The 57,671-nt window shown below is 53.4% G+C and carries 38 protein-coding genes (1 of these 38 cut by a window edge); 14 read left to right on the top strand and 24 right to left on the bottom strand.

Annotation, left to right across the window (positions count from 1 at the left end; genetic code table 11):
• The first annotated feature begins 1,236 nt into the window (after nucleotides 1-1,236).
• The 6 genes from LOC67_RS01330 (at nucleotide 1,237) to LOC67_RS01305 (ending at nucleotide 9,306) form a co-directional block, all read left to right on the top strand.
• On the top strand, nucleotides 1,237-3,267 hold the full coding sequence (locus LOC67_RS01330; protein ID WP_315861019.1) for a peptide ABC transporter substrate-binding protein: 2,031 nt from the start codon (nucleotides 1,237-1,239) through the stop codon (nucleotides 3,265-3,267).
• Nucleotides 3,264-4,193: an ABC transporter permease gene (locus LOC67_RS01325; RefSeq protein ID WP_230260622.1), complete on the top strand. Its 930-nt coding sequence runs from the start codon at nucleotides 3,264-3,266 to the stop codon at nucleotides 4,191-4,193. The genes LOC67_RS01330 and LOC67_RS01325 overlap by 4 nt, the downstream gene beginning before the upstream one ends.
• Entirely contained in the window at nucleotides 4,190-5,437 is a 1,248-nt protein-coding gene (locus tag LOC67_RS01320) for an ABC transporter permease (RefSeq protein ID WP_230260621.1), read from the top strand. Before LOC67_RS01325 ends, LOC67_RS01320 begins: the two co-directional genes overlap by 4 nt.
• Nucleotides 5,438-5,442: 5 nt before the next feature.
• Nucleotides 5,443-6,435, top strand: coding sequence for an ABC transporter ATP-binding protein (locus LOC67_RS01315; protein ID WP_230260620.1), 993 nt, complete (start codon nucleotides 5,443-5,445; stop codon nucleotides 6,433-6,435).
• Nucleotides 6,428-7,456, top strand: a complete 1,029-nt coding sequence (locus LOC67_RS01310; RefSeq protein WP_230260619.1) for an ABC transporter ATP-binding protein — start codon at nucleotides 6,428-6,430, stop codon at nucleotides 7,454-7,456. The genes LOC67_RS01315 and LOC67_RS01310 overlap by 8 nt, the downstream gene beginning before the upstream one ends.
• A gap of 80 nt (nucleotides 7,457-7,536) precedes the next feature.
• The gene (locus LOC67_RS01305; protein WP_230260618.1) at nucleotides 7,537-9,306 is read left to right on the top strand and encodes an adenylate/guanylate cyclase domain-containing protein; all 1,770 of its coding nucleotides are present in this window, start codon (nucleotides 7,537-7,539) and stop codon (nucleotides 9,304-9,306) included.
• Between the two features lie 29 nt (nucleotides 9,307-9,335).
• On the opposite strand, the gene LOC67_RS01300 is transcribed toward LOC67_RS01305, so the two are convergent.
• The gene (locus LOC67_RS01300; protein ID WP_230260617.1) at nucleotides 9,336-11,243 is read right to left on the bottom strand and encodes an alkaline phosphatase D family protein; all 1,908 of its coding nucleotides are present in this window, start codon (nucleotides 11,241-11,243) and stop codon (nucleotides 9,336-9,338) included.
• 98 nt (nucleotides 11,244-11,341) lie between these two features.
• A complete protein-coding gene (locus LOC67_RS01295) occupies nucleotides 11,342-12,061 on the bottom strand; it encodes a hypothetical protein (protein WP_230260616.1) in 720 nt (239 codons plus the stop codon).
• A 509-nt stretch (nucleotides 12,062-12,570) separates the two neighbouring features.
• Here LOC67_RS01295 and LOC67_RS01290 point away from each other — a divergent pair.
• On the top strand, nucleotides 12,571-13,848 hold the full coding sequence (locus tag LOC67_RS01290; protein ID WP_230260614.1) for a 6-phosphofructokinase: 1,278 nt from the start codon (nucleotides 12,571-12,573) through the stop codon (nucleotides 13,846-13,848).
• A 178-nt stretch (nucleotides 13,849-14,026) separates the two neighbouring features.
• Here the strand turns inward: LOC67_RS01290 and eboE are convergent, their stop codons facing one another.
• The 3 genes from eboE to argB are packed head-to-tail and all read right to left on the bottom strand — an operon-like array spanning nucleotide 14,027 to nucleotide 17,164.
• The gene (gene eboE / locus LOC67_RS01285; protein WP_230260613.1) at nucleotides 14,027-15,241 is read right to left on the bottom strand and encodes a metabolite traffic protein EboE; all 1,215 of its coding nucleotides are present in this window, start codon (nucleotides 15,239-15,241) and stop codon (nucleotides 14,027-14,029) included.
• Nucleotides 15,242-15,298: 57 nt separating this feature from the next.
• On the bottom strand, nucleotides 15,299-16,231 hold the full coding sequence (argF, locus tag LOC67_RS01280; protein ID WP_230260612.1) for an ornithine carbamoyltransferase: 933 nt from the start codon (nucleotides 16,229-16,231) through the stop codon (nucleotides 15,299-15,301).
• Nucleotides 16,232-16,279: 48 nt separating this feature from the next.
• A complete protein-coding gene (gene argB / locus LOC67_RS01275; protein WP_230261574.1) occupies nucleotides 16,280-17,164 on the bottom strand; it encodes an acetylglutamate kinase in 885 nt (294 codons plus the stop codon).
• A gap of 356 nt (nucleotides 17,165-17,520) precedes the next feature.
• Between argB and proC the strand changes: the two genes are divergently transcribed.
• Entirely contained in the window at nucleotides 17,521-18,327 is an 807-nt protein-coding gene (gene proC, locus LOC67_RS01270) for a pyrroline-5-carboxylate reductase (RefSeq protein WP_230260611.1), read from the top strand.
• 115 nt (nucleotides 18,328-18,442) lie between these two features.
• Here the strand turns inward: proC and odhB are convergent, their stop codons facing one another.
• On the bottom strand, nucleotides 18,443-19,714 hold the full coding sequence (odhB, locus tag LOC67_RS01265; RefSeq protein ID WP_230260610.1) for a 2-oxoglutarate dehydrogenase complex dihydrolipoyllysine-residue succinyltransferase: 1,272 nt from the start codon (nucleotides 19,712-19,714) through the stop codon (nucleotides 18,443-18,445).
• 646 nt (nucleotides 19,715-20,360) lie between these two features.
• On the opposite strand from odhB, the gene LOC67_RS01260 reads away from it, so the two are divergent.
• The 4 genes from LOC67_RS01260 to LOC67_RS01245 all read left to right on the top strand — a co-directional run bounded on the left by LOC67_RS01260 (nucleotide 20,361) and on the right by LOC67_RS01245 (nucleotide 30,376).
• Entirely contained in the window at nucleotides 20,361-22,175 is a 1,815-nt protein-coding gene (locus tag LOC67_RS01260; RefSeq protein WP_230260609.1) for a glycosyltransferase, read from the top strand.
• A 17-nt stretch (nucleotides 22,176-22,192) separates the two neighbouring features.
• Entirely contained in the window at nucleotides 22,193-24,253 is a 2,061-nt protein-coding gene (locus LOC67_RS01255; RefSeq protein ID WP_230260607.1) for an ABC transporter ATP-binding protein, read from the top strand.
• Between the two features lie 288 nt (nucleotides 24,254-24,541).
• Nucleotides 24,542-29,023 (top strand): bifunctional serine/threonine-protein kinase/formylglycine-generating enzyme family protein, encoded by a 4,482-nt coding sequence (locus LOC67_RS01250; RefSeq protein WP_230260605.1) that lies wholly within the window; start codon nucleotides 24,542-24,544, stop codon nucleotides 29,021-29,023.
• A gap of 477 nt (nucleotides 29,024-29,500) precedes the next feature.
• Nucleotides 29,501-30,376, top strand: coding sequence for a chemotaxis protein CheW (locus LOC67_RS01245; RefSeq protein WP_230260603.1), 876 nt, complete (start codon nucleotides 29,501-29,503; stop codon nucleotides 30,374-30,376).
• A gap of 181 nt (nucleotides 30,377-30,557) precedes the next feature.
• On the opposite strand, the gene LOC67_RS01240 is transcribed toward LOC67_RS01245, so the two are convergent.
• The 3 genes from LOC67_RS01240 to LOC67_RS01230 all read right to left on the bottom strand — a co-directional run bounded on the left by LOC67_RS01240 (nucleotide 30,558) and on the right by LOC67_RS01230 (nucleotide 36,116).
• The gene (locus tag LOC67_RS01240; RefSeq protein WP_230260601.1) at nucleotides 30,558-31,988 is read right to left on the bottom strand and encodes a DUF1501 domain-containing protein; all 1,431 of its coding nucleotides are present in this window, start codon (nucleotides 31,986-31,988) and stop codon (nucleotides 30,558-30,560) included.
• 136 nt (nucleotides 31,989-32,124) lie between these two features.
• On the bottom strand, nucleotides 32,125-35,133 hold the full coding sequence (locus LOC67_RS01235) for a PSD1 and planctomycete cytochrome C domain-containing protein (protein ID WP_230260599.1): 3,009 nt from the start codon (nucleotides 35,131-35,133) through the stop codon (nucleotides 32,125-32,127).
• Between the two features lie 2 nt (nucleotides 35,134-35,135).
• Nucleotides 35,136-36,116, bottom strand: a complete 981-nt coding sequence (locus tag LOC67_RS01230; protein ID WP_230260598.1) for an alkaline phosphatase family protein — start codon at nucleotides 36,114-36,116, stop codon at nucleotides 35,136-35,138.
• 179 nt (nucleotides 36,117-36,295) lie between these two features.
• On the opposite strand from LOC67_RS01230, the gene LOC67_RS01225 reads away from it, so the two are divergent.
• The gene (locus LOC67_RS01225) at nucleotides 36,296-36,679 is read left to right on the top strand and encodes a hypothetical protein (RefSeq protein WP_230260597.1); all 384 of its coding nucleotides are present in this window, start codon (nucleotides 36,296-36,298) and stop codon (nucleotides 36,677-36,679) included.
• 97 nt (nucleotides 36,680-36,776) lie between these two features.
• On the opposite strand, the gene LOC67_RS01220 is transcribed toward LOC67_RS01225, so the two are convergent.
• The 12 genes from LOC67_RS01220 to LOC67_RS01165 all read right to left on the bottom strand — a co-directional run bounded on the left by LOC67_RS01220 (nucleotide 36,777) and on the right by LOC67_RS01165 (nucleotide 54,879).
• A complete protein-coding gene (locus LOC67_RS01220; protein WP_230260596.1) occupies nucleotides 36,777-38,210 on the bottom strand; it encodes an alginate export family protein in 1,434 nt (477 codons plus the stop codon).
• Nucleotides 38,211-38,581: 371 nt separating this feature from the next.
• Nucleotides 38,582-39,496: an RnfABCDGE type electron transport complex subunit D gene (locus LOC67_RS01215; RefSeq protein WP_230260595.1), complete on the bottom strand. Its 915-nt coding sequence runs from the start codon at nucleotides 39,494-39,496 to the stop codon at nucleotides 38,582-38,584.
• Nucleotides 39,493-41,274 (bottom strand): CRTAC1 family protein, encoded by a 1,782-nt coding sequence (locus LOC67_RS01210; RefSeq protein WP_230260594.1) that lies wholly within the window; start codon nucleotides 41,272-41,274, stop codon nucleotides 39,493-39,495. Before LOC67_RS01210 ends, LOC67_RS01215 begins: the two co-directional genes overlap by 4 nt.
• Nucleotides 41,275-41,277: 3 nt before the next feature.
• Nucleotides 41,278-44,658 carry an FG-GAP-like repeat-containing protein gene (locus LOC67_RS01205; protein ID WP_230260593.1) on the bottom strand — a complete coding sequence of 1,127 codons (3,381 nt, stop codon included), beginning with the start codon at nucleotides 44,656-44,658 and terminating at the stop codon, nucleotides 41,278-41,280.
• 109 nt (nucleotides 44,659-44,767) lie between these two features.
• On the bottom strand, nucleotides 44,768-45,376 hold the full coding sequence (locus LOC67_RS01200; protein WP_230260592.1) for a hypothetical protein: 609 nt from the start codon (nucleotides 45,374-45,376) through the stop codon (nucleotides 44,768-44,770).
• A 1-nt stretch (nucleotide 45,377) separates the two neighbouring features.
• Nucleotides 45,378-46,664, bottom strand: coding sequence for a hypothetical protein (locus tag LOC67_RS01195; RefSeq protein WP_230260590.1), 1,287 nt, complete (start codon nucleotides 46,662-46,664; stop codon nucleotides 45,378-45,380).
• 323 nt (nucleotides 46,665-46,987) lie between these two features.
• Nucleotides 46,988-47,407 carry a FixH family protein gene (locus LOC67_RS01190; RefSeq protein WP_230260589.1) on the bottom strand — a complete coding sequence of 140 codons (420 nt, stop codon included), beginning with the start codon at nucleotides 47,405-47,407 and terminating at the stop codon, nucleotides 46,988-46,990.
• A gap of 311 nt (nucleotides 47,408-47,718) precedes the next feature.
• A complete protein-coding gene (locus LOC67_RS01185; RefSeq protein ID WP_230260588.1) occupies nucleotides 47,719-48,303 on the bottom strand; it encodes a hypothetical protein in 585 nt (194 codons plus the stop codon).
• Nucleotides 48,304-49,465: 1,162 nt separating this feature from the next.
• Complete coding sequence (locus LOC67_RS01180) at nucleotides 49,466-51,961, bottom strand: glycosyltransferase (RefSeq protein WP_230260587.1); 2,496 nt, start codon at nucleotides 51,959-51,961, stop codon at nucleotides 49,466-49,468.
• Between the two features lie 294 nt (nucleotides 51,962-52,255).
• Nucleotides 52,256-53,368, bottom strand: a complete 1,113-nt coding sequence (locus LOC67_RS01175; RefSeq protein ID WP_230260586.1) for a M56 family metallopeptidase — start codon at nucleotides 53,366-53,368, stop codon at nucleotides 52,256-52,258.
• A complete protein-coding gene (locus LOC67_RS01170; protein WP_230260585.1) occupies nucleotides 53,365-53,751 on the bottom strand; it encodes a BlaI/MecI/CopY family transcriptional regulator in 387 nt (128 codons plus the stop codon). The genes LOC67_RS01175 and LOC67_RS01170 overlap by 4 nt, the downstream gene beginning before the upstream one ends.
• A 54-nt stretch (nucleotides 53,752-53,805) precedes the next feature.
• A complete protein-coding gene (locus tag LOC67_RS01165; RefSeq protein WP_230260583.1) occupies nucleotides 53,806-54,879 on the bottom strand; it encodes a DUF1559 domain-containing protein in 1,074 nt (357 codons plus the stop codon).
• 340 nt (nucleotides 54,880-55,219) lie between these two features.
• Here LOC67_RS01165 and LOC67_RS01160 point away from each other — a divergent pair, with 340 nt between their 5' ends.
• On the top strand, nucleotides 55,220-56,116 hold the full coding sequence (locus LOC67_RS01160) for a phosphatase PAP2 family protein (protein ID WP_230260581.1): 897 nt from the start codon (nucleotides 55,220-55,222) through the stop codon (nucleotides 56,114-56,116).
• 10 nt (nucleotides 56,117-56,126) lie between these two features.
• On the opposite strand, the gene LOC67_RS01155 is transcribed toward LOC67_RS01160, so the two are convergent.
• The 3 genes in view from LOC67_RS01155 to LOC67_RS01145 are tightly spaced (at most 2 nt apart) and all read right to left on the bottom strand, a layout consistent with a single transcriptional unit that may run on beyond the window.
• Nucleotides 56,127-57,077, bottom strand: coding sequence for a sugar phosphate isomerase/epimerase family protein (locus LOC67_RS01155; RefSeq protein ID WP_230260579.1), 951 nt, complete (start codon nucleotides 57,075-57,077; stop codon nucleotides 56,127-56,129).
• A 2-nt stretch (nucleotides 57,078-57,079) separates the two neighbouring features.
• Nucleotides 57,080-57,568, bottom strand: coding sequence for a hypothetical protein (locus tag LOC67_RS01150; protein WP_230260577.1), 489 nt, complete (start codon nucleotides 57,566-57,568; stop codon nucleotides 57,080-57,082).
• Nucleotides 57,568-57,671: the 3' end of a helix-turn-helix domain-containing protein gene (locus LOC67_RS01145; RefSeq protein ID WP_230260575.1), read on the bottom strand. Its footprint extends 1,327 nt past the window's final position; 104 of the gene's 1,431 nt are visible here — the last part of the coding sequence; its start codon lies beyond the right edge, outside the window; it ends in the stop codon at nucleotides 57,568-57,570. Before LOC67_RS01145 ends, LOC67_RS01150 begins: the two co-directional genes overlap by 1 nt.

The raw sequence follows: 57,671 nt of genomic DNA, 5'->3' as shown, positions 1-57,671 counted from the left end.
AAGCTGCACCAGCTCCATGCGGTGGTTGCGGCGAAGTCGCTGCCCCATGTGCTGCTTGCGGCGGTGAAACCGTCGTCGAAGCTGCTACCGAAGAAGCTCCAGCTGCTGAAGAAGCTTCGGCTAGCGACGCTCCTCCAGAGCCAGCTGCTGACGCTGACACCAACATCTAAGCATTTGCGAACATTCGCAAACCGCTCAACGCAAACCCGGCTCTGCAACAGCAAAGCCGGGTTTGTTTTTGCGCGCACCAAATCGATCGTGCTATGTCCCCACCATAGCACTTGCTATATCCCCAACGCGCCGTGCTATGTCCCCGCCATAGCTCTCCTCTGCGACCTCCGCGTCTCTGCATTTATTCCCACCACCCAATCTCCATGACCTCGGTGCCTCTGTGTTGAAAACTTCCACCAGCCACCTTCGCACCCAAACCACCGCGCAAGCAAACTAAACAAGCTCTGTCCCCAACATTTGCTTTCGCAGTAGCAGCAATCGTGCTATGTCCCCACCACGCTCTTCTGCTGTCCACGAACATGCTATGTCCCCAACGCGCCCTCCTTCCCCAACGCGCCGTGCTATGTCCCCGCCATAGCTCTCCTCTGCGACCTCCGCGTCTCTGCATTTATTCCCACCACCCAATCTCCATGACCTCGGTGCCTCTGTGTTGAAAACTTCCACCAGCCACCTTCGCACCCAAACCACCGCGCAAGCAAACTAAACAAGCTCTGTCCCCAACATTTGCTTTCGCAGTAGCAGCAATCGTGCTATGTCCCCACCACGCTCTTCTGCTGTCCACGAACATGCTATGTCCCCAACGCGCACTCCTCTGCGACTTCCGCGTCTCTGCGTTTTTCCCCCCACCCAATCTCCATGACCTCGGTGCCTCTGTGTTGAAAACTTCCACCAGCCACCTTCGCACCCAAACCACCGCGCAAGCAAACTAAACAGCCTCTATCGACCTGTTGATTTTCGGGATTGATCTCTTACGAAGTCGCCATCAACTTCGCTAACCCAGCAAGGAAGAACGCTGCCTTCACGGAGTGAAGGGCGACAATAAAAGCTAAACGAGCTCTGTCCCCGAAATTTGCTCAGGGGGTTTGCCGCTTGGAGGGCCGTGTAACGCTCTGGGTGCCGCTATCGGAGAAACGCTTGCAATCGCTCTCGCGTCGCGGTTGCCGAAACGCCTAAAATTTCGCGTATCGCCCAATCCGCCAAGTCCAAACAACAAGAGACACGTCTGTGGCTCCGGAAGTTCGCCGAGGATTCGTCATTTTTGCAGCCTTGGTTGCTGTCATTGCCGTCATCTGGGCGGCTCGCTTGGACAGCGTCCCTCCGGCAGATTTCTCACTTCAAAACGGCACCGACCCGAAGACCATCGATCCGCACCGCGCGACCGGTCAACCGGAAAGCCGGATCATCTACGAGATCTTTGAAGGCCTGGCCCGGATGTTACCCGAAGGGCCTCCGGATCCAGACAACGGATTGCAGCCGCTTTCACCCCAACCCGCGATGGCGGAATCATGGGACGTCAGCGAAGACGGCAAGACGTACACTTTCCACCTTCGCGACGGCCTGCGATGGTCCGACGGCACACCGCTGACAGCCCACGATTTTGCTTGGTCATGGCAGCGAATGCTGCACCCCGCGACCGCTTGCGAATACGGGTACCTGATCAATCAAGTCCACCTTGCCGATGTCTATCACCGCGCGATCGTCGCGATCGGCGACCGAGTCGAAGTTGAGCTGTGGGATCGGCCGGGTGAAACATCCACAGGTGACGCCGCGATCAAACACTTTCCGCGTGGCACGATGAAGTACGGCACGCTTCGCGAAATCATCAAGCCACCGGAACCGAAGCTCCCTGAAGACGCCAGCGAAGAACAACGTGAAAATGCCGAACTCGATTGGCAAGAAAGCTGGGTTTACGAAGTCGACATCGTCCCGCTGGGAGAAAACGGACGACCTGATTGGGAACACGCCCCGACTCGAGAACGCTTTGCCATTTCCTTAGCCGCGATCAATGAAGACACCAGCATCACGCGCACGCACGGTGTGATGGTTGACTTCAAACACGAAGGCGGCGCCCAAGCGATCGACGACCAAACCTTCGTCGTCCAGCTCGATTACTCGGTGCCATACTTTCTGTACCTCGCGGCCTACTATCCGCTCTACCCGGTCAAACAAGAATGCGTTGAAGCGTTCGGCGCGCAGATGTGGACCAAGGCAGAGAACATCGTTTCCAACGGACCGTTCCGGCTGAAGTTCCGGCGTCTGCGTGACCGCGTCCGTGTCGAAAAAAATCCCGAGTACTGGAACGTTGATCGCGTGGGAATGAACACGATCGACTTCGTTTCACTCGAGAGCCAGAACACGGCGCTGAACATGTACGAAACCGGGCAACTGCAATGGATTAACGATCTGCCCACATCGGTGCTTGAAGAGCTGCGTAAACGTGATGACTTTCATAGTGCGCCAAAGCTTTCGATCTACTTTTACAAACTTAATCACGCCGTTGCGCCACTCGATGATATCCGTGTTCGGCAAGCGTTAAGCATGGCGATCAATCGGCGACAAATCGTCGAAGAGGTCACCAAGGCAGGGCAGATACCGGCCTTCAGTGTCGTTCCGCCCGGATTGGCCGGATACAAAGGTGTCAAAGGCCTTCAGGAAGATGTCGACAAAGCGAAGGAGCTACTTGCCGAAGCTGGCTTTCCCGGCGGCCGAGGCTTCCCCAAGCTGACGCTGATGTACAACACCAGCGAAACCCACCGGCCGATCGCCGAGGTGATCCAGCAACAACTGCAAAACAATCTGAACATCAAAATCGAGCTGCAAAACATGGAATGGGGCAGCTTCACCGAAACCGTTCAGATGGAAAACTACCAAATGGCTCGGTACGGCTGGGTCGGTGACTATCCCGATCCCAACACGTTCCTGGATTTGTGGGTAACGGACAATCCACAAAGCAATACGAACTGGTCGAACAAAGAATACGATCGCCTGATTGCCGAATCGGGCGAAGAACAGGATCAAACCAAACGGCTGGAACTGCTTCGCCAAGCCGAAGAGATCCTGGCGACAGAGTTGCCGGTGATTCCGATCTATTTCTACACCTCGGCAGAGATGTGCAAACCGAACGTGCTGAACTTTGCACCGACCGCGCAAGACCTGCACCCGCTGTCGATCCTTCGCTACGCCGACGAATCCGACACTTCTTCGAAAGACACTGCTCCGAAAGCACAGCCAGGAATGAGAACGCCGACGCAATGAGAGATTTGATCGGATACCTACTGAAGCGTCTGTCATGGATGCTGCTGACGCTTTGGGCCGTTTATACGGTGTCCTTTGTGTTGATGCGGAGCGTTCCTGGAAACCCATTTAGCGGCGAGCGGAGTGTTCCACCAGCGATCGAACGACAGCTCAAAGCCCGGTACAACCTCGATGCACCGCCGCTGCAACAGTACTGGGATTATCTGGTCGGAGTCGTGACGCGTTTTGATCTTGGCTGGAGCACTCGACTGGAGGACTACAGCGTTAACCAAGTGATCGCGGAAGGCTTTCCCGTTTCAGTCACATTGGCAATCTTCGCATTGGTATTTGCGATCATCTTTGGCATTACCGCCGGAGTGATCTCGGCGGTCTATCGTCGCTCTGCCGCCGATGTCGCATTAATGGCGGCGGCCGTGTTCGGAATCGCCGTTCCGAACTTTGTCATCGCCAGTTTGGCAATCCTATTGTTCGTGTTCATGATCCAACTGTTTCCGGCAGGTGGATGGGGAACGCTCAGCCAAGTCGCCTTGCCTGCGTTCTGCTTAGGTCTGCCAGTCGCAGCATACATCGCGCGTCTAACACGAACCGGCATGCTCGAAATGCTAACTCGCGATCATGTACGGACAGCCTTTGCCAAAGGCCTTCCCAAGCGAACGGTGATCATTCGGCACGTCTTGCCAGGGGCATTGCTGCCCGTCGTTTCATACCTCGGCCCGGCGGTCGCGCGAGTGCTAACCGGTTCGCTGGTGCTAGAAAAGATCTTTGCGTTGCCTGGCATGGGCAGTCACTTTATCAACGCCGCAACGCAGCGTGATTACACATTGGCGATGGGTATGGTGCTGACTTACACCGTGCTGTTGTTTGCGATGAATACCTTGGTCGACTTGGCATATGCGATCATCGATCCGAGGGTGAAACTTCAATGAACAGTTCCATCAAACCTGGTGGCAATTCCACCGAAGAAGCCCTCGAACGGTTGCTTGCCGAGTCTCGTGAAATACGCGGCGTCTCGCTTTGGCAGGATGCATTCAATCGGTTGCGCCGCAATCGCACCGCGATGATTTCGCTTTGGTGTTTGCTGCTATTGGCCACAGCCGCTTTCCTGACGCCCCTGCTGCCTTTGCAAAGCCCAATCGACAAGGACTTGAACAATCGAAGGTTCCTACCACCGAACCTGCACACCGTTGTTCTGGGCGGACGACCAGGTCTGAAATTCAAAGACAATAAACTGACCAGCGAACTGGCGGCATTCGAAGCGTCACTTGCAGAAACGCAAAAGCAGCTTGCCGAAGCAACGGATTTAAAAACCCAACAAAAGCTTGCCAAAGAAATCGAATCACGGATCTCGGTCGAACATCCCTTCAACCAGATGTGGAACAACCTCGGTGGCGTCGCTTGGTGGATGTGCCAAGTGCGTGTTTCCGTTTTTGGCGACTACGCGATCCCAAGCCTATTCGGAACCGACAAACTGGGACGTGATTTGCTCGCCCGAGTGTTCTGGGGTGCGCGTGTATCGTTGATCGTTGGCATCGTCGCCACGTTGGTAAGCTTGATCATCGGCGTCAGCTACGGCGCGATCGCTGGTTACTTCGGTGGCCGCGTCGATGCGGCAATGATGCGGTTTGTCGACATGCTTTATTCGATCCCGTTCATCTTCGTCGTGATCTTTTTAGTGACGTTTCTTGGTGAAGAAAGCGTCAAGCAGAAGCTCGCGTCCTATGGCGTCGATCAAATCACCATTTTCTATATCGTGATCGGTGCGATTTATTGGCTGACGATGTCGCGAGTCGTTCGCGGCCAAATCCTTTCACTGCGTCACGAACAGTTTGTCGAGGCGGCAAAGACCGTTGGGGCTTCGTCATGGCGAATCGTATTCCGCCACTTGGTGCCCAATGTACTAGGCGTCGTGATTGTCTATCTGACGCTCACGATCCCAAGCGTGATGTTGTTTGAAGCGTTCTTATCCTTCCTTGGGCTCGGCGTTTCACCACCCGATGTTTCCTGGGGTTTGCTGCTGAACGATGGCGTCGAAGCCCTCTCGATCGTGAAAGTGTTTTGGTGGGTTGTCGTTTTTCCTGGTGGTGCCTTAGCGGCAACTCTGTTCGCACTGAACTTCTTGGGTGACGGCATTCGTGACGCGCTCGATCCACGAATGAAGAACCGAGATTAACAACGATGAGCAAAGCTTCCCAACCGTTGCTTGACGTGCGAAATCTGCAGGTCAGTTTCAAAACCGATGAATCGCAAGTTCGCGCCGTCCGTGGCGTATCGTTCGAAGTCTTTCCCGGTGAAACGGTCGGACTGGTCGGCGAAAGCGGCAGCGGCAAAAGCGTTACCAACCTCTCGCTGATGGGACTGGTCCCCAAACCACCGGGACGGATCGATGGTGGCGAAGTCTGGTATGACGGAAAGGACTTGTTAAAAGCAAGCGTCAGACAGATGCAAGCGATCCGCGGTCGCCGCATCGCGATGATTTTCCAAGACCCAATGACGGCACTTAACCCGTTGATGACCGTCGGCCAACAATTAACAGAGATGACGCGACTGCATCTCGGTTACACACAAAAGGAAGCGAATCGCCAAGCCGCCGAAATGCTGGAATTGGTTGGCATCAGTGGAGCATCGCGTCGGCTGCGCGATTATCCGCATCAATTCAGCGGAGGCATGCGTCAACGCGTGATGATCGCGATGGCTTTATCATGCGAGCCTGACTTGTTGATCGCCGACGAACCGACAACCGCACTGGACGTCACCATCCAAGCTCAGATCTTAGACCTGCTGCGGGATCTACAACAGCGGCGCGGCACCAGCATCATCATGATCACTCACGATCTAGGTGTCGTCGCCGAAATCTGTCACCGTGTCTTGGTGATGTATGGCGGCCGAGTTGTAGAAAAAGCCGACGTGGAATCGTTGTTCGCTTCGCCAAAACATCCCTACACCCAAGGCCTGCTACGATCGCTGCCGAGACTGGATCACGATTCGAAACACCTTGAAGCCATTCCGGGACAGCCGCCGGATCTTGGAAACCTGCCACCGGGTTGCTCCTTCCGCCCACGTTGCCCCGACGCGATCGATCGCTGTGGTGAATCAGAACCGGCGTTAACCATGATCGGGCAAGAGCGACAAGCGGCTTGTTTCGTCGCGCAGGAGGCTGCGAATGTCTGATTCAAAAAACAACCCGTCAACGGCCACGCTGCTTTCGGTTGAAAACCTGAAAGTCCACTTTCCGTTCAGCCGCGGTTCGTTTTTGAATCCCGAACACGGCTTCATCCGCGCTGTCGATGGCATTTCGTTTGATATCGCTGAGGGTGAGACTCTCGCTTTGGTCGGCGAATCGGGCTGTGGAAAATCCACAACCGCTCGGGCGATCACCGGGCTGGTGCCGGTCACCGACGGCAAAGTCCAACTGAATGGCAAAAACGTCGTCGGCCTATCCGGTCAACCGTTGCTGCGTTATCGACGCGAAGTCCAAATGGTTTTCCAAGACCCGTTCGCGTCCTTGAATCCTCGAATGACCGTTGGCAGCATCATTGGCGAACCGCTGGCGGTGCATGGCTTGGCATCCGGCAAAGACCGTAAACTGGAAGTACTGCGGTTGATGGAATTGGTCGGCTTGAACCCAAGATTTCTGAATCGCTACCCACACGAATTCAGCGGCGGACAACGTCAACGGATCGGCATCGCACGTGCCCTAGCGGTCAATCCGAAAGTCATCCTTTGCGACGAACCGGTCAGCGCGCTCGACGTCTCCATCCAGGCTCAAATCATCAACCTGCTGATGGATTTGCAGCAACAGCTAGGACTGTCCTATCTATTCATCGCCCACGACCTAAGCGTGGTCCGACATATTTCGACCCGAGTCGGTGTGATGTACTTGGGACGCATCGTCGAACTCGGTACAGCGGAGTCGGTGTATACGCATCCGACGCATCCCTACACCGAAGCGTTGTTGTCTGCCGTTCCGGTCCCGGATCCCAAGGCCGCAGTCAGTCGAAATCGCATACGGCTTGAAGGCGAAGTTCCAACGCCGGATCAAGAATACGTGGGCTGCTCATTTGCCAATCGCTGTCCGATTGCGGTTGAGCACTGCGGAAAAGAACGACCGAAGCATGTGCAATCGCCGTTGGCCTCGGAGTCTCATACGGTGGCCTGCTGGGAACGCACCTCAACACCCGATACGCTGTAACCTACCAAGTGGTAGTGCTACGCGTCTCATTGAAGCGTGTCACGAAACGTTTCATCGAACAGGTTGATTGATACATCGCCATGGCTGAACTGATCGCCCAAGGCCCGCAAGCGTATCACCGTTGGCGTCGCGAAATTCCCGAACCGGCAATGGTGTCTGAAGTCGTCATCGGTCGCGCGGGTGCGGATTGGAATGTACCTTGGGATTCGATGATCTCCCGCGCTCACGTTCGCTTGGTTCCACAGCCGGAACAAAGGGTCGAAGTCTTTGTCGTCCCGTCGGCACGCAATCCGGTTTTCCATCAGGGGCGGCATGCGTTGCGGTTCGTGCTCGTCCCCGGTGATCACTTCGCCATCGGCAACACGACCTTCACGTTGGCCGCCGGTCGTCCGCCTGCGAACCGCCAAGGCCAAGACGACTACGAAGTCACCGAAAACGTTTTCGACCACGTCGCCTTACGACGCAAGCACTTTCGTAACGTCGGTGCCCGGATCGATGTGTTGACACGTCTGCCGGATTTGATCGCCAGCAGCGAAAGCGACCAAGAATTGCTGGTCCGCGTCACAAGTGTTCTGCTGCAATCGACACCTTCGGCCGAGTCTGTCGCGATCCTTTTGGCCAAAGACGTCGAAAAAGACCACGGGGATTCCATCGAAGTACTGCACTACGACAACCGTAGTGCGACGCTTGGAAATTCACCGATCAGCCGACGACTTGTCGAACGTGCCATTACAGCACGCGAAAGCATCCTAAACGTTTGGGAAGGTAGCGATGCGCCGGGTTCAGCGATCTTCACCGCTCGCGAAGATGTCGACTGGGCATTCTGTGTGCCCCTGCGAAGCGAAGCTTGCCGTGGCTGGGTCATCTATGTGACCGGTCAAATTCACGGCGACCATCCATCCGATTCCAGCACCCCCGAAGCGGTTAGCGAGCAATTGCAGGACGATGTGAAGTTCGCTGAGATTGTTGGCACCACGGTTGCCAGTCTTCGACAAAGTCATTTGCTGCAGCGACGCCAAGCGGCGATGGGAAGATTCTTTGCTCCGATCGTAATGCGAGCGATCGCTGCGGGTGATTCCACAAAGGTGCTGCGTCCACGCGAAGCCGACCTGGCCGTTATGTTCTGCGACCTGCGCGGGTTTTCGCGGCGAAGCGAGCAAGGGGCCGATCAGCTTCTAAAATTGCTCTCGGACGTCAGTGATGCGCTCGGTGTGATGACGAAACATATCCTGGGATTCGATGGGGTCATTGGTGACTTTCACGGCGACGCGGCAATGGGATTCTGGGGATGGCCGCTAGCCCAGTCCGATGCGGCCGTCAAAGCGTCACAGGCCGCGATCGCCATTCGCGAAGAGTTCAAGAACTCTGCACATGGATTTCACTGCGGCATCGGCTTGGCACTCGGTCCCGCGGTCGCCGGACAGATCGGAACGACCGACCAAGTCAAAGTCACTGCCTTTGGACCGGTTGTCAATCTTGCCAGTCGTTTGGAATCGATGACCAAACGTTTCGGCGCCGAAATCATAATCGATCAACCGATGCGTGAATCACTGCACGCGCAGGCAAGCTCCGCGCGGCTTCGAAGACTTGCCAAAGTCCGTCCTGCCGGCATGACCACACCGGTCGAGATCACTGAACTGATCAGCCTTGATGATTCGAGCGAAAGCTCCGTCGACTCGGAACTCGTTCGCCAATACGAGACCGCACTTCAAAAGTTTCAAGAACAGGAACTCGATGAAGCACTTCGGTTGTTGCGCATGATGCCAACAACCGATGGGCCAACTCAATTCCTGATTCAGCAGATCGTCGACGGGAGCCACCGAGCCGATGTCATCGATCTACCCAAGTAATCTTGAAATCACTTCGTGCTGCGATGGCCTCACTGACGCGCCGTCGAGATCGCTTCGGCATACGCCAACTCGCCCGTCCGCCCGTCGTAGTACTGAAAGATGACTTGCGGATGCGGATAAGCGACCCAACGGGTGCCGCCCAGCTTTTGCGGCATGTTGAAGACATTGTTGATCTTCACGACACAAAAGTACGGATACAGCCGTTCCAATCGCGGAAGATCGGGCAAGATATAGCTGCTCCAGCGGATATCACATTCACGCGGACCGAATTTAAATTTCCCCGTCGCGGGACGATCACTTTCGTCATTGGCAGGAACATGATTAACACTGTTGTGCGGACCGCAGCAAAATTCCCAAACGTTGTCAGTCACTTTGATCGCGAAGCTATTGTGTAGATCGCCGGTCATCACGAAAACGCGTTTACCAAGCTTCTCCCACTCAGCGATTAGATACTCGCGTTCATCAAAGAATCCTGTCCAAGCCTCTTCTTTGTTCTGTGCATCAGCTTCGAAACCACCGGCACCGCTGTGTGGAATCATGAAGGGCACCGTCGAAATGACGAAGTGAAAATCTGCATCGCTTTCACGCATGCTCCGTAGCAGCCATTCGCGTTGTGGCTTTCCTAGCATCGATACACCAGGCTTATCGCGCTGTGTGACGTCGTGCATCTGACGATCACCACGGGTGTCCAGATAATAGAATTCGCAGTTGCCAATGCGTTGTTTTCCGTAACTGCGTCGGCCGATCGAATAGCTAACGTTGCTGTCGTCAATCTTCGCAGGCATATGCAATCGCAACGTATGCGCATCGATGACTTCGACGATATCGTAGACATACGAATTCTTATGCCCGGCATCATCATCGTATTGCATGTCATTGACGCCGGCTTGAGGCGTTCCCCAATGAACATGCAGATTACCCATCTCGTCGATCGGCATCTTTGTAAAGTCTGCCTGCTGGTCATAAAGAAGATCACTATCACGACGCATGGTCGCTTTCCCGAAATGCACTGGGTGGTCAAACTGCATCGGGTTAGCCCATCCCAGGTAGTCAAACCATGCCTGCGTGCCGATATCACGAAACACGGTGCGGCGATGCCGTTTTCCGATTTCTGCCGAACCCCAGATATCATTTACCAGTTCGTGGTCATCAAACGTAAAGCAACTGGGCACATGCCGATGCCATTTCGCGAGTGCTTCGCCACGATCAAGGTAAAGCTTGTAGTTTTCCCAAACGCCAACAATCGTCGGCGCGATATCGACGACCTCTGGCAATCGGCTCGCCCCTTGGACAAGCCGCCAAGCTTCCGGCGGATACTGCCGTTGTTCCTCATACAACCAGTCACCGTTCATGATGTGAAAGTGAACTCGGTCGGCCCAATCTTCATTGAGATGTTCATAGACGGTTGCGCGATGGCCATTGCCGTGCAGCGGGTTTTGATTCGCGCAAGAACCGATTTGAAATTGAAAGTTAAACAAACCTTCGGGGTTGTACTCCGCATTACGAGTCACATCCGCTGACGGCAAAGTGCGAAAGCTTGCTGGCAACCCATGAGGCCGACCGTTGACCCAAACTTGATAGTGATACCGAGTGTCGGGTAGGAGGCCTTTCAGATCGACGGTGCCCGTATTGTCATGCCCGATCGAGGTTGTTGCCGTTTGGCTAACTTGATCAAGCGATTCCGGTGACATGCCGTAGTGTACTTCGAAGCCGCCCGGATCTGATGTCCTGGCCCAAACACGAACAGAGGTTGCGGACGCTTGCCCAAGCATCGGGCCATGCGTCAGTCGAATCGGATCTCGTGCGTCAGAGATCGTCACGGACGCATCAGCGGAAGGCACAATCGAGTGATGTTTAGCGGGCGACTGGGCAAACAGACGATCCGCTACGATGCCTTGAAACAACGCGGGTAAGAACAGCCAAAGGACAAAACGCATGCGAGGCCGGTGGGGTGGGAGCCTGATTAGAGAGGACAAGTCACAGGCAAAGATTTTAACCCATCAGCACTGACGTTGCCGTCAACGGGGCCTAGCCTTCAACGGGGTTTCGATCGAGTCAACTGGCGGAGCGATTCGAACAGGCTATCGATTTGTGTATCGGTCGGGTCTGGCGCGATCGCCGTGTAATACTCCGGCGTAATCCCAAGTGCCGCACGCATCGCGGCGGCACGTTCGGGAGGGGCATCGATCATCTCTTCGACCAAGTCAAAATCTCGATCCCAAAGAATTCGATCCGCGAGGCACTCGACAAGCCACTGCCAACGATCAACCTCGGTGCATTCGGGCAACAGGTCTTCAACGGCAGACGATTCGTTTGCCTCCAGAGTGATACGGTCCGACGGGAACAGCTCCGTTTGCCGGTTCGCCCCGATCACTTCGTTTTCCAGATAAGCCTGCAGCGCCGCTTGCCGCCACTGGTACCTGACCTCCAGCGGAGATACAGGCTGCAATTCGATTTCCAATTCAATCTGCTGAGACACGTTTTGGTAAACCGCAGCGACGGCAGCTTCGTTGACCCCGGTCAATTCCACGGTGTTATCGGTCGATAGCAGCAGGCCGTTGGCGAGCAGTTCCAGTATTCCGAGCTGCTGCTGCCAAGCCAACTCGTCAAACAGAGTCACGCCGTATTCCCAGGGTGACTCGTCGGTTTCGCGACAGCTGATCAGTTCATCGACCATCGTCGAAATCGATCGACGAATCAATTCGGCTTCCCGGCCGAGCAAGATTCGATCGCCCGATGGAGTGTGCCAGGTCATGATGAAAAGTCCAAATACCAACCGCACGTGCGAGAGACAAGAACGTCATCGTACCAAGTTCGGAATCTCCGATGGCGCGGTGCTGATGACGTAGCGGAGATCTTGATCGAATGAGCTGCGGTGTGCAAGTTTTTGCCCCGATGGGACGGCGAGCGAACCGTCGTCATCCCGTCACTGCGTCTGCGATATGTTGTCGATGCACCAACAATGTTGCTCGCCCAGACTTCCGTCGGGTGAACAAAGAATCGCAACTTGGGGGAATTAAATGCCGTTAGACGCTTCACCCCTAGTTCGCTGATCGACGATAGAGTGATTTTCTCAACCCGAATCACCCAGATTGAAGCACCTTTCTGGCCGTATTGGCCTGGGCGGCTTGGCGATGACCCTCCCATCCATAAAAATTGCGAGACTTCCAAAAGAAACAGAACATCGTCGAAAGTCGAACGAGGCGCCTCCCGGCAGATTTCTCATCAGTACCTCGTCCATTCCCCCCCGACCCAACCAAACACATGCCTGACCACCACACTCTCGATATCAAACGCGTCGCCATCCTATTCGCAGGCGGCCCTGCTCCGGCAGCCAACGCGGTGATCTCGACCGCCGCATTTTCGTTCTTGGAAGAGGGCGCTCAGGTCTTTGGTATCAAACACGGGTACAGCCGCCTGACCGATTACACCGCGGCCGGACCGCTGCAAGAAGGCGTTGATTACATCCGCTTTACCCACGACCTACTGACGAACGCACGCAGCAGTCGTGGAATCATGATCGGCACCGCGCGAACCAACCCAGGAAAACACGTCAGCAGTCCTGAACACCTGAAAGATCCTGAACTGGTCGCCCCGCTGCGACGCGTTTACGAAGGCCTCTGTTCATTGGAAGTCGACGCGTTGATTTCGATCGGCGGTGACGACACCCTGAAAACCGCCAACAAGCTGAAGATGTTCCAAGACAATCTTCCCGGTGACGCACGACGATTCCCTGTCATCCACCTGCCCAAAACGATCGACAACGATTACAGCGGAATCGATTTCACGTTTGGTTTCTTCACCGCTGTCGAAACCCTGGCAGAAGAAATCCGCAACCTGAACTACGACGCCGCCGCGGGTAAGGCGTACTTCCTTTGTGAAGCCATGGGCAGAAGCGCCGGCTGGCTGGCCTATGGCGCCGCGATCGCTGGCGAAGCAAGCTTGGTGATGAGTGTCGAAGACGTCTGCGGCGATCTGGCGACCGAAGAAGTCGATCCAGAAACCAACGAGACTCGCAAAGTCATGGTGCTGGACAAAGTCATCGACAAAATGGTCGACATGATGATCGCCCGTGAACGCGAAGGCCGCGAATACGGAACCATCGTCGTCGCCGAAGGCTTGGCCGAGTTCCTGCCGATGAGCTATTTGGAAGGCGTTTCGCGAGACGAACACGGACACATCAACATCTCGGCCATCAACCTATCGACGTTGATTAGCAAGCTGATCGCCAAGCGATACAACGAACGCACCGGAAAGACTCGCAAGGTCAACGGATTGCAGTTGGGTTACGAATCCCGCTGCGCCCCGCCGCATGCCTATGACGTCATGCTGGGTTCCCAACTTGGTGTGGGTGCATACCGTGCCCTCGTCGAAGAAAAGCTAAACGGCGTGATGGTATCGGTCTCCGGCCAATTCAACCTACACTACGTCCCGTTCGAAAAGCTGGTTGACCCAAAGACATTGGTCACCAAAGTTCGATTCATCGAACCCAAAAGCGACTTCCATCGCTTAGCTAGATTCTTGGAAACCTGCACCGAGTAATCGCCGGCAAATACGGTGTGACCCCCAATCCTTGTGACAAGGCTCTGCCTTGTCACACAGACCAATACTTGTGATAAGGCTCTGCCTTGTCACACAATGCCCGGCAGGCTCCCGCCTGCCAAATACCAACCTCCGCCTGCCAGCTCGGCCATCGACAACCCTGAGCCGCCACCCAAGGCTAAACCAGCTTCGAACACAGCCAGTCCAACTCGCCCGCGATATCTTCAGCCAACCCACGGGCTCGCATCTCACTCGGCAGCACCGTCCAGGCATATGTCTCGGCTTCGAGGTGCCCGGTAAAGTCGACGTCGATTTCAGCGTCGCTTAATGCGGCAAGGCATTCCAAAACCTCCGCACGAGTTGTTTGCAACAACCCGAATCGCTCCAAGAAGATCGGAACGTGGAAGTGAATCACCCAGCGATCCAACTCCGCCAGTTTTTCGACATCGGTTTGGCGAATCAGTTCGGGTAGATCCGTTGCTAATCGGAAGCCGCCTTGTCGGTCGACTTGTCCGGTTTGATGCAGATATCGGTCCTCGGCAAACTCCGAAAGCTGCTTCAGCGCGTCAGCGTGTTGCTCCGCAGGAATTGATTTCCAATCGGCAACGATCGCGCTACTGACCTGGACTTTACCGATCGAAATCCCAGCGTCGGCATAAGCTTTGATCGCATCACGCTGTGGCTCGTTCATCACCGCACTGTGACAGATGTCGTGACAAGCACTGATGTACTGGCGGTGTTGCTTATCGGGAAGCTGCGCGTCAAAGAACGCGACCATATCATCAACCGTGTCCAGCGTACAACCTGGTTCAGGTTCGATCGCAACCGTGATTTCCCGGCCACTGGAATCGTGCAAATCCGCTAAGAACGTTGCCAGCGTGCGCAAGTTAGCACCGGCAACATCAAGCTTGATATTGCGAGCGTTATCATTTGCAAACGGGTTGTCCGGCCAACCGATCGGTAACGTACTGATCGAACCGATCGCCTCGTCATCAGGCATGATTGCTGACAGAATTGTCGCCAGACGCTGGGTGTACTCGAGGCGTTCGCGGTCGGCCCAAGTCGGCAGGTAAACACCTTGCTTTACGCGATCACCATGAAAATTGGCGAAAGGGAAACCGTTGATGGTGAAGGCTGATAGCTTTGCTTCCGTCAGGAATGCGGCGAAACGATCAAGTTCGCCATCGACCAATTGCCGTGAAGCCTCATCTGGGATCCAAAGCCCGACGCCCAGCTGTTCGCAAGGCCGCGTCAAAGCGAGTTTTTCACGAACGGCAACCGCGTAACGGGTCAAGTTTTCGCGGATCGAATTTAGATCGGTGCCTGCATGGACGTTGGTGCAATAACCGACCTGTGTCGACGCAAGTTTCCCAAGGTGAAGCGTTGAAGTCACAGTCGAATCAATCCTTGTCTAGGAAGCGTGGTCGCCGAAAAGCAGAACGCCAGTTCGTCAAACGTTTTTGGCAATCCAATCACGATTGAGCAACCAAACGAGCAAACCTTTCTGCGCATGCATTCGATTACCGGCCTGCACGATGATGTCGCTCTGGTCTCCGTCGATGACTTCATCGGTAATCTCTTCACCACGAACGGCCGGCAAGCAATGAAGCACGCGAGCGGTCGATGGGGCTGCGGACATTAATTTCGCGTTGACCTGATAGTCGGCGAATGCGTTTCGTCTAATCTCGACTTCCGCCTCCTGTCCCATACTGACCCAGACGTCGGTATAGATCGCATCGGCAGTCGAAACGGCAGCCGCAGGATCGTTGGTGATACTGAAGTCTGCTTTGGGGTGTTCCTTTTGCAAACGTGCAACCCACTCGGCGTCCATCTCGTATCCGTTTGGACACGCCAGCGTGAACTTCATGTCCAGCTTGGCACAAATCAGGGCCATCGAGTTGGCCACATTGTTACCGTCGCCCACGAACACGACATGCTTTCCGCTGTAGCTTCCGAAAGCTTCTTCGACAGTCATCACGTCCGCGATCGCTTGGCACGGATGACAAACATCTGTCAAGCCGTTGATCACCGGCACAGCGTCGTAGCTGGCAAGCTGAGTCACGCTGGAATGACGATTGGCTCGGCAGACAACCGCGTCGATAAACTGGCCCAGGACTTTCGTGAAATCCGAAGCCGACTCGCGTTTTCCCCAACCGACATCGTCGCCGAGAAACAAACTTGATCCGCCAAGCTGCGCGATTCCCGATTCAAAGCTGACTCGCGTTCGCAAACTTGGTTTCTGGAACAGCAACGCCACAACACGATTGTGCAAAACGTCTGGTCGTTCGCCCGCTTTCAACTTGCTTTTGACAACCTTGGCCGTTTTCAAAATCAGCTTCAGATCGTCGGTGGAGACGTCAAATAGAGATAGAAAATGTTGCATGTCAGTAGACTCAGTTGCCGCCGTGACGGGAAAAGGAAAAGTTCAAAGTCACGCGGTTCCGTTTGCAGGTTCGCGATAAATTTCTGTTCCAACACCTTCGGAGGTATAGATTTCCAGCAACAGCGAATGCCGTAGACGGCCATCGATGATGTGGACTTTGCCGACGCCGCGATCAAGTGTTTCCAAGCAGGCTTCGACTTTGGGGATCATCCCTTCGGCGATATGCCCGGACGCAATGAGATCACGGGCTTTCGCTTCGCTGAGCGAATGGATGATGGTGTTGGGGTCATCCTTGTCTAAGCGGACACCGTTGACGTCGCTAAGGAAGACCAGCTTTTCTGCACCGAGCGCCTGTGCGACAGCCATCGCGGCGGTATCGGCATTGACGTTGTATAAGTTGCCTTCGCGGTCTTCGCACATGCTGGGGATAATTGGCACCTGATCGGTGTAAAGCAAGCCTTCGATCACGTCGCGATCGACATCGGTAACCTTTCCGACGTGTCCCAAGTCTTCGCCGGTTTCCAGCGCCAAACGCTCACCAAACAAAACGTTGGTGGTATGGACCGATAGATTCATTGCGCGTCCGCCCAACCGCTCTACTTCATCAGTCAGGTGGCGGTTCACCTCGCCCGCCAGAACATCGCGGACGACCTGGAGGGTCGCGTCATCGGTGTATCGTCGCCCATGAATGAACTTGGCTTCGATGTTCGCTTCGGCAAGTGCCCGGTTGATTGCCTTGCCACCGCCATGAACCACGACGGGTTTCATCCCCACCGTTTCCATAAAGATGACGTCCAGCAGGATGTGCAGCAGCGCGTTGTCGTCATCTAAGACACTGCCGCCCAATTTGATAACGGTCGTCTTGCCACGGAACCGACGGATCCACCCCATCGCTTCGATCAAGGTATCCGCTTTCGCAATCGCTTCTAGCACGCAGGAGACTCCCGTGAAGGACAGGGCTGGGGGTAAGTTCAAAATTTCAACACCAAGACGACTTCACCAAAGATCGGTCGCAGCCATCGGTCGACTAAAACCGTTTGCCCGCATGACCTCGATTCGACAACCTCCGCTCCTTCGGTGAGTCACCCGCATCGGGCGACCGGTCAATCTCGTTGTGAAAATTGGTCATTGGCGACCGGGGAAAAACGCATCATGCTAGGTGCCTGCGGTGTAGGGGTCAATTGTCAAGGCATCTGTCTGATGACTTCACTGCCGAAAATGACGAGAAAACGGGCAAAATCGGCCCCTGAACCCTCCAAACCATTGGTCTAGACGAGGAAGAAATCTTGATGAAGAAACGAACGGTCGCCGTCATCGGTGGTGGCCAAATGGCCCGCGCACTCGCCGGTGGCATGCTGGCGTCCGGAGTGATCCAAAATTCGGACCTGTACGTCGCCGACCGCAACGATGACAAACAACAGTGGTGGAAAGAACAATATCCGGGCGTCACCGCCGCAGCCGACCTCAAAGACATCGTTGCGGATTGCGATACGGTAATCCTAGCCGTGAAGCCTTACGGCATTGCCGATGTGGCGGCACAGGTCGCCAAATGTGGCGGGGCCAACAAACTGGTCATCTCGCTCGCTGCCGGAATCTCGCTAGCACAGATTGCCAAACATGCCGGGCACGAGCGCATCATCCGCGTGATGCCGAACACTCCCAGCTTGGTCGGCGCCGGGGCGAGTGCTTACTGCCTGGGTAAAGACGCCACCGAAGACGACGGCCAATGGATCGATGAAGCACTCGCCGGCGTCGGCGTCTCGGCCAAAGTCACCGAAGCCCAAATGGATGCGGTTACCGGACTGAGCGGCTCAGGTCCGGCCTACATCTTCATGGTCATCGAAGCACTTTCCGACGGCGGCGTTCTTTGTGGATTGCCGCGACCGTTGGCGATGAATTTGGCTGCCCAAACGGTTTTGGGAGCCGCAAAAATGGTGCTCGAAACAGGACGACATCCCGGCGAACTGAAAGACGCGGTTGCCAGCCCGGGAGGAACCACCATCGCGGCAATCCAGGCACTTGAAGACAACGGCGTTCGGTCGGCAATGATCGCCGCGGTTCAGGCGAGTGCCAACCGCAGCAAAGAACTGAGCTAAGGATTGTGCTTCTAGGCAACAACCTGCCAAACATTGACGCTGACCATTCGGCTGCGCGACTGCCGCCGAATGCATCGCCAAATTCATCACAGGGAACTCGTCTAAAAGTTCAGAATTACAGTTCCAAGAACAGACGAGCAGGATCTTCGATCACCTCTTTGATCGTTCGCAAGAATCCGACCGCTTCACGGCCATCGACAATGCGATGGTCATAGGTCAAAGCGACGTACATCATCGGCCTGATTTCGACTTGGCCGTTGATCGCGACGGGGCGTTCCTGAATCGAGTGCAGCCCCAAAATTCCCGACTGTGGCGGATTCACAATTGGGGTGCTTAGCAGCGAACCGTAAACACCACCGTTGCTGATCGTGAAGGTTCCGCCGATCAGGTCTTCGGCCTGCAAACGGTTTTCCGATGCCTGTTTGGCAAAGTCAGCGATGGTCCATTCGATCTCGGCGAAGGACATTAATTCGGTGTTTCGCAAAATCGGAACGACCAAACCTTTGCCGCCGCCAATCGCGACACCGATGTCGTGGTAGTTGCGATAGATCGCGCTGTCGTCACGGATCTCCGAATTGACCGCTGGAAACCGCCGGAGCGCTTCGACGCTGGCTTTCGCGAAGAACGACATGAAGCCTAGCTTGACGCCGTGCTTTTCCAAAAACGCGTCTTTGTATTTTTTCCGCAGCGCCATCACCGGCGACATATCAATTTCGTTGAACGTCGTCAGCAACGCGGCGGTCTGTTGAGCGGTGACCAAGCGTGATGCGATCGTCCGACGCAGCATGCTCAGCGGTTTCACCTCTTCGCTGCGATCGGGGCCACCGGTCATCAAAGTGCTTTGCGGACGTGGAGGCGACGCGACGGCTTTGGATGGCTGTTCTGGCTTTGCCGCAACAGGGGCGGGTTTGGCTTTGCCGCCTTCATCCAAGAATTTCTGCACGTCCTCTTTCAACAGGCGACCGCCTGGTCCCGTCGCGGGAACGTCCGACGCGGACAAACCGTTTTCGTCCAGCAAGCGCTGCGCCGCTGGCATCACAAAACTAGCACTGCCTGAAGGTGCACTTGCTGAAGACGATCCCGACGGCGCTGATTCGCCTGCACCCGAACCGGAATCGGAAGCGCCACCACCGGCAGGTTTCGGAGCAACTTTGATTTTCGCAATCACCTCACCGACTTCGGCAAAATCTTCTTCTTGCTTGGTGATGTCTTGCAAAAAGCCGGAAGCTGGCGACGGAAGTTGGACGGACGCCTTTTCGGTTTCGATTTCGATCAAATCTTCGCCGCTTTCGACCCAGTCGCCTTCGGACTTTAGCCAAGCGCCGAGTTGGACTTCGGTAATAGATTCGCCCACGGTTGGGACTTCAACGTCTACGATTTCGCTCACGGGTCCAGGTCTTCCAGGTCAGATTGAAAACAGGTTGGAACGGGCACTTGCAGTATGGAAAGGATACCGAGTGTGCAATCGCTCTCACAGCGGTGTCCCGCTGGTTCTACGAAGAGAAACTCGGCGTATCGACACTGTTACCCCTTCGACACAATAGCCCCATTCCTGAAACATTCGTTCGCTGAAACGAACTGTTGATAGCAAATTCGGCATGGAGTCAGCCGACCGAGCCAGTATCGGAGCGTCCTTTCGAGCCACGGTCCGCGACGCAACGTCGCACACAACCGATCGATCCTGCAGCTTCCCGTTTGGGGACAGGCCCCAGATTCCAGTTGGGGACAGGCCCCAAAACTTGATCTGCCAGCATTTCCGATCGACGCCAACTTATGATTTGATCGCAAACACTCAAAAGCTGCTGACTTTGGTGAGCCTTTAACGGCCCAGCCCTTCCGATTGGGGAGATTCTCTTGCGTCAACCGACCTTGTTCCGGTAAAGCTCGTGATGCAAATGGGTCGGCGGTCCGAAATGCACCGCAGATTGACTAACCAAACGATCTTTACACCCCTTTGCGGCATGACTAAAAACGCATGTTCCATGGAAATCGTCTGACGATTATTGGTGCGATTCGCGACAGGAAGAAGCAGGATGCTTTCATTTTCGATCATTACGCCGACCTTGGGTAAACGACGATTTCTCGTCGAGACTCTGGAAAGCGTCCGGCAATCTTCAGCTGATTTAAACGTCGAGCACCTGATTGTCATTCCTCCGCGATCTCCAGAGACCCCGATCAAATTCGATCTCGGTGAAGCCGATCTAGCTCGAAAGTTTATCGAGGCACCGTGCTCGGGCCCGGCTTCGGCTTACAACCATGGCTTCGATCAAGCGACAGGTGACCTGATCGGATGCATCGCCGATGATGACACCTATCACAACGACACGCTTCAACGTGTTCAAGCGATCTTCGAATCCGACCCCAGCATCGACGTTGTCTACGGCGGAATCGAGCAGATTGACGAAGACAGTGTCGCCTACCGAACACAGATTCCACGCAAGCTGACAGCATCGCGGATTCGCCGCAAATCTGACAGTTTCCAACCGAGCCTTTTCTTCCGCCGATCGGTTGTCGAAGAGATCGGCCAATTGGACGAAAGCTTGCAATGTCATAACTGGTACGATTTCATTCTCCGCGCCTACAAAGCCGGAAAGAAACTGCACTACGTTGCCGACTGCCTCGGTTGCAAACGACGCCACCGAGACAACACGCACTTTGGCAATATGGCGATCAGCTATCGGATCGCGAGAGCACAAGAACGCATCGAAGTTGTCAACAAACACTTCGGTTATGTCCACGCATCAGCAGCTTTAGAAGCCGGTCACTATCTTGCAGTGCAGCAAGGATATGACCCTCTGAAACCTGGATACGACGGAGCGATGCTTCGGTTGGCCGCGCAATCGGTCAAACAAATCGAATGCAAACCGAACTTGCTATCCACTCATGTTCGCGCCCAAGTCACTCGCTCGCTGAAATACCCACGCGAACTGACCCGCTACATGCCAACGTCGGTAGCGACTGGCGTTCGCGGTTTCTTTCGCAGTCGCTTGTTTCAGCTGAAGCAACACGAACCACGAGACTTTAGCGTTCAGAACGACGCTGCCTTGGATGCGACCGCGAAACAGCTGTCGATCGGTATCGTCACTCCAAACTTAAACACGGCTGAGTACCTGCAGCGGACGATCGAAAGCGTCGTCGGTCAAAATTTCCCGCGGCTTCAGTACGTCGTCCAAGATGGCGAATCGACTGACAACAGCGTCGACATCATTCGACAATTCGAATCGCAACTTCACTGCTGGGAATCTCGCCGTGATGGCGGACAAACGCAGGCGATCAACCGTGGGCTAAGCCATGTCGACACCGACATCATGGCCTACTTGAATTCCGATGACATCCTGCTGCCCGGTACGCTTTCGTTTGTCTCGGAATACTTCCGTCGCAATCCCAGCGTCGATGTGATCTATGGCCATCGATTGATCATCAACGAGAACGACAAAGAGATCGGCCGCTGGGTTTTGCCGCCGCACGACGATCACGCAATCATGTTTGCCGACTACATTCCTCAAGAAACCATGTTCTGGCGGAAACGGGCATGGGAAGCAGTCGAATGTACGCTTGACGAATCATTCCAGTTCGCAATGGACTGGGATCTAATCCTACGGTTCCGTGCCGCGGGGTTAAAGTTTGTTCGAGTCCCACGTTTCCTTGGTGCCTTTCGAGTGATCGAAACTCAAAAGACCCAAGTCCTCCTTGAAACGGTTGGTGCGACCGAAATGAATCGGCTTCGCCGACGTGTACTCGGACATGTTCCGACGACTCGTGAAATGCGGCGAGCGATTCGACCTTATCGGTTTCGGCAGTGGTTCCACCACCACGCGCAAACCTTATTGGAGACCACCCGAGGTTAGGTCACGAAGTAGTCGATATGAAACCATTCCTCCGCATCGCCAAAGGCATGGGCCGTTATCCAATGGCCCTCGCCGCGTCGATCCTTTGCTCACTTGCCGTCGCGATGCTTTGGGGCGGTAACATCGGTGCCGTCTATCCTGTCTTAGAAGTCTGCTTGAACGGCAAATCCGTCCAACAGTGGATTACCGACGACATCGCCGAAGCCGAAGAAGACATCGAGAAATACCAGGCCGAATTGAAGGCCCTGCCGGCTCCTGGTGACGCCGCTGCGACCGAGGAGATCGAGACGCAGCGTCAACACTTGAAGGATGACATCAGGTCTTGCGAAAATACGATTTCAAATCGTCTTCGCGTTCAGCCGTACGCCGATTACTTGCCCAAAGACCCGTTCCACACCGTTCTGGTTTTTATGGCGATCCTGCTGGCGGCAACGGCACTGAAAAACCTGTTCATCGTTGCCAACTTGGTGACCACGACTTGGGCAGTCCAAAAAACCACCTTGGATCTGCAGAACGAATACACCGAAAAGGTGCTCGCGCTGGACATGTCCGCGTATGACAAGTTTGGCACCAGCCAACTCGTCACGCACTTTACCGAATCGATCGAACACGTCAGCAAAGGTCTGCACGTTCTATTGGGTGCGTCCGTTCGCGAACCGCTGAAGATCATTGTCTGTGGTGTCGGTGCGTCGCTGATCAGTTGGCGTCTGATGCTTTTCACATTGATGATCGCGCCGCCGACGGCACTGCTGATTTCAACACTCAGTCGCAAGATTCGCCGGACGCTCAAAGCGCATGTCTCCGATTCGGTCCACCTCAACAGGTTGGTTTTTCAATCGGTGATGTCGCTACCCGCCATCCAGGCCTACGGTATGGAAAAGCCGATGGCTCATGAAGTCGACTTAGCTGGCGACGAACGGATGCGTCGATCGGTAAAGATTTCGTTCTGGATCGCAATGACCAAGCCGGTGACGGAACTTGCCGGAATCACCGCCGTCGCACTCTCGCTCGTTGCCGGTGCTTACTTGGTACTGAACCAACAAACGGACCTGCTCGGCATCCAAATGACAGATCGTCCGCTGACGATCTCACAGATGCTGGTCTTCTTCGGCATGATGGTCGGTATGAGCGACCCGGCCAGAAAGCTGACAGACGTTTATAGCAACCTCCAAATCGGCATCGCGGCGGCAGATCGTGTTGCAGAAATCTTGGACGAAAAGAGCCGCTTGGAGTTTGACGACACAAACAGCAACACCGCACTTGCGACTGCTGCTGCGTCCACCACCGCGCCCGAACCATTCGACCAACACGAACCACATCCCTTCAACGAAGGCAGAGTCGAATTTCGTGGGATCTCGTTCGGCTATCTTGCTGAACAATCGGTCCTCGACGAAGTCGAACTTTGTGTCGAACCCGGTGAAACAGTTTGCATCGTCGGTGCAAATGGCTGCGGAAAGTCAACACTCGCCAAGTTGCTGCTCCGCTTTTACGATCCACACGATGGACAAGTGCTGGTCGACGGTATCGACCTTGCCGAGGTCGATCCAAAAGTGGTTCGCCGCGCGATCAGTTTTGTCGCACAAACCCCCGCGATGATTGACGACACCGTCGCGGCAAACATCCGATTTGGTTCAGTCCATGCGTCGGACGAGCAAATCGTCGAAGCAGCGAAACTGGCTCGAGCTGAAGAGTTCATCGTTCACCTGTCCGATAAATACGACACCGAAGTCGGTTTCGACGGAAACCGACTCTCCGGCGGACAGAAACAACGAATCGCATTGGCTCGCGCCTTTCTACGCAATCCGGCAATTCTGATTCTCGATGAAGCGACCAATCAGATCGACCAGCACAGCGAACAAGTCATCTACGACGCATTGCGTGACTACGCTCGCGATCGGACTTGCATCTTCGTGTCGCACCGACCCGAAGTCTTTGATCTCTGCGACCGAATCGTGGTAATGGATCACGGCAAAGTAGTTGCCAGCGGGGCACCAGAAGCACTGCTGAAAACCTGCCCGCCGTTTGCGAAATTGTTCGCCGCCAACCTGGAATTGTTGACATCTCGACAGGCAGCTTAGCCTGTTCACCGACCTTCGCGCGAACACGCTAGTACTTCGTTCGAACTCGATTCTAGGATTAGCCGTATGGAGCCAGCTACGGTTTCAGTGCAATAACCGTGGCTAATGCCTTTCGGCTGATGAATCGAACTCGTATTTCCTATGGAACGAAACGCTAGACTTGCAGCCAAGGCAAGAACCGCTATTGGCCCCCCTCTATAATTAGAATGCAAAGCTACGTTAGCTTTGCAGGGCTACAATAGCGATGCTTTGACAGCGAACGCGTTCCGTCCACCCAGGTTGATGCAGATGACCGGCGACGAAAAGGCACCGGCCGATGCAACGGATCATCACTCGGGGCAGCCATCGGGCAAAGAGCTCCATCGCGATTCACCGAGTCCCGATCACAGTGATGTTGCGAAACACAGTGATGTTTCGAAACACAGTGATCTTGCAAAAACACGCGAAGATCTTGTTGCCTCCGGAGGCATACGGGCAGCTATTGATGATGGCGAGCCCCGCACGGTCGATGGCAGCGACGATTTCGAAACGGACGAACTGATCAGTGACTCCGAAGCGAGAACGTTCCTTTCGTCTGCACCGCAAATCGACCGTTATCGGGTCGAACATCGTTTGGCGTCAGGTGGCTTCGGGAATGTATTCCTCGCGACCGACACTCAACTGAAACGCCGCGTCGCGATCAAGATTCCACATCAAGAACGGATGTCAAAGTCGTTCGATGTCGAACGCTTTTTGGAAGAAGCCCGAACGATCGCAAGCCTTGATCATCCCGGTGTCGTACCGATTTACGATTTCGGGAAGCTTCACGATCGCTACTACATCGTGTCGAGGTTTATTGATGGCCAGACCCTAGGGCAATGGATTCAAGAACCTCATCGAGGAAGCCAGAAAGTCGAGATCCTGCGCGATGTTGCTGAGACTCTGGACTTTATTCACCGGGCCGGGGTTGTTCACCGCGACATAAAACCTGCGAACCTGCTTCTCGACGACCAACAGCGATGCTTTATCACCGACTTTGGTTTGGCACTTCAGACCGATATGCCTACCCGTCGCGCAGGGAAAATCGGCACCTACGCGTACATGAGCCCTGAACAGGCGCGGGGTGAGAATCACCTGATCGACCGACGCTCTGATTTGTTCAGCCTTGGCGTTGTGATGTACGAAGTGCTCTGTGGCACGCTACCGTTCAGCGGGGATTCGCCAGATCAGACGCTTCGCATGATCTGCAATTCTCAACCCGAATCACTAAGAACACACGATCGACAGATACCCAAAGAACTCGAGCGTATCTGCCTGCGGCTGCTCAGCAAGCGTGCGACATCGCGTTATCAAAGCGCTGCCACCGTTGCAGAAGACCTTGCCTGGGTCCTGCAAAGTGATCAGTCAGACGAGTCGTGGACCTTGCAAGTCGCACGCGGAACCAAATCGCGAAGGCGAGATTTCCCTAGCAGCGGCGAACGCCTATCCAACAGCAGTGACAAGCTACTTGATATCGTCCCACGTGGACTGCGAGCTTTTGATCAGCAAGATGCGGACTACTTCACCAAGTTACTGCCGGGACCGTATGAACGCGATGGGCTGCCCGAAAGCATTGCCTTTTGGAAAAGCCGCATCGAACCGCCGAACGAGGCGATTCCGTTTCGCGTCGGCGTGATCTATGGCAAATCGGGATCGGGCAAGTCTTCGTTTATCCGAGCTGGTTTGCTCCCACGACTTCCAAACTCTGTCATCGTTTGCTTTGTCAGCGCGACTTCTGAGAACACCGATCAGCAAATCTTATTTTCCCTCCGCCAACAGATCCCATCACTGCCCAACTCGCTATCGGTTGTTGAAGCGATCGAGTGGATCCGCAAAGCGTTCAATGGTGGCGAGTTTGAAGGCAAGAAACTGCTGCTGGTGATCGACCAATTCGAGCAGTGGCTCCATGCCTACGCCGGCAAGTCCAACACTCCGCTGGCACTCGCCTTGCGTCAATGTGATGGCGAACACGTGCAATGCATCCTGTTGGTCCGTGACGACTTTTGGATCGGTGTAAGCTGCCTTGCCGACGAAGTGGAGATTGAACTTACGCGAAGCCAAAACTTGGCGATGATCGACCTGTTCGATAAACGTCACGCCCGTCGGGTCTTGGCCGAATATGGATGCAGCTTTGCGCGACTTCCAGACCAGATGACATCACTGTCATCGGATCAATCTCGGTTTCTTGATGACGCAATTGAAGGACTGGCTGTCGAAGGAAAAATCGTCCCGGTTCAACTGGCAACGTTTGCTGAGATCATGAAAGGTCGCCCTTGGACGACCAAATCATTGCAGCAAATCGGTGGCATCGACGGTGTCGGAATCAAGTTCCTTGATGAATCGTTTGGCGAAACCGCTCCGGCAGATCGACAAGTCCACATGAAGGCCATCAAAGGAATTTTGGCAGCGATGCTTCCTGAGACCGGAAGCGATATAAAAGGTGCTACCAAAAGCGAACACGAACTGCTTGAGCTTTCTGGATATCGCGATGACCCGCGACGCTTTTCCGAGTTATTAAAGATCCTCGACAACGACCTGCACTTAATCACGCCATCGGATTCGAAGTTACAGACCGATGGCGAAGTCCGGCAATTTCAGCTCACCCATGACTATCTAGTTCCCTCCATTCGCGGCTGGCTAACACGCGATCTGAGGTCGACTTTGCGTGGCAGAATCATGCTTAGCCTCGCCGATCGCGCCGAAGCCTGGAATGCAAAAAAGGAGAAACGCCAGCTTCCGTCTTGGCCCGAATGGCTACTGACGATCTCGTTCACCAAGCGTTCTCATTGGAACGAAAAACAGCAGCGAATGATGCATGTCGCAACCAAGCGGCATATCACGCAAAGCATGTTCGCCTGCGGACTACTGTCGATCTTGTGTTTGATCGCGTTTGGATGGATGAATCGTTCACGCAGCTATGCGCTGGCGGAACAATTGCGGACTGCGAACGCGGACGAAACAGCTAACATTCTTGATCAGCTACAGAGTTATCGCTACTGGGGACTACCGCGTCTAAAAGAGATGACCTTGAGCCATCCGGTAACGACTCGTGCAGGAGTCTACTTGCGTCTTGGAATCTTGAGACTGAACGATTCAAATCCCACCGTGGTCGAGCAAGTGGTCTCCGCCGTTCCAAGCCTTGACCGAAAAAGCCTCGTCATCGCACTTGATGAGCTACGCCGGATGCCGATCGACCGTTCGCATATCCAGCAATGGTGGAACTTCGCTCTAGATCGTCAAAAAGAACCGTACGAGACCATCAATGCGATTATCGCATTAACGGCATTCTCAGAGAAGGAAAGCCTGTGGGACGAACACAAAGCTTCATTTGCAGAAACGCTCCTTGAACACCTCCGTTTTCACCCTGACGAACAATCCTTGATCGTCAACCAAGTTTCGCTTCACGGGCAGGACCTATTTGATCCGCTTCACCAAATTTACGTTCAAAACGGCGAAACCCCGCTGGGCCTTCAAGCACGTAGCCTGCTACTGACGATCTGGGCGAACGATGTCGATCGTATGATTGATGTCTACCTCGATTCGAATTTTGAAACGATGCTTCCTGCGGCGCACCGACTGGATGAATTTGAAGAAACGGCTTCAATCCCCAAGTTGCATTCAACAATCCATGATGAACATATTTCGATTGATAGCCGACAAGCGAATGCGGCTGCATATCTTTTCCATAAACAGAATTTTGAAACACTCCTCCGTTTACTTGGCCACAGTTCAAACCCCAACGGCCGATCGCAAATCATCGAACGAACAGCGTTACTGAACACCTCCCCCGGCTATATCGACAAACTTTTCGCTTCATCGAAAGATCCCTCTATTGAAGCCGCGTTGTTGCTGCTGCTCGGATCACTCGACACAGAACGTTTGTCAGAATCTGAACTTGAACAGGCAATCGATCGCTGTCGAAAACAATTCGTCTCGTCCAAATCACCCGAAGTGCACAGTGCCGCATGGTGGGCCCTCCGAAAGCTCGACGGAAAATCCAACTGGCTTCATGAACAGGTTGCCGAGCTGGCTGGCAAAAAGGCACCACTGGATCAGAAATGGTCAATCAACCAACACAAGCAAACATTCATCCGCTTCGATTGGCCAGGACTGTCGTTGGATGTCGGGGCCTGCGAGGTCACAAAAGCCGACTTTGCCGCATTCAACCGAGAACACCCAACTGGCAAGAGCGATAACACCCAGTATCACCGGCGATTGCCAGATGACCATTGCCCCGCGATCTTGATCGATTGGTATGCCGCGACGAAGTACTGTCGATGGTTGACCGAACAGGAGGGACTCGATGAAGATGACCAATGTTATCCGGCGAGCGAAGAGGAGCTCGATAGCATCGGGATCTATCCGGACTATAAAAATCGCCGTGGCTATCGTTTGCTTTTCCCAGACGAATGGACTCGTTGCTGTTTCGGAGATGCGACAACAACTTTTGGATGGGGCGACGACGCGGAACTATTAAAAGTTTATGGTTCGATCCCCAATCAATATCAAATCCAAACGCCAGTCGATTCGATGAAGCCTCTACCCACCGGAATGTTCGGCATGTATGGCGGCGTACGTGAATGGTGCATCTCCCGTGGTCACCGCAATGATCAACAGCCAATTCGCGGTGGTGACATCGATGACTCCGTTCAAGACAGAATCCGACTCAGTCGAAGCGGCGCCGACTCAAAGAAGCTGCACTATTTCTCAGTAGGCTTTCGTATCTGCCGTGCCTCAGACTTTCAGCCATGACTGAAAGGATGGTTGATAGACTTCCGAGATGCTTCGCGTCTGATTGTCCGGGGCGGTTGGACGAAGGCTACATTTAGCTCGGCAACGGACCAACTCGTGGATTCTGGGTATTGCTAAAAACCTTTAGCGAATTTGATTCACCAGCTGGGTTCAGACGTTTTACCGTCGTTTCGTTCAGATGAACTGATCAGATTCGGTCGATCGCGAACCTTGAATCAATGAACATGACCAGCGTGACCCCACAGCCGAACCACGTTTTTGGATCATGACCGGTTATCACCGTGAGGGTTTGCCTTCAGCCTGCCAGATTACTTCTTAGCAAGTTGTATAGTCAGATATCTGGATGGTTGTGTCATTGATACGTCTGTTGTGAACGGATTTCCAACCATCGACTGACACAGAAGGCTGACCAAACACTGGCATCGGGGAATTAGGCTCAAATGCCAGGTTGCCCTCAAAACTAGGCAGAACTTGACAATGATCGGATTGAACGGCACCTGTGCAAACCCATTGCTAATCTGCAAGGTTGGTGGTGAATCGTATGCGATTCAAGTCGATTGTGTACTTGAACTACTCGCGCTTCAGAAGCTGAACATCACGCCATTGCCAGGGATGCCGTCCCATGTTGAAGGGATGATCAACCTTCGCGGGCAAACTTTGTGTGTGCAGAACATCCGCACCATGTTCGGCATGACTAGCCTGAAGAATGAAAACGATGCGATCATCGAAATGCTCGAAGAACGCAAGCGTGACCATATTTTCTGGTTGGATCAACTCGACGCCTCCGTCCACCAAGGAACGGAATTTCAACTTGCGACCGATCCACACGAGTGCAAGTTTGGAAAGTGGTACGACCAGTTGTTGGCCGACCCAGAAGAAATGAACCGTTTCGCCCGCGACCAAATCGCCTTGGTCGATATCATGTCGCGATTCAACGGGCCTCACCAACGCATTCATGCCATCGCGGAAAAAGTTACTGCCCTAGTAGCCAAAGGCGACACCGAGAAGGCCAATGCCATCATCGAGCACGCCAAAGCGAACGATCTGCAAGAGCTTCTGGAACTTTTCTCGAATGCTTGCGACCTGGTCCAGCGTTTTCATATCGGCGTTGTCGTAGTCGTTGAACGAGACAACAAGCGAGCCGGACTGGTTGTCGACAGCGTCTGTGATGTAAAAGAATTCCAGAAAGACAACTACCTTCCGCACAACTTGCTGGGGGGTGATGACTGGATCCAAGGCTTTGTTCAAGACGAAGAAACCAAAGACCTGATCCAGGTTATCCGGTTGGACATGATTTCGGGTTTCGCACGAGAAAAATCTTTCGCAGCCGAAGAGCTGGCCGCGGTCAACTAGCAACTGACCGGCGTCCTCACCGTGAAGCCGTCACCGCGTCCCTGCGAATCCGGTTTTAACTTAGCGGCCTGTAGATTCTCAGGTTTGATCTCTACAAGACCTGCTTTCTACTTCACAAAACCAGCGGTAAAGAATGCCACCTTCAAGGAGTGAAGGGCGACAATTTAATATCGATAGGTTGCTAGACCATCTCGCTGATGACATGTCCGTGCACGTCGGTCAGTCGGCGTTCGATCCCGTTGTTCTTAACTGTCAGTTTGGTGTGATCGATGCCCAACTGATGTAGGATTGTTGCGTAGATGTCATAGACTTGGGTTGGGCTTTGCTGGTCCAGTGGGCGAAAGCCCCATTCATCCGACTCGCCGTAAGTCCCCGGCTTGATCCCACCGCCACAGAGCCAATTGGTGAAAACAAACGGATTGTGATCGCGTCCATGGCTACCTTGCGAACAAGGCATTCTGCCAAATTCGGTCGTCCACAATATTAAAGTGTCTTTCAGGAGATCACGCTGCTTCAGATCTTCAATCAGTGCCGCGGCACCCTTTGCCATCCCCATCGCCAATGGCTCGTGATCTCGCTTGATGTTTTCATGTGAATCCCAATTACGTCGCGGAAAACCGTTGTCATTGCCGCTCCAGATTTGCACGAACCGGACGCCACGTTCCAACAAACGTCGAGCGATCAGACATTTGCGGCCAAAAAATTCAGTCTCGGCTTTGACGTTGATCTCTTGGTCATTCACTCCCGGCCCCTCTTTTGCCAAACCGTACATGTCGTGGATGTACTGCGGTTCGTCATTGAGATCCAACGCATCGCTGGCACTCAACTGCATCCTAGCGGCCAGCTCGTAGGACTTCACTCGAGCTTGCAAACGGTTATCACCGATGCGCTGTGCCGCGTGTTCGGTATTCAATCGGTTCAAGACAGCCAGCCCATCTCGGTCGCTTTCACGATTGATGAATTCACTTTTCGGGGCAAAGAGATTGGCAATCGGATCGTCGCTGCCAACACGAATTTGCGTCCCTTGAAATTCAGCCGGTAAGAATGCCGGCGACCAATTCTTTGCCCCGTTCGATGCAAGACCACGATGATCTGGAAGCACGACAAAGGAAGGCAAGTTTTCCGTTTCACTGCCCAGGGCGTATGAAATCCAGGATCCTGCACTTGGAAATCCGGTAAAGCTAAATCCGGTCGTCTGCAACAAAGTCCCCTGACTATGAACTCCGGTCTTTCCGATCACGTTGTGAACAAAAGCGATGTCGTCGACAACCTTCCCCAGCGGACGCACGATCTCACTGAGGTGCTTGCCTTGTTCGCCATAGCGATCAAACGACCAAGGGCTTGCTAGGCAGGCACCCGGCATGCTTTGGAACAGCTCAACCTTTTCGCCAGGATCCCAAGGCTGACCATGTCGCTGCTTCAACAACGGTTTAAAGTCAAAAAGATCGACGTGGCTGGCAGCCCCTGCCATGAACAGCTGAACCACACGCTTCGCTTTTGGAGGATGATGCAATCTCTCTGTGAGCACGCCATCTCGTGCTAGTAGATCGCCCAATGCCAACCCAGCGAACGCCCCTCCCATTGTGCCCAACAGTTGTCGTCGATGAATCATGAATGCCCTCTAGTGCTTCGTTCCATATAAGAATACGGGTTTGGTTCATCAGCCCACGGGCGTTAGCCCCGGTTATTGCACTGAAACCGTGGCCAACGCCATACGGCTAGTCCTAAAATCGAGTTGAAACGAAGCACTAGTCCAGATACAGAAACGCATTCAGATTGAAAATCACACGTGCCAAACTCGCTTCTCCGTGACGCCGTAAATGACTTTGCAATTCAGTCAGTTCAAAGTCAGACGGTTCACGTCCAAGTGCGCAACGACAGGCGTCTCGCACACGTTGTTCATTCGTCGGTGATCGCTTCCGAAGCTGCTCGCCAAATTGCTCAGCAATGAACTCAACCAAGCGATCGTTCCAATATGTCAATGCCTGCAATGCCGTTGTCGATTCGTCTCGCCGCGGAATACTGATCGAAGGATCGGCACAGTCCAGCGTCGTCAGCATTGGCTGCGGTTGAGAGCGGACAATAAAACGATACACACTGCGTCGATGTGAAGTGGGATCGTCGAGGTCATGCAGTTCGTATTCGTAGTGAGGTGAATGCTCGGGCTTCTCGACTACAAAATCACGAAAACTCGGGCCTCCCATCTTAAGATCAAGTATCCCTGCGATCTGGTAAAGCGAATCGCGGAACTCTTCTGCGGTCAGTCGCCGTCGATTGAAACGCCAATAGTACGCATTCTCCGCATCGATTCCCTGCATTGCCGGATCAATGCGACTGGACCGTTGATACGCATCACTGGACACCAGCAATCGCACGATAGACTTGATTGAATGGTTAGGATCATCCCGCATTTTCGCAGCGAGGTAGTCCAACAACTCGGGATGGGTTGGCTGTTGACCGCTTCTTCCAAAGTCATTCGATGTCCCCACGATCGGAGCCCCGAAAGTCCATCCCCAAATTCGATTGACAATCGATCGCCAAACCAGTGGATTGTCATCCTGCGTTAGGTACCGTGCGAGCCTCAAGCGGGCCTCTCCCTCATCCCACGCTCCATTTTCAAAGAACGGCAGCCGTTCTCCGCCCCACATCGAAGGCACGCCCGGTGTCATTGCCTCGGCAGGACTCTTTAGATCACCACGCCGCAGCAAATGAATTGGGCGAGGCTTTCCATTGGTTGCTTTGAACTGACCTCCGCCGGGAAACACCGTTGATGCCGCATAGACGAACTGCCCCTCGGGGATGTGATTGAGCTGAACCTTTCGCTTCTCAATCGACTGATTCAAACCGGCAATCGTTTCCAGAGATTCCTTCGAACGAAACTTCCTTACCAGCTGCTCACGTTTGATCCGGAGCTGCTGCAATTGAGCCTCTGCTGATTCATCGGTTAGTTCTTTGTAGTAGATGCCGTCGACCAAGTTAGACTTTGACCAACGCACTGGGGCTTCGATACTATCTTTGGCCGTCACCTGAGCCCCTTTCGCGACGTTGTTCCCACCGGCAAGAACTTTGATTTCTGCCAATGCAAAAATAAAATCGTCACGACGTTCGCGCAATTTTGTCGCCGTAATCCGAATCGATCGAATCGCCTTTAAGTCAGCTTCGATTGATAACGTCGTGCATCCAGGATTGTCCTGATCTCGATCGGATGCATCGAGCAACAACGCAGGGCGATTGTCGAATGATCCGTCTACGGATGCTTCGACACGATAGCGAACAGGGAATCCAAATCCTGCACCGATATCAGCGTACTGGTCGAATGCTGGAAAGATCTGTATTTCATCAATGGCAAACGGCTTGTCGAAATCGATCTGCACCCATTTTTCAACCTCGCTTTCCGACTCGATCTGGCTGTGGTATCCGAAATGAGGGTGCTGCGGCTCGCTTGATCCGAAACGTAGCTTCAGCTCGCTGATTTGTTCATCGATCGATTGAGTCTGCCGTGCGATCGCTTCATTTTGCTCGCGGCGTAACGAATCGCGTTCGTGCTCCAATTCATCGATCTGCGCAATCAACCGATCTTTCTGTTGCTGCTGCTCATTGGACAGACCTGCATAAACACGATCGGCTCGGTCAACAGCCGCAAAGACCGCATGCAGTCGGTAGTAGTCCTCCATCCGAATCGGATCAAATTTATGGTGGTGACACTGGGCACACTGCACTGTCGTGCTTTGAAAAACGTTGAACACCGCCGCAATCATTTCGTCGCGATCCAGGTGCTTGGCAATCCGTCCATCAAGCTTTGATTCGCCGACCTCCCAGTGGCTGATAAAATCCCATGGCCCGGCTGCCAAAAAGCCTAGCCCCAGCACGCCCTCCGGATCATTCTTGAACAGCACATCGCCGGCAACCTGCTCCTGAACGAAACGGTCGTAAGGCTTATCGTTGTTGAACGCGCGAATCACATAATCGCGATAAGGCCATGCGTTTTGACGAGGCTTATCTTTGTCGAATCCGTGGGTTTCGGCATAGCGAGCGACATCAAGCCAATGCTGGGCAAACTTCTCACCGAACCGCTCCGATGATAAGAGGCGATCGACGAGCGTCTCCCAAGCCGAGCGAGAACTGACTGACCAATCTTGTATGAAGGACTCGACTTCATCTGGCGTCGGTGCCAACCCAGTCAAATCGTACGTCAATCGCCGTATCAATACTGCTGGAGAAGCTCGCTCGACCGGCTGCAAACCTTTGATTCGCAATGCACGATCAATAAACGCGTCAACAGGATTGACGCTGGCATGATCGAAATCCCCGTTGCCATCGGGAGCGTCTGTGTTTTGAATCGGCTTTAGCGACCACCAATCTCGATCAGTCACCTCGAATGGCTGAAGCGTTATCGATGGGGTCCACGTCGCACCTTGTGAAATCCACTCTCGCAAAATCGCGATTTCGTCATCGTTCAACGGGGCCGCATCTTGCGGCATCTCAGCTTTCCCGTCGACGGGTGTCACTAGCTCGATGAGATAACTGTCTTGCGGGTTTCCCGGATCAACAAACCCAGAGTCTTCCAAATGTAAAGCGTTCGACAGTGAAAAGTCGCCTTTGCTCAGTCCGTCGTTGTGACAATCGAGACATCGTCGCTGCAATAACGGAGCGACTTTGTCGACAAAGAAATCGTCTGCGGCTATGAAATCCCAACCGATAAAATTCCAGCCGACAAACAGCGTTACCAAGGTTAATACGAAACGGAACTGCAGCATTGTTAGGGAACCGCTTTGGAGGACGACACGTTCTCTAGTCCGACTGGCCTACCATCCAACTTCCATTCCGGCTTGATCCTAACGCCAAGATGTGACAATGCGGTGGCCGTCACGTCAACGACATAAGTTTGTTCCTTGATTGCTCCCTTCCGTGCGGCTTGCCCACTGACGACCAGAAACGTTGTATTGATCTCGGGAACATCGTGTCCATCGCCATGACTGACTCCACGACCGCCATGATCCGTTGAAATGACAACCAACCAATTCTCGCTTTGATAGTTTGGACGCGACCTTACCGCATCAACCAAACGACCGATCTGTGTGTCAACCTTTTCGATCGCCGAGATGTAAGCAGGAACCGAGGGGTGAAAACCGTTGTGGTGCCCGGTTTCATCGATCGCACCAAGATAAACGACCACCGCATGCGGATCCGACTCGGAAAGATACTGACAAGCATCCACGGTTATCGTTTCGTCTTTTTCGGCGTAGTCATCTGCACCTTCGGCCGGATATACCTTTTGGACATCGGCGTCCGAAACGATGTACTGGTCAATCGGTTCCCAGTCTACAAACGATGCCGTCGTCGCCCCTGGAAATTGACTCTTCACACGATTGAACAGATGAGGGAACGCTTCGTAGTTCCGGCCTTCGAATGAGTTGTCATCGACACCGTGCTTGTCAGCCCAAACACCTGTCAAAAAGCTTGACCATCCAGGACCGCTGACGGTGTTGTTGCCACGGTATCGCTGACCAAGAATTTTTGTCCCGTCGCTGAATGCCCCGTCCTGAATCAGCCGATCGATCGCTGGAGTCTTGGCGGCTTTCAATGCGTCCGCCCGGGTACCGTCGATCCCAATCACAAGCACTCGAGATGCGGGAGAATCACCCGCATCGCTGGGATGACCCCAAGCACAAACGACGGCAAAGACAAGGAAACAGAATCGTGTTTTCACGGCGACGAACTCTTGCTGGTAGCGGAACATTGGTATCCGACATTCTAGTCGATTCGAACAACCGGTCGCTCTTCGCTATGGAACAACAGCACCCGCAAAACCCAAACAATCCGTCGTGCGTTTCGAAAACGCGTGGCAAGACTTCGCATTCGCGCAGTTCGCAACCTAGATTTCCCAAACGGGTGCCCATCGAGCCAACAGGTGCGAAAATGAACTATCTAGAAGAGCTTCGTGAAATCGTTTTGGCCGATCGGAAGATCTCGCCCGCCGAAGTCACTTTGATCGAACGCAACCTTGTCGCCGACAAGAAGTTGGACATCGACGATGTTAAGTTTCTTGTCGAATTGATGAAGAACGCCGACGAGATCTGCCCTGAATTTGATGCCATCCTATTTCCCTGCGTCAGAAGCGTCATCTTAGAAGACGGCGAAGTCTCTCGCGAAGAAGCTATTCTTCTGATGGAACTGCTGTGCAGCGGCGACTCGATCCGCCAGAGCGAACGCAACCTGATCGATGGCATTTTTCAGCAAAGCGAAGATCGATCACCCGAGTTCACGCGTTTGTACGAAGCCGTCTTTGGCTCACACACCTAGTCGCCCAGGCAAGCACTGAACACGGACCGCCAAACAGATCTGCCAAGCAAACCTATCGGCGGTCCTTGACCGTTTCCTTAGCCCTGCGGTGACTTCATTACCAACGTTGCTGGAAGATCAGATACAACGCTTCGGCATTGCTATCTTGGTTGGCGTTGGCGGTCGCTTCTAGATACTTCCCGCCGAACAGCTTGTTGTAGCTGACCAGAATATCTGAATAGCGCGTCAGATGAAAATTTAAGACCAAGTCGATTTCGTCACCAACGTTGTTCCCTGCGGCACCCGTCGGATCATGTCGGTAGGCCACTCCGCCGGCGTTATAGAGCGCGTCGCGTTCTTCGGCCAAATAGAAGTGATGGTATTGCAACCACATCGTGGTCCACTTGTTCGGGTACAGATACAAATGGGCGTTTAGATCATGGATGTTCTGCCTGCCGATCAAGTCCATCCAGCCAAAGTAATAGTGCCCGAATGGGAATTGCTGATTGAAGGTATGCGCATCACCTGAACTCAGGTCGTTGTCTCCGCTGGCATAATCGTAGTACATCCAAAATGTCGGCGACCATGGTGCGTCCGGACAACCTTTTCCAAAGCCGACGGTGCCCATCCCAGCGACCAAGTCTCGATCGGCTTGGCGACCGAATTGCATCGCACCTTCGATGTCCCACATGAATCCGTCTTGATTGCCGGACCAACGAGATCCGACGGTGTGAGTCTGGAAAGGTGCACGGCCGATCCCCAGCTGTGACACCGTATTTTCGTTGTCATAGAACAAATAATAGAGGTCTTTTGAACTTCCTTTTTTCGAATGATCGTTCCACCATAATCCGGCGAACGTCTGCTGGTCGTCGGCGGAATCGAACTCGCTCGCTTGAGGTGGGACGTACTTAGTCCAAAACGCGTCGACGTCAGTCTCCTTGCCGTGCCGGAACATGCGAAAACCGTCAAATGAATGTCGCTTGTTGGCCCATGGCAAGGGAGTGACCATTCGCTGCGACCCAAATAACAATTCTTGCCGACCGCCGCGAACATAAACTGACTCACCGCCAAGCTCGCCAAGTTTCAAATCTACGAACAGATCCAAAATGTCTCCCCTGTCCACGTCTGGAGGAACAGGCGAAAGTTCTTCATCAAAGCTGTCTGCCCAGACATACTCGCCATAAACTCGCAGCGACTCGCCAAACCAAAAGTCAGCATATTGTCGAACATGAGCGAGCGTAAAATCGTTGTTCGCAGCTTGCAAACGACTGTTGGTTTCGTTGGTGTAGCGAACCCAAAACTCTCCGCCCGTGCTCAGAAGCAATCGCTCTGACAGGTGCAGTCGCTTCAATCGCTCGACCGCTGTCCATTGGCAGTTCGGGACAGATTCCACGTATCGCCAGTCCGCATCGAAAAACGGCCAGGCATTGATGGCGAAAGGAGCGTATCCCGATTTGGGAGGCTTCTCCAGACGATTTCCCATCAGCGTGTCCAACGCGCTGTAGTACCCTGGCCCCTTTGGTGGAATCGGCACAATGCCTGGTTTCGGCATCGGATGGATTGTTCCAGGATACAACGACCAATCGATTTGGTCCCGGCAATAGCAGGCCGAACGTGCGTGGCCAGCCACAACGACGTCACTGGCGTCACCTAAAACTGAACTCGTTGCTAAATCATCAACGATTTGAGAATCATGAAGAACGGTTGGTTCATCTGCCTCAACATTTGAAACTGCAGATGTGGTGGCCAGCGCCACCAACAGGGCCAGTCCTTGCCCTTTGGCACGAGCGATGTGCATCGATACGCCTCTTTGCGCAAAACATGTTCATGGACAACGTTTTGCTCAACCCTTGCGGGGGTGTATCGTCATATCACGATCGCTCCGATACCCAAATCTTTGGCACGGTCAATGACTTCTGCCTGTTAATGACAGTCGGACGCACAATCGGCAAGGTTTACCTGCCCTTCAGCACGACCAACCTTAGCCTTCGATTGCTCCATCTGCATTTCGATCATCAACGCGATCGGGCCAACGATAAACAATGCATAGTACGGTGCATGAATCACTTCAGCGAGTCGCAAAACCATTTCGACCAATGCGACGGAAAAAGCGACTAAACATTGCCCGCGTTTCGTTCGCACGGTTGTTTTCGGATCTGTGATCATGAAGAACACGAACAGCTGATACATCGGTCCTGTCAGTGGCGCGACATTCGCAAGAAACGGACTGTCTGTAAACCAACTTCTCGCGCCGGCTAACGCGACAAATGAAACCACATAAGTCAAACAGATGTGAAAACGCTTCAAGCGACGAATGATCATCGCCCCAAGTCCCCAGACGACAATCATCGGCCAAAGCGTATTGCCCCACTGAATACTTAAACTGGCGACCGCAGCGGGATACAGAAACAGCATCGCGCTAACACCGAAATTCGATGGGTTCCATAGATGTCGATCATTCCGACGCAGCACGTACTTGGACATGATCGATATCGCCGCGCACATCGCGTATGGCCAAATGAATGGCGAACGAATCAGAATGCCAACACTGATTCCGGAGATATACGCACTCGCCAAATGTGGAAACTTCCCAAGGAACAATCGTCCGAGCACCAGTTCAGTTGCGACCGCAACGGCGATCGCCATCAATGTCCGTGACCAGCTTTCGAGAAAGCCAAAGCTCAACTGTCCCACCAGCAGAATACTGGTGATCAAAAGTGGCGCCATGAAGCGATTTTCAAGTGTCAACCAGTCACGCCAAGTCTTCGCCTTGACCGAAAGATTGTCGCAACCTGCTTCGATTTCACCGGTCAATTCAGATGGATTGGTAGTGTTCATTTAGGTTCCTCGATCAAATGAAGTTTGTCGATTGCCGGGGACTGAATCGTCTGCTCGTTTCCGCTTGGCCAACGGACCACGATACGATCCACGGCCGTGGCACTTCCTAGTCCAAAATGAAGGCGACTTTGGTTCTGCGCCGAATATCCACTCGCTGCGACGCGTTCCTGCAGTTGCTGCTGACCGTCCCAAAAAACTCGCACCTGCGCACCGATCGCATTTCGGTTACTGACCGTTCCCTTTAACTCGATTGCGATCCAGTGACGATCGGAACTGATCGTATTTTGGTACAGCAAAGCTCGATCACACTGATTTGCAACGACGATATCGAGCGTGCCTTGATTTCGGAAATCGGCGAGTGCAACGGCACGTCCGTCGTATCGATCGGTGACCCCGACCCACTGCGCGACATCACGGAACTTTCCGGCACCATCGTTCAGCCACACCCGCTTAGATTGGTAGCCCGCCAAACTGCGTCCTTGCATGTCAGGCCAATTCATCGCGTCCGAAATGATTTGCTCGTGGCCGCCTGTGATTTGTGAAAAGTCGTACCAGTAGCTGGTTCCACGATCGCCGGAAACATAGCCATTGGTGACATACAGATCGGTAAACCCGTCGTTGTTCAGATCTCCAAACTGTGCACCAAAGCTCCACCCACCGATTTCGACTCCCATGACCGATGCGAGGTTTTGGAATTTGAATGTCCCATCGCTGGCTGGAAACCACAGATTGTTTCCCTGCAGCAAAACGCCCTCTTCGGAGATGTTGCTTTCGTAGATCGAAAACCGCCCGTCGTTCAACACATCTCCGATCGCCGCATTCATTCCACTCTTCGGCGAATACCCAACACCGGCTTCTTTGCCGACCTCACGAAACCTCTTCCCCGATTCGTTGACATAGATTTCCGAAACGCCATAGTCGTTTGCAAGAAACAAATCAGCGAAGCTATCGCCGTTCAAATCGGCCGCGATCACCGCAAGGGTCCAACGCTTACTATCAAGCCCAACTTCCTTGGTGACGTCCTCGAATCCACCTTGCCGATTGTTTCGCAGAAGCCACTTGCCTCCACCGTTGTCGGCGTACTCGAAACTCTCGGGCATGATCCGCGTGTCACGCAGTTCTTCTAACTGAACCTCGTTCGGCCAATAGCCTGCCAAGAACAAATCGATATACCCATCCCGATCGTAGTCCAGCCAAGTTGCCGAACCAATGTTCGCCCATTGTGGAAGCGATTCGGTTTGATCAATCGGCTCAAATCTTTTTCCTTGATGATTTTTCAAGATGATTTGCTTGCCCCATTTGTAGACCAGCACGTCATCGAATCCGTCATTATCGATATCGCCCCAAACCGAACCCATGCAAGCACCGGTTCCGGGAACATTCAGATCGGCAAGCCCCAACTGCTCCGCAATCTCGTCGAACGTTCCGTCACCTTTGTTGCGAAAGAAACAGTTCTTCGTATCCGGTGCACTGGATGTCAAATAAAAATCTAGCCAGCCATCGCGATCCACATCGACCACCGAAACGCTCGCCCCCATTGCCGCGACCTGCGGACCGATGTGGTCCAATCGGGCATCGATTTTTGGAGGTTGATGAACGAAATCGACTCCGACATCCGACGCAACTTCACGCAGCGAGAATCCGTATCGTTGAAGGCGACTGTCCTGGGAGACGACTTCATGCCCGATCTCGCTTGTCTGCTTGTCCGCCCAACGAAAATACGCGGCGGGCCCAAACAACAACCCGGCGAATGCGAATGCTAAAAATGAACGTGACATGGATTACTCGCCCTGGAACTGACTAGAGGGAACGACGCGATCCTTCTGAGACTTGAAGAATGGCTTTGATGACACGTAGCGTGTGTGGAATCGACGCCAGTCATCGGAATGTTTTAGATAGACAGGATCTTTCATCAGTCCTGTAGCTGGTCCTTGGTAGTCGACATCGTGATGCCGTGGCAAAGGCCCCACGGTTGTCGAAAATGACGTGTTGAAGTCTCCGTCCTTCACCCATCCGTCGCCGATCAAGATAAAGTCTCGCTTGCGTTCGTTATCAATTCCTTTGACGGGCTTGTACGCGAACTGCAATCGCATCTCATCTCCCGCGTTCATGATCACATAGCGATCGTCGGTTTGGGCGAGCAATTCGGCGACATCACCGTAGCGGGTATAGAATCCTTTCAAGTCCATCCAGATCGGCTCAACACGGTCGACTGTATAGGTCGGGGTGTCTGGACGGCGACGATCGATTGGTTCCAATACCGAATACCCACGATGTGCCAGATCAGATTTCACCAAAGGCAAATCTGTTTCAGAAACATCGTCATCTCGAATACGAACCGACCAACGCAACGAGTCCCAATAGATCTCCATATTGGTCCGCAACCGGTATGTCGATGCCGTCGCAATTTCTTGACCATGCATCGGGATGATCACATCCTTGTGCTTCCCCGCTGGAAAACCGATTTGATCATTGACGATTTCCCATGATCCGTCTGGTAGCTGCCGCTCCAGAACTAATCCGTATGGAGCGACACCAGGATTCTGTGCAATCGCGACATTCAATGAGCTGTCGGTCGGATAGATCCAACCATGCGCCACAATGAACAGTTCATCTGCGTCGGAGGCTTCGCTAGGAAACTGGAATTCCACCCAGTGGTCATCCGCAACGCCCTGGTATTTCCCAAGTTTAAAACCGTCGACGTAGATCTCATCATTTTCGGCTAGCAGAGCCGCAACGTCTGCTCCATTTTCATCGCGGACTCTTTGCATCGGCGTTGGTGGCGATCCGACAAAGATTTCACGAGTCGGCTCTTGCTGTGGAGCGAATCGCTCATCAACAAAGACTTCGGTGTCAATCGAATGGTCGACCGCAACAAGTGCGACAGAATCAAAGAAGTGTGTCTCCCAAAGCTCCGCGGTGATCCGAATCTCATAGCGTCCATCACGTTCGCATAAAACGCTGCCGGGAAGCTTGATCCGGTCTTCGGTTTGAGTCACGCCGGCAGTGTCCTGTGCGTTGATTTTCAACCCCAGAGGCGAACGCCAAAGAAAGTCTTTTACGAACTGGAACTCATCTCCGTTATCCGTGAACACCCAAGGACATGAACCTTTGAGTCGCTGCGATGCGACGGTTTGCCCATTCCGTTCGAGTCCGAATTCGGCTTGGCTTGTTCCATTGGGCCATATCAATCGGGCGACATCGACTTGTGAGTGATCGCCTAACCCAAAGTGCACTCGCGAAGACTCAATCACTTTGGTCTGAATTGTGTTACCCGCACGAACTTCGACATGTCCTCCGATGCCAAACGAATTGATGCGTTTGTCACCGGCGGCCGTATTCGCGCGAGGGCTGATGTCATGCCAACGATAGTTCGCTGAGCTTTTGTTGATGGCCAGCTGTGGTTGCCCATCACTCATACCGATCAAGTCGAGCAATCCATCGCAATCCACGTCAACCACGGACGTCAGTTGCTGCACCCCAACCTCGACCGAATGCCAACTTGATCGATCATCTTGCAACCAAACCACGCTCTGCCAAGCGGCGCTGATGACTAAATCGATCGCGCCGTTATTGTCGATATCCTCGACGGTTAAAAACGCATTGGAAATCGAATCGCCTTCGGTGGGCAGTCGAATGGCTTTCGGCAGAACATCAGTAGCCTTCCAGGATTGACCGTCGAATTGAAGACTCCTGATGCCACCGTTTTGATCCAAAGCGATGATTTCAAAAATGCCATCGCGGTTCAGATCAGCAACTGTAATGGCAATGGAGGAAAACCGCTTTAGCCCTTCAAAAGCCGTCGATTCAAATTTTCCGCCACGCTGATTGGACCACAGATGCAACTGGCCATCTTTATCGAGACTGACGAAATCCAAGTCACCATCGCGATCGAAATCGATTTCCTTCAGCGACGTCACTGACTTAAACGCCGCAAACGACGGATCGGATTGAAAACCGACCGCACCGTTGTTCAGGAAACATTGCAACGATCCGGAATGGTCGCTTAGCATAAGATCCAAATCGCCATCCGCCTCGACATCACTACACCACACTGATTTCCAAGGTCGGCTGAACAGTTCATCGTTCAGTTCGGCCCGTCCAAAGCCATCCTTATCCGCTAGGTATAGGTTCGTCCCCTCTGAACCGACGCAAATTAGGTCATTTTCAAAGTCATCGTTCATGTCCGCCCATGCCACACATGCCAGACTTTCGTTTGGCGTGTATCCTGGAAAGGGCAGCGCGGCCGACCCCTGAACGTGCATCGTCTCCCCAGAAAGCGACAAAAGGGTTGAGCATCGCTTTCCGGGTTGATTCACGCCCAATAACAGATCGAGCCGCGCTGCTTTTCCGGGAGACTGATCAATGGCAAAACGAAGCTTCACGTCTGCTGGCGAAGCTTCTGCAGGCGGCATTGCCATTGCGATAAATGAACGGACCGGAGTTCCAACGGCGGTGACCGAGAGGATCCCCAATTCATCAAGACTTCGCTGATAAGCCACCGATGGCTTGGATAAGTTTTCAAAAAATGTCAGCGAAACCGCGGCCTGCCGAAAGTTCCCTTCCCCCGCCGCAGTCATCGCTTGATCGAGTTGCTTGAGCTGCGGGTCAGTCCATTTCGATCGGTCCTGGTTCAAAAATTCAATGGAGGATTGCAGCGAGTCTATATCCGGAATGGTGGCGGCTAACCGAGCCGATTCGCAGCGGACTCGCAAATTCTGTGGATGCGTTTTCAAGATTCCTTCCAGCAATCTCAAACACTCGCTATCAGCCGATTCGCTATTCATCTGGCCAAGCAGCAGACTCAAATTAAAAGCCACACGGATATTCTGCGGCCACTGCTGATTCAGTTTCCGCAGCACGTTGATCGCTGACCCAATGTCTCCAGATGATTCCAGGAACTGAGCTTTCAACCGCAGCACCTCGCGTGACTCTGGGGCCCTCTGCAACGCTTCGTTAAGTGCCAACTCTGCAGCTTGCAGGTCGTTAAGACGCAATTTTGCGACTGCAAGATTGGCCCATAGCGCGGGCTCGCTTGGTTCAGTTTTGACAAGCTCGTCGAGGACTCGCGCCGCTCGCTCGTTCTCCTCGACATCAAGCGCGGCAAGACTGACAAAGAAGCCTGCCGTAACGGTTTCCGTTGGCACTCGTCGATTCGGCATCCGTGCGAAACGATTCCAGCTGATCATGACGACTACGATTAGCATGGCAACAACGACCATCCCGCCAATCATCCAACGCCACCGATTCATAGCGGTTCCTGATTTCTTACTATTCACAATCAATCACCGTCCCGGTGTTCGGCAGATTGTCAGACGGCACATGATCCACTTCACTGAACTGGTCGTCATTCATGTGCCGTACTCGCCTTGCGATCGCGACGCACCAAACGCCGCCGATCAATGCGAACGGAAACAAATAAATTGCCAGATCCCAAGGCCCGTACCCGGGTGGAGTCGACTCGACAACCGACACCAATTCGCTGGAGCTCCCGTCGGGCCGTATAACGCGGATTCCGACATTCCAATGGTCTTGCCGATCAAAGAATGGTTTCGACAAGAACTGCAAACTTCCCTTTAACTTCTGGCGATCAATCGGGACGCTCACCTTGGGCAGTCGGCTATCAATAGGCTCGACCCAAAGCTGAACTTCAGGAACAACCGAAGGCATCTCTCCCGATTCCGATTCGACAATGACGAAGAAGCGAGCCTCGCCAATATCGGGATCAGCCCAGACCGAAACTGAATAACCCGCAACCGGCTGATCAAGCTCTAGAGGAAACGGCGGTCCTTCGTGGGCAGTCGCTTTCGATGCAAACGAACAAGCGATCAACAACACTGCGTTGCGAAGCAGACTTCCTTTCAATTTGTAAATAGTCATTTCAGCCACCCAAAAAAGTCCCGCGCATGTCCATCGGTTGATTCATGATCCAGATCGCCGACACCAGCATCAGGAAATACAAAACACCCCACGGAACGGTTGCCTTAGCGACCGACGATTGAAGGGAAGCTCGATCTGGCCCCTTGGACGCGAACCCTTGCTGGATGCGATGCAAGATCATCCATGCTGTCGCGACAGAACCGATGAACCCCATCAATAGAAATCCGAGTTCGATCGCATAAACCATCGATTCCGGCATCCCGCCCAGTGACCACTGCGGCTTTCCAAGCCATGCGGTACCAAAGGCCTGACGCACGGCATTTTGAGAGACGGGAATAATCGTCAGTGCACCCGTTAAAAAATGAAACGCATAGTGTGCAAGCCAGACACCAAACCCGATCGGTAGCAACGACGGTGCTAAACGTTTCACAATCGCAATTGCCGAATCATTCGATCCGGTTAGTCGCTTGGTAATCACAGCAGCAGACAGCAGCAAGATTGCGGGTTCGATTACCAAAAACAAAGAGAAGATGGCTGCCAAAATCGGCCATTCCACTCGCAGACCGGTCGCGTTCGCAATCGCCCTTTCCAGCGTATAAACCGGACTGATCATCGCAAATGCGTTCAGCAAAGCGCCAAATGCGAACACTACCGCCAGCACGGAAAAATCAAGACGCCGTTCCAGCACCCCAAGGCCGGATCTGGAACCTATCTGGCCAAGCTCTTCGCCGGGCAATCGAGCGATGATTCCGACATTGTCCGCCGGACACGCATAGACGCAGTCCATGCAAAACGTGCAATCAAGATTTCCCGTTTTACGTGGCTGAAAAAGCGCTAGTTCACATCCACGCTGAACGATAGGAAGCTTGGCTCTGTTGCTGCCAACCGTACCCGATATTTGTTGCGTGGCCCCTATCGACGTCAGCTCATTTTGAATATCCCGTCGACCGCGAATGCAATCTTTGGTTTTACACTCCGTACAAACCGACGGATCGCGAACTACGACCTCGAGCGGCGACAATGTGGACGCCAAGAAATTGAACTGACCGATCGGACAAACATATTTGCAAAACGAAGCCTGCCGAAACAGGCTATCCACCGCTGTTGCCAAACCAAAGTAGGAGACAATCAAAACGCCGGTCCACCATGGATCGGCAAACAGATCAAATAGCTCATACGCGAACAACACTCCGACGAACAACGTGATCGCAGGCCACTTGTTGCGAAGTGCTTTTGGCCAATTCCAACGAGGTGAATAAACCTTGCGAACCAGTGCGCGCGGAAGCATGAAGGGACACCCCATGCAAAAGAAGTTCCCGCCTAGCAAGATCACCAGGACCACCAGGCCGCGAAAATGAACCCAAGTCAATAAAGCAGCGAGGTTCTTCGGCGCCAGTTGCGGTCCCCAGAAAGCATGCCCCACCATGATCAAGCTAACTAGCAAAACAGGGATTTGCAGCAACAACCGTGAACAACGATGACGCAGGATTCCTCCGAGCAACGGAATCGAAAACAGATCGATCGATGACCGCTGCTTTCGCCTACCTGTTGCCCCCCTCGGAGGATCCTGCTCAGAGCGACGTCTAGCTGAGTGCTGCGTCCCAAGGGAACTCACTTCGTGTTCACCCCCGGAACATCAACCTTCGTTTCAATAACTTCGCCGCTTGGACCTTCAGCCGAAACCAGTAAAAACCAGTCACCTCCCATCGTGAAATCAATAGTCCCTTCATAGACACCAGGTTCATCTGCTTGGCTCATTTCGGCAAACGAAGGTTTCATCCCGGCGTGGTTCATATTGCCTTCGACCGTCAGCTTCGCATCCTCGATCGGCTTCCCTTCGCCATCGACCAGCTTGATCGTCAAGTCGCATGGCCCAACCGTTGGCTGTGAAGGCTGGAACGTCACCTCAGCACTGCCCGTTGGACTTTGCGTACTTCCACCTTCGCAACCGACGATTGCCAATGCCAAGAAGACCGAAACGCATACCTTTATTGCATTCAGCTGATACTTCGATCGCTTTAAACAATGCATCTTTTCCTCTCCTAAGATTGATGAGCAGTAGGCGAAATCATCTCTTCTGCTGTCCCTGGCTTTGCACTCCACAGCAAAGTGAAACATCCGACTGACAACAAACCGCATAACACCAGCACCACGCGAGACCCGATCGATTGGGGCGACGGTTGCCCTCCAGCCCAGAACCAACCGGCAATCGAAACAGCGAACAGAGCGACCAAAAAGATCGAGATGAAGGAACGAACTAAATTCATAATGAAACCTTGGTAAAAGCAACTTTCTAAACACGTTTATTGCATCGTGATCGATGCATTTCCCAACCACAGCAACTAGGCCCTTTTGGCACGTGGTTGCCATGCACACGAACAACCCTGGTGGGCAGCTTCGCCGGGAAGTGGAAACATGTGATAGAACATCGCGATCACCATCGGGACAAACACAACGGTGTTGTAGAACAAGTGCAGTTCGACTCGCGGTACGACCAACTGCAGAATGCTGACCGGGACCGGTGAATCAAAAAGGTTTCGTTGCAAGATCGCCTGACTTTGCAACAAGGCATGCTCGATGTGGTGCCAAAACTGAATCCAAAACGCGACCATCCACCAAGTCAGCGATTGGCCTACGAATCCTTTGCGAAGGATCCAAAATGCGACCAACATGATGATCGCGTATCCATAGTGCAACGCTTCGGATTTGATCATCCAAGGGAACCAAAGTCCGAGCACTCCTCGCGATTCAGGGATCGGCCAATTGAGGACATAAATCTGAATCGCTTGCGCTAGGTGTTCAGTCCAATGCGCCAAAACGATTGCGGTGTAAATCCAAAGAGCCTCTTTGTGGTAAGGGCCATTGATCCTCTCCATCCATGTCATCTGACTGGTCGCTTTAGGTAGCTCGCAGGTTGCTGTGGACATTCACTGATCTCCAAATTGATTCGGTTCGTGGTTGACGACGCGTCCTCCGGAAGAGCGAAGGATCGTGTTAACGAACGTCCGGCAAGAGCGAAGAATCGACACCTTCAAACCCAGCCAAACGCTCGCTTGATAAGTTCATAAACCGTCGATGCGAACAGCGCAGAGCACTACCCCAAGCAACCTCATGCTGCGTGACGAGGGGCCAGATGCGGACTGGTCACAACGACGTAGCCGGACAACGAAATCCACTTCACAGACAAGTGAATCGTCACACAAACCACGGCGACAGCGAGTCCCAGGTGGCATGGTGAAGCCGGACGAAACGACAGTTCGAAAGCGTTGGCGGAGTAGGTGGCCAACCAACCAGGATCCTGCCTGGCAAGTCAGCGACGCAGCCCGAAGCAGCTGAATTCGGTCACGTTAGCCAAGCTGCGAATCATCGCAGTTTGAACATGACCAACCGCAGCTGAAGGCCATCTCGCGACAAGGCGACCAACGACGCAAACGGTTTCCCAGCAAGGACTTCCGTAAAATCCAACGCGACTTTAGACAGCCCGTGGTGGACGCTCAACGCGTCCACGATGACCGGCCAGGAATGAAACTTCTGGCTCAAAATAGAGGAGTTCAGCTTCGCTGATATCAGCAACTGAACGCTGTTTTTGCTCGCAGCCGTAATCCTTGATCGTCTTGAACGAAACGGAGGACACTGGAACCGGAGCACTTGGAACGAATGGAGCACTTTTGCAATTCGGACCATCACAAGGAAGCTTGCCAAACGGCAATGCCCCTGTGCTTGCAAAACGTACTGTGCCAGCCAGATTTATAGTGCCGGCCGAATGTGAAGCGTCCATCGACTGCTCACCAGCAGGATGCTGCAACCAGTCGCCACAACTGCCATACGCAGAAGAAGCAGACGCAACCATGACGACAATCAAAACCCCTGCCTTGGTCAGGACTGACCGAAGCAGTTCGCAACATTTTGCTACGTTTCGATTGAAAGACTGGTACATAGAGAAGGCAGTCTAGATTTCCAAAACGTTCATGTCAATCAAAATTGTCGCACCGCTATAGAGTTACCTTGCGATCTGAATTCGATGCGATTCAGTTCGGAGATCACCACCATTGCGACCTCTTGCCTAGCCGCCGAAGACTCGCGATCTCACTATTGCATTGTGCGGTCGCTGTCTTCATTGCCTTGCTTTGACACAAGCCGAAATGCGGTCTCGGGAACCATCACGTCAAACAACTGTGAAGTCCCTTGCTGAGCGATCTTGGTGATTCGTGTCCCGACCGGCATGCTTTGAGCCAACTCGTTTTCATCGACCGACTGTTTGACGATCATGTAGCATCGCTCGGATCGTAGCACAAACGATTTCAACCTCTCGTCTGTCACATCGGAATAGTTTTCGACGTCGCTGCGTTTCAGATAAAACGGCACTTCTGAAAACTCATGACTGACAGTTGCGATCGGAACATCAGGTGTGCTTAGCAATGGCTTCGAAAATGTCGATGACTTTGCCAACAGCGTTTGCTGATAGCTGTAAGCCGGAAGCGATTGATGAAACACCATGGTCGCTAGAACGAGCGTTGTGACGCCAACCATTGGCCATTCGTACCGCAGCATCGATCCACGAACGATGGACTGCATCGTGAACACGATCATTGCGGCCCAAACGAAAAGCCAACCCGCCAAGACCATTGATTCTTGACTCGCGGTGATCCACTGAAAGGTTGCAAAACCGATTCCGACAAAACAAGTCGTCAGCAAGGCCGCACGTGGCGACCAAACACGGGCGATCATCATCTTCGCCCTTCCCTGTGACTCGTTCGCCTGTGACTCATTCGTCGCTGACTTCTGAACAATCGCTGACATGAAATGCCCCATCATCATCGCGAACGCTGGTGCCGCAGGTAGCAAGTAGGTCGGCAATTTGCACTTCGATATCGAAAAGAACGCGAACGTCCATACCGCCCAAAGGCAAACGAATCCTAGGGCTTGTGGACGATGATTCCTCTGATGCTTATCCCGTCCCAAAAGGAAACGGATGTAGGGGACGGTTAGGAACGACCAAGGATGACCAGCAATCAGCAGCACAGGAATAAAGAACCAAATCGGTTTTTCATGAAAGGCGCCTGCAAAACGCGCGACATTGTGCTTGTAAAAGAACTCCATCAAGAAATTCGGATCTTGTCGATGAACCAGCACAAACCAGGGCAACGTGATCGTGGCCGCAACCAATCCGAACCATGCGACCTGCCATCGCGTTGGTTTTTGACAAGATTCAGAAATCCAGCAATACGCCAACAAGCAAGGCGCCCCCAACACCAACACCACAGGTCCTTTCGTCAAAAAGGCCAGACCGGTCATCACTGCCGATAGCGTCCACCAGATCCAACGGATTGTCGCCGAACGAGAACTCGGGCTTATCGCTTCATACGCTGTGAACATCGCACCGGCAACAAACGCTGTCAGGACACCATCGAGCAACAGATACCGACTGCTAAACAAGAATCCTGCAGATAGAAACAGCACGATTCCGGTCGACAGTCCCACTCGCCTATCGAACACTCTCGAAGCGAACGCCATCGTCATTGCTAAAGTCAGCAACGCCGCCGCCGCAGGGACAAGCCGAGCAGACGATTCACTGACACCAAAGCATTTGTACGATATCGCACAAAGCCAATAAGTCAGCGGTGGCTTGTCATAGTAGGTTCGAAAATTCAGCTGCGGCAAAACCCAATTGCCGGTACCGATCATCTCGCGCGGTATCTCTGCATATCGAGTCTCATCTCGATCGATCAAGGGATACCCAAGATTCGTCGTCACTAGTAGCGTGGCAAAGACGAGTAAAAGGATTTGCAATCCGACCAACCGAAGTTGCCCCGAATCAGAAATGCTAAGTCGCGACACTTGCGAGGGCAAAGACTCCATCGCGGGAAACTGCACCCGGTTCCACCAGTATCGCAATAGCTGCGTCAACACTTGTGGAATGTGTTTGATCGATACGGTGCTCTCCCCAGCCGTCCTCGGGCGATGAGTGACGCCGACTTCAACAACCGAACAGCCCTTTCGTTTGGCTTCGACCAAGATTTCGGCATTCACAAGAAAACCGTTCCCGGTGATTTCCAGATCTTTAACAACATCTCGGCGAAAGAGTTTCAGCGCACAATCAATGTCACGCACTTCGGTCCCAAGCAAACAACGCACCAAGACGTTATAGACCTTGGAATAGAAGCATCTTAAAAAGCTGTCCTGCCGGTCAATTCGATAGCCACAGACGACGTCATAGTCGCGGGAAAGAAAAAGCAATCGATCCAACTCGTTCAGATCAAATTGGCAATCTGCATCTGTGAAGGCAACAAAATCACAAGTGGCGACGGCAAAGCCGGAACGGATTGCCGCGCCGTAGCCGCGATTGGGAGAATGCCGTACAAGCCGAACAGAGGAATTCCGCTGTGCATGTTCTTCAACGATCGCTGCGGTTCGATCCGAACTTCCGTCATCGACAACGATGATTTCGTAGTGCGTTGTTAACTTTTGAAGCGCGGTCACCGCTTCTGAAATCGCGGTCGCGATCACCGCCTCTTCGTTGTAAGCCGGCAAGATCAAAGAAATTGATTCGCTTGCCTGATTCAATTGACGCTGTGTCACTTGCATCCCTGCTTGCTGTCTCTGCGTGTTGTTCTACGGCATCTTTAGTAATTCAGCCGATCGGGATACTAGAAACACCCAATAAGTTGGCACAACACCAATTACTACCCAATTAGTAATTAAGCCGGCCACGATGGACTCCGGCGTGTTCTACTTGCCCAGACTTGACGACGGCTGTCGAGAAAGCATGTTGGTTCTCTATTGTCGCCCTTCACTCCGTGGAGGTGGCGTTCTTTACCGTGGGGTTTTCAGAGTGGAAGGCAACTCGATGAGAGAACAAACCCGAAAATCAGCACCTGCTTAGTGCTCGTCGCACAACCATTCGTGCAGTTGAACACGTTCGTCAAACGCTTCGAAATCACGGACTTGGATATCGGCCTGATGCAAAGCATTGGCGGTCCAGGATGGCCAAGGCGACCACTGACTGCGACTCGAAGCAAGTACGTTGGTTGGAAGCCAAACTTGGTGAATCAGCAGTGCCGCGATAACCAAGCCGACACTAGCGATCGACGATCGCCAACGACCGGCTCGCCACTGCGTCAACTTGGACGAAGCGGTTGCCAATTTCACGAGTCGATCACTTCGCCGAATCAGGCTACTTTTCGAATCACCAAACCCCAGTGTTCCGCGAGTCACTTGCGTGCACGAAGGGTTACGGCTGAACTCGGCAACCGTCGCCAGTGTTTGCAAGTAGCGACTGAAACTGCCGATGCTATTGGACACAGCTTCGTCGCACAAAAACTCACGCGTTAACTCAGCTTCTTTAGCTGCCAAGCGAACTGCAGGGTGGAACCAGAACAAGACGGAACAGACGCCTTGCAAGAAATGCTGCATCGGATGCTGTGTTTGCAAATGCTCCAGTTCGTGAAGCACCACGTTGCGAACGGTGGATTTGTCATGTGCCATGAGCTGCTCTGGCAGCACGATCACAGGGCGATGAAGCTGCCAACAGAATGGCCCATTGATTTCGGCGGAAATGAGCACCGACAATTGCGGATCATCGACACAAGCAAGATCCAAATCGGCAAACAGCTGATTCATGTCAATCGCATGACAACGGTTCCGCAAAAAGGAAACGAGCCGTAGGAGCTGCGTTGTCTTCATCAAGAGTGTCAGCAGGACACCGACGCCCCAAATCGATAACAACGTGACAGCCAGACGGCTTTTCCAAATCAAAAACGTCGACATTGTTGAACGATTGACTTGGAAAGGAAAATCGAACAGTCGTCGGTGGGGCAGACTCAATCCGGAAAAGAGCATCCCGATAATCACCAAGAAGCAAATCGTCCAAAGCCGACAGTTGCCTTGCGAATCGTCAACCCAACGCCTTAGTGCGAATGTCACCGCAACGACGCAGGCGATCTGCGTTGTTAGTGAACTTGCGATTTCGAATGCGAGATACTGATCCATCATTCGTCGCCTAGCTTTGCGGCGGCTTCTCGCACCGCTTGAATGTCGTCGTCCGAGATCGTTTCGGATTCGAGCAGGCTGAGCACCAAAGACTTTGTCGAGCCACCAAAAAGTCGATCAGCGAGCGACTTAATCATCCCTTGCTGAACTTGATCGCGAGAGACATTGGCGAAGTACGTGTACGCTCGGCCGATTTTTTCGCCGCGGCAGACGATCTGTTTTTCTTCCAAAATTTTGATCGTCGTCATCACCGTGGTGTAGGCCAAATCACGTTTGATGGTGTCGACAACATCGTTGACTGTCACGCTGCCTTTTGTCCATACGACATCCATGACCTCTGCTTCGCATTTGGTCAGTTCGATCGAGCTTTTTGAAGAACGTGGCATAAAACTTAATTCACAGCTTTAACGATAAGAATAAAGGTGGCTTCAATCGCCCGCTCAGTCCCGTCGATGGATTTGAACGGAGCGATGGTATTCATCCAGGTCGATGCTTTCGGAGATGAAGGAAACATGGCCGTCACCCCATAAAAAATTCGCTCCGCCCGGATGCCGACTGGAAAAGTCCGACTCGTCTGCAAGCGGATGATTAACGCCCTCGAGCGCGGAACCGACTAGGCGTGCGGCGGCGTCTTCGCCTGCCAAGCTAACGCCAAGCCATGTCGATGGAACTTGCGCCATCGTGCGTTCACCGACGATCATCGTGCGTGATAATCCACGCTGAATGTCTCGAAATCGAACGACGCGATTTTCGAGGAACGCGCCATCGCCGATCGGAGCTGGGATTTCATCATCCGACTCCATCGTTCCAAAAACGCCAACGTAATTTGCGGTCGGCAAACGCATCAGCGGCTCGCTTTCGTTTTGCGAGATAAACGGATGCCCAGACGCATAGGATCCGCTTTCTTCTTCGTCCTCGTCTTCGGCGTACAGGGTAAACATCGGGTCGGCGATGTCAGACGGGCATAGCATTAGCGGCAATGATGTCTGCCGAGCGATGCCGTGCTTTGCTGCTGCGAGAGACGCCTTCATATCGATGCGCGATGCGATAGACGACTGCTCCAGAAAAGGTAGAAGCGGCACCGTCCAACCGAAAGCGGATGACGCGCTGGGGTCAAAGGTCCAACCCGCGGGAAGGCAACGCTTCGCATCATGATGGTTGTGAAGCGCGATGCCGATTTCTCGTAGATGGCTAGAACATTGCGTATGCCGGGCCGTTTCGCGAGCCGCACCAATGGCAGGCAAAAAGATCGCCAAAACGCCTGCGATGATCGCTACAGAGACCATCAACTCCAGCACGGTCAAGCCTTCGCGCGTTCGTCGAATGCATGCATACGCACAGTTCCCATACGTACGGTGATGTTGCGATCGAAGCGGCATCGTGCTCAGCCAATTCCAGTGACTTCCTTGTCTTCCAAGCCGCACAATATACGAATCTTTTAGTTTTTCACCAACGCCAGTTTTTACCGTGTTTTCCAGCTCAAACGCCCAACCACTGTTGGATTCTGCTGCCAAAACCCCCTTCTATCCAGCCCCATTTGCTCCGAACCGATGAAACGGCGTTGCCTTTTTTACTAATCGTTTAGTAAGTCATGTCCGTCCTCGTTTCACTTGCTCGGATTGACTTATGACACGGCACCTGCCCGCTGCTTCATCACCACTAGCCACCATCGTTAAACACGTTCTGATTTTGATCGCGACCTGCGTAGCACCAGTCCAAACATTTCGTTGTTTTGCCACCGAACCGGAAACCGGCTTCACAACGCCCCAATCCGCGCGTAGCCGTTGGCAGGATCCACCCTCCTGGATCAACAACCCGACTGCGGATCCGTCAATCAGATTGATCACCGCTTCGATGCAATGGCCGGATGACGATCAAGGCTTCGCCAATACGGCGAGCGACAAGACGAGTCCCGATCGGACTTTGCCCATTCCCAACGTGATGACGGAAAGAGAATCCTTTCGCCATCAGTTTTTCGACCACCCATTGCTGCGCCGACGTGCAAAGCTTGAGCGAGAACTTTCGAACAATCAGACCAGCCTTTGGAAAGAAGTCCAACTGGATTACTTGAATTACTACGACCTTGAAACATTGAAACTGGTCGCGGGCGGAGCATTGATCGGAGCGGCGATCGCAAACACGACGCTGGACCAACAGATTCAAGACCATTTTCAAGCCAGCGTCCGTGGTGCGACCAGCGATGACTGGTTCGAAGGCCTGCATTCCAGCAAAGAGCTTGGAAATGGGCTCTACACGCTACCGATCTTCGGTGCCGCTTGGTTGGCCGGTGAGGTGTTCGACGACTCTGCTGTGATGCAGACCACTGGGCGCTGGGGCAAAAGAACGCTGAGATCGTTCTTGGTTGGTGCCCCTCCGCTGATTGTCGCGCAACGATTGACGGGTGGATCTCGGCCGAATGAAGATCGACACGCTTCGCATTGGCAACCATTCAATGACAATAACGGCGTTAGCGGTCATGCATTCATGTCGGCATTACCGTTTATCAATGCGGCGAAGATGACCGACCGTCGCGACTTGAAAACGATCCTCTATGCCGGATCGCTGTTAGGGCCGATCTCCCGAGTCAACGATGAAGCCCATTACCCATCACAAGTCGCATTGGGTTGGTGGCTAGCCTACGTTGCCGCTACCGCCATCGAGCGAACCGATGCGGTCAGCAACAACGTTTACATTCATCCCTACGTTACCGAAAGCGGCGCAACGGGCGGGATGTTACAGTGGCGATACTGATCGCAAGAACCTACGCAAAGGCTTTGCGAAGCATCGAAAGGCTTTTGGGGATCGCCGTTTCGTGTGCTTCTTTGCCTTCGAACTCAAGCGAGATGTAACCTTGGTAGTTGGCCGCTTTCAGGATCTTGGCCACTTTGTCGTAGTCGATCTCTAACGTGTACCAGGTCCCGCCACCGAAATACGTCTTGGCTTGAACGAAGACTGCCTTAGGGGCCATCATCTCGTATTGTTCGTACTGGTTTTCTAAAAAGTTACCGGTGTCCATCGTCGCCTGCAGCCATGGCGAATCGATTTCATTAATGATCCGTACGACGGCATCGGCGTTGCGACCGATGCCCCAGTGGTTTTCCAAGCCGAGCGTGACGCCACATCGTTCGGCCGCTGGCAAGCATTTTTCGATGCTATCGATAACCCATCCGAAAGCGTCTTCGTCGGTATAGCCGTCCAGTCGTGGCTCGATACCTTTGTTCGCCATCAGCGTATCGAAATCTTTGCTGGTTCCCCAACGTCCGGTATTGATACGAATCGTCGGGATGCCCATCGCGTAGGCCATCTCGATGCAATCGATCGTGTGCTGGATGTTCTCTTGTCGCTTCTGAGCGTCAGGAAAAACGAAGCTCTGGTGAGTCGAAAACCCACAAAGGTCCAAGCCGTTGACGAAAGCCCGCTGCTTGATTTTTTGCAGCGTTCCAGGTGACGTGTCTTCCATTTGGACGTGCAGAATCTCGACACCGTCGAACCCGGCTTCGGCGGCCAAGTCGATACACTTCGCGATCGTCAACTTACTGTCGTCTCTGTAACGCCAGTAAGAATAAGTCGAAACAGCAATCCGATTTGGACGCACAGCAACTGGGCCTGCACCTGAAACGGGCTCGGCAGCAAACGTCGGCTTATTCAGTGCGGTCGCCGAAAGCGTGGCGGCACCGGCGGCTGCCATTAGGTCACGTCGATTGAGCTTCATCTTCATTTCGCTGGGTGTGGACTGGAATGCATTTGAAGGGAATTCGTGCCGTCAGTCGCCGCTTTTGCGATTTTGCGACGAACCAATCTTGCCGAAAGTGACAAGTCTTCCGGACGCCGCAGCAACATCGTCACGCCAAGCTCCATCAATGATGCGAGCTGACTTGCCGACCATGGACGCTGCGAACGATCAATCGCCACGAATTGCATCACATCATGATGACTGACGGAGACTTGTGCGATCGAAAGTGCAATTGTGGAGCAATTTGTCGCGTCAACTTCCCAGAGCACAAAACAATCCCCCGCCGAAGCAATCGCGGAACGGACCAATTGCCGCTCAATCGCCTGAACTCGGATAACTGAGCCGCGATCGGACACCGGATCATCTGCCGCCGCGTGTGCAAATGGGCCAACAAATCGTCTGGCCGCATCAAGCCAGCGGCGGCCAGATTCGGCGACCAAAAAGACGGGGGGCTCAGCAGGTTGTCGCATTACAGATACGTTTCCAACTTTCGCAGCAACCTTGCCCGGGAGATATTCATTCGCCTGGCTGCCTCGGCGCGGTTACCGTCTGCCGATTCCAAGGTCGATAGAA

The sequence above is a fragment of the Stieleria sp. JC731 genome (assembly GCF_020966635.1).
Lineage (GTDB): Bacteria > Planctomycetota > Planctomycetia > Pirellulales > Pirellulaceae > Stieleria.
The sequence above is the reverse complement of the archived record's forward strand: the minus strand, read 5'-3'. Positions and strand labels throughout refer to the sequence as shown.

Excerpts from the sequence above, each read along its gene's own strand:
- LOC67_RS01325 (WP_230260622.1), top strand. The coding sequence starts at position 3,264 with ATGAGAGATTTGATCGGATACCTACTGAAGCGTCTGTCATGGATGCTG.
- LOC67_RS01320 (WP_230260621.1), top strand. The coding sequence starts at position 4,190 with ATGAACAGTTCCATCAAACCTGGTGGCAATTCCACCGAAGAAGCCCTC.
- LOC67_RS01315 (WP_230260620.1), top strand. The coding sequence starts at position 5,443 with ATGAGCAAAGCTTCCCAACCGTTGCTTGACGTGCGAAATCTGCAGGTC.
- LOC67_RS01310 (WP_230260619.1), top strand. The coding sequence starts at position 6,428 with ATGTCTGATTCAAAAAACAACCCGTCAACGGCCACGCTGCTTTCGGTT.
- LOC67_RS01305 (WP_230260618.1), top strand. The coding sequence starts at position 7,537 with ATGGCTGAACTGATCGCCCAAGGCCCGCAAGCGTATCACCGTTGGCGT.
- LOC67_RS01300 (WP_230260617.1), bottom strand. The coding sequence starts at position 11,243 with ATGCGTTTTGTCCTTTGGCTGTTCTTACCCGCGTTGTTTCAAGGCATC.
- LOC67_RS01295 (WP_230260616.1), bottom strand. The coding sequence starts at position 12,061 with ATGACCTGGCACACTCCATCGGGCGATCGAATCTTGCTCGGCCGGGAA.
- LOC67_RS01290 (WP_230260614.1), top strand. The coding sequence starts at position 12,571 with ATGCCTGACCACCACACTCTCGATATCAAACGCGTCGCCATCCTATTC.
- argF (WP_230260612.1), bottom strand. The coding sequence starts at position 16,231 with ATGCAACATTTTCTATCTCTATTTGACGTCTCCACCGACGATCTGAAG.
- proC (WP_230260611.1), top strand. The coding sequence starts at position 17,521 with ATGAAGAAACGAACGGTCGCCGTCATCGGTGGTGGCCAAATGGCCCGC.
- LOC67_RS01260 (WP_230260609.1), top strand. The coding sequence starts at position 20,361 with ATGCTTTCATTTTCGATCATTACGCCGACCTTGGGTAAACGACGATTT.
- LOC67_RS01255 (WP_230260607.1), top strand. The coding sequence starts at position 22,193 with ATGAAACCATTCCTCCGCATCGCCAAAGGCATGGGCCGTTATCCAATG.
- LOC67_RS01250 (WP_230260605.1), top strand. The coding sequence starts at position 24,542 with ATGACCGGCGACGAAAAGGCACCGGCCGATGCAACGGATCATCACTCG.
- LOC67_RS01245 (WP_230260603.1), top strand. The coding sequence starts at position 29,501 with ATGATCGGATTGAACGGCACCTGTGCAAACCCATTGCTAATCTGCAAG.
- LOC67_RS01240 (WP_230260601.1), bottom strand. The coding sequence starts at position 31,988 with ATGATTCATCGACGACAACTGTTGGGCACAATGGGAGGGGCGTTCGCT.
- LOC67_RS01235 (WP_230260599.1), bottom strand. The coding sequence starts at position 35,133 with ATGCTGCAGTTCCGTTTCGTATTAACCTTGGTAACGCTGTTTGTCGGC.
- LOC67_RS01230 (WP_230260598.1), bottom strand. The coding sequence starts at position 36,116 with ATGTTCCGCTACCAGCAAGAGTTCGTCGCCGTGAAAACACGATTCTGT.
- LOC67_RS01225 (WP_230260597.1), top strand. The coding sequence starts at position 36,296 with ATGAACTATCTAGAAGAGCTTCGTGAAATCGTTTTGGCCGATCGGAAG.
- LOC67_RS01220 (WP_230260596.1), bottom strand. The coding sequence starts at position 38,210 with ATGCCGAAACCAGGCATTGTGCCGATTCCACCAAAGGGGCCAGGGTAC.
- LOC67_RS01215 (WP_230260595.1), bottom strand. The coding sequence starts at position 39,496 with ATGAACACTACCAATCCATCTGAATTGACCGGTGAAATCGAAGCAGGT.
- LOC67_RS01210 (WP_230260594.1), bottom strand. The coding sequence starts at position 41,274 with ATGTCACGTTCATTTTTAGCATTCGCATTCGCCGGGTTGTTGTTTGGG.
- LOC67_RS01205 (WP_230260593.1), bottom strand. The coding sequence starts at position 44,658 with ATGCCGAATCGACGAGTGCCAACGGAAACCGTTACGGCAGGCTTCTTT.
- LOC67_RS01200 (WP_230260592.1), bottom strand. The coding sequence starts at position 45,376 with ATGACTATTTACAAATTGAAAGGAAGTCTGCTTCGCAACGCAGTGTTG.
- LOC67_RS01195 (WP_230260590.1), bottom strand. The coding sequence starts at position 46,664 with ATGCTTCCGCGCGCACTGGTTCGCAAGGTTTATTCACCTCGTTGGAAT.
- LOC67_RS01190 (WP_230260589.1), bottom strand. The coding sequence starts at position 47,407 with ATGCATTGTTTAAAGCGATCGAAGTATCAGCTGAATGCAATAAAGGTA.
- LOC67_RS01185 (WP_230260588.1), bottom strand. The coding sequence starts at position 48,303 with ATGTCCACAGCAACCTGCGAGCTACCTAAAGCGACCAGTCAGATGACA.
- LOC67_RS01180 (WP_230260587.1), bottom strand. The coding sequence starts at position 51,961 with ATGCAAGTGACACAGCGTCAATTGAATCAGGCAAGCGAATCAATTTCT.
- LOC67_RS01175 (WP_230260586.1), bottom strand. The coding sequence starts at position 53,368 with ATGATGGATCAGTATCTCGCATTCGAAATCGCAAGTTCACTAACAACG.
- LOC67_RS01170 (WP_230260585.1), bottom strand. The coding sequence starts at position 53,751 with ATGCCACGTTCTTCAAAAAGCTCGATCGAACTGACCAAATGCGAAGCA.
- LOC67_RS01160 (WP_230260581.1), top strand. The coding sequence starts at position 55,220 with ATGCAATGGCCGGATGACGATCAAGGCTTCGCCAATACGGCGAGCGAC.
- LOC67_RS01155 (WP_230260579.1), bottom strand. The coding sequence starts at position 57,077 with ATGAAGCTCAATCGACGTGACCTAATGGCAGCCGCCGGTGCCGCCACG.
- LOC67_RS01150 (WP_230260577.1), bottom strand. The coding sequence starts at position 57,568 with ATGCGACAACCTGCTGAGCCCCCCGTCTTTTTGGTCGCCGAATCTGGC.